At 55.2% G+C, this 57,671-nt stretch carries 53 protein-coding genes and 5 tRNA genes (1 of these 58 running past the window's edge); 15 read left to right on the top strand and 43 right to left on the bottom strand.

The features are described 5' to 3' along the window. The 3 genes from QRN24_RS19675 to pldB all read right to left on the bottom strand — a co-directional run. Nucleotides 1-569, bottom strand: the 5' portion of a protein-coding gene (locus tag QRN24_RS19675; protein WP_020882877.1) for a carboxylate/amino acid/amine transporter. 331 nt of this gene lie to the left of the window's left edge; 569 of the gene's 900 nt are visible here — the first part of the coding sequence; the start codon lies at nucleotides 567-569; the stop codon falls past the left edge of the window. 82 nt (nucleotides 570-651) lie between these two features. After that, entirely contained in the window at nucleotides 652-1,452 is an 801-nt protein-coding gene (gene yigL, locus QRN24_RS19670; RefSeq protein ID WP_020882878.1) for a sugar/pyridoxal phosphate phosphatase YigL, read from the bottom strand. Nucleotides 1,453-1,484: 32 nt separating this feature from the next. Further along, nucleotides 1,485-2,477 carry a lysophospholipase L2 gene (gene pldB, locus QRN24_RS19665; RefSeq protein ID WP_020882879.1) on the bottom strand — a complete coding sequence of 331 codons (993 nt, stop codon included), beginning with the start codon at nucleotides 2,475-2,477 and terminating at the stop codon, nucleotides 1,485-1,487. A 109-nt stretch (nucleotides 2,478-2,586) separates the two neighbouring features. Here pldB and rhtB point away from each other — a divergent pair, with 109 nt between their 5' ends. Next, complete coding sequence (gene rhtB / locus QRN24_RS19660) at nucleotides 2,587-3,207, top strand: homoserine/homoserine lactone efflux protein (protein ID WP_032679213.1); 621 nt, start codon at nucleotides 2,587-2,589, stop codon at nucleotides 3,205-3,207. On the opposite strand, the gene rhtC is transcribed toward rhtB, so the two are convergent. The 3 genes from rhtC to pldA form a co-directional block, all read right to left on the bottom strand. After that, nucleotides 3,204-3,824 (bottom strand): threonine export protein RhtC, encoded by a 621-nt coding sequence (gene rhtC / locus QRN24_RS19655; RefSeq protein ID WP_014172126.1) that lies wholly within the window; start codon nucleotides 3,822-3,824, stop codon nucleotides 3,204-3,206. The two genes, rhtB and rhtC, sit on opposite strands and share 4 nt — an antisense overlap. Before the next feature lie 61 nt (nucleotides 3,825-3,885). Continuing rightward, nucleotides 3,886-5,715: an ATP-dependent DNA helicase RecQ gene (gene recQ / locus QRN24_RS19650; protein WP_025202782.1), complete on the bottom strand. Its 1,830-nt coding sequence runs from the start codon at nucleotides 5,713-5,715 to the stop codon at nucleotides 3,886-3,888. Between the two features lie 90 nt (nucleotides 5,716-5,805). After that, entirely contained in the window at nucleotides 5,806-6,675 is an 870-nt protein-coding gene (pldA, locus tag QRN24_RS19645; protein WP_020882880.1) for a phospholipase A, read from the bottom strand. A gap of 161 nt (nucleotides 6,676-6,836) precedes the next feature. Here pldA and yigI point away from each other — a divergent pair, with 161 nt between their 5' ends. Both yigI and rarD read left to right on the top strand, forming a co-directional pair. After that, on the top strand, nucleotides 6,837-7,304 hold the full coding sequence (gene yigI, locus QRN24_RS19640; RefSeq protein WP_014172129.1) for an acyl-CoA thioesterase YigI: 468 nt from the start codon (nucleotides 6,837-6,839) through the stop codon (nucleotides 7,302-7,304). A gap of 51 nt (nucleotides 7,305-7,355) precedes the next feature. Next, nucleotides 7,356-8,252, top strand: coding sequence for an EamA family transporter RarD (rarD, locus tag QRN24_RS19635; RefSeq protein ID WP_014172130.1), 897 nt, complete (start codon nucleotides 7,356-7,358; stop codon nucleotides 8,250-8,252). 42 nt (nucleotides 8,253-8,294) lie between these two features. Here rarD and corA read toward each other — a convergent pair whose 3' ends face one another. From corA to lptM, 8 genes are all read right to left on the bottom strand, one after another. Beyond that, nucleotides 8,295-9,245: a magnesium/cobalt transporter CorA gene (gene corA / locus QRN24_RS19630; RefSeq protein WP_020882881.1), complete on the bottom strand. Its 951-nt coding sequence runs from the start codon at nucleotides 9,243-9,245 to the stop codon at nucleotides 8,295-8,297. A gap of 151 nt (nucleotides 9,246-9,396) precedes the next feature. After that, nucleotides 9,397-9,453 carry a YsgD/CorL family protein gene (ysgD, locus tag QRN24_RS19625; protein ID WP_212743980.1) on the bottom strand — a complete coding sequence of 19 codons (57 nt, stop codon included), beginning with the start codon at nucleotides 9,451-9,453 and terminating at the stop codon, nucleotides 9,397-9,399. Nucleotides 9,454-9,602: 149 nt separating this feature from the next. Next, nucleotides 9,603-11,765, bottom strand: coding sequence for a DNA helicase II (gene uvrD / locus QRN24_RS19620; RefSeq protein ID WP_020882882.1), 2,163 nt, complete (start codon nucleotides 11,763-11,765; stop codon nucleotides 9,603-9,605). Between the two features lie 80 nt (nucleotides 11,766-11,845). Next, on the bottom strand, nucleotides 11,846-12,562 hold the full coding sequence (gene yigB / locus QRN24_RS19615; protein WP_047742263.1) for a 5-amino-6-(5-phospho-D-ribitylamino)uracil phosphatase YigB: 717 nt from the start codon (nucleotides 12,560-12,562) through the stop codon (nucleotides 11,846-11,848). Then, nucleotides 12,562-13,464 carry a tyrosine recombinase XerC gene (gene xerC / locus QRN24_RS19610; protein WP_014172134.1) on the bottom strand — a complete coding sequence of 301 codons (903 nt, stop codon included), beginning with the start codon at nucleotides 13,462-13,464 and terminating at the stop codon, nucleotides 12,562-12,564. Before xerC ends, yigB begins: the two co-directional genes overlap by 1 nt. Continuing rightward, nucleotides 13,461-14,168, bottom strand: coding sequence for a DUF484 domain-containing protein (locus QRN24_RS19605; protein ID WP_014172135.1), 708 nt, complete (start codon nucleotides 14,166-14,168; stop codon nucleotides 13,461-13,463). The genes xerC and QRN24_RS19605 overlap by 4 nt, the downstream gene beginning before the upstream one ends. Beyond that, nucleotides 14,165-14,989, bottom strand: coding sequence for a diaminopimelate epimerase (dapF, locus tag QRN24_RS19600; protein ID WP_020882883.1), 825 nt, complete (start codon nucleotides 14,987-14,989; stop codon nucleotides 14,165-14,167). The genes QRN24_RS19605 and dapF overlap by 4 nt, the downstream gene beginning before the upstream one ends. A gap of 35 nt (nucleotides 14,990-15,024) precedes the next feature. Continuing rightward, nucleotides 15,025-15,228 carry an LPS translocon maturation chaperone LptM gene (lptM, locus tag QRN24_RS19595; protein ID WP_025202779.1) on the bottom strand — a complete coding sequence of 68 codons (204 nt, stop codon included), beginning with the start codon at nucleotides 15,226-15,228 and terminating at the stop codon, nucleotides 15,025-15,027. A gap of 135 nt (nucleotides 15,229-15,363) precedes the next feature. Between lptM and cyaY the strand changes: the two genes are divergently transcribed. Continuing rightward, nucleotides 15,364-15,684, top strand: coding sequence for an iron donor protein CyaY (gene cyaY, locus QRN24_RS19590; protein WP_014172137.1), 321 nt, complete (start codon nucleotides 15,364-15,366; stop codon nucleotides 15,682-15,684). A gap of 43 nt (nucleotides 15,685-15,727) precedes the next feature. Here cyaY and cyaA read toward each other — a convergent pair whose 3' ends face one another. After that, on the bottom strand, nucleotides 15,728-18,271 hold the full coding sequence (gene cyaA, locus QRN24_RS19585; protein ID WP_014172138.1) for a class I adenylate cyclase: 2,544 nt from the start codon (nucleotides 18,269-18,271) through the stop codon (nucleotides 15,728-15,730). Between the two features lie 346 nt (nucleotides 18,272-18,617). On the opposite strand from cyaA, the gene hemC reads away from it, so the two are divergent. The 5 genes from hemC to QRN24_RS19560 all read left to right on the top strand — a co-directional run bounded on the left by hemC (nucleotide 18,618) and on the right by QRN24_RS19560 (nucleotide 24,094). Beyond that, nucleotides 18,618-19,559 carry a hydroxymethylbilane synthase gene (hemC, locus tag QRN24_RS19580; RefSeq protein ID WP_032669623.1) on the top strand — a complete coding sequence of 314 codons (942 nt, stop codon included), beginning with the start codon at nucleotides 18,618-18,620 and terminating at the stop codon, nucleotides 19,557-19,559. After that, nucleotides 19,556-20,296, top strand: coding sequence for a uroporphyrinogen-III synthase (gene hemD / locus QRN24_RS19575; RefSeq protein WP_014172140.1), 741 nt, complete (start codon nucleotides 19,556-19,558; stop codon nucleotides 20,294-20,296). Before hemC ends, hemD begins: the two co-directional genes overlap by 4 nt. A 21-nt stretch (nucleotides 20,297-20,317) precedes the next feature. Beyond that, complete coding sequence (gene hemX, locus QRN24_RS19570) at nucleotides 20,318-21,511, top strand: uroporphyrinogen-III C-methyltransferase (RefSeq protein ID WP_014172141.1); 1,194 nt, start codon at nucleotides 20,318-20,320, stop codon at nucleotides 21,509-21,511. 2 nt (nucleotides 21,512-21,513) lie between these two features. Next, nucleotides 21,514-22,713 (top strand): protoheme IX biogenesis protein HemY, encoded by a 1,200-nt coding sequence (gene hemY, locus QRN24_RS19565; protein WP_284942975.1) that lies wholly within the window; start codon nucleotides 21,514-21,516, stop codon nucleotides 22,711-22,713. Nucleotides 22,714-22,882: 169 nt separating this feature from the next. Further along, nucleotides 22,883-24,094: an MFS transporter gene (locus QRN24_RS19560; RefSeq protein ID WP_284942974.1), complete on the top strand. Its 1,212-nt coding sequence runs from the start codon at nucleotides 22,883-22,885 to the stop codon at nucleotides 24,092-24,094. A gap of 507 nt (nucleotides 24,095-24,601) precedes the next feature. Here the strand turns inward: QRN24_RS19560 and QRN24_RS19555 are convergent. The 17 genes from QRN24_RS19555 to trxA all read right to left on the bottom strand — a co-directional run bounded on the left by QRN24_RS19555 (nucleotide 24,602) and on the right by trxA (nucleotide 39,757). Then, nucleotides 24,602-24,678 (bottom strand) — tRNA-Pro (locus QRN24_RS19555). 44 nt (nucleotides 24,679-24,722) lie between these two features. Beyond that, nucleotides 24,723-24,809, bottom strand: a tRNA-Leu gene (locus QRN24_RS19550). Between the two features lie 21 nt (nucleotides 24,810-24,830). Further along, nucleotides 24,831-24,906, bottom strand: a tRNA-His gene (locus QRN24_RS19545). A 67-nt stretch (nucleotides 24,907-24,973) separates the two neighbouring features. Next, nucleotides 24,974-25,050, bottom strand: a tRNA-Arg gene (locus QRN24_RS19540). A 102-nt stretch (nucleotides 25,051-25,152) separates the two neighbouring features. Then, nucleotides 25,153-26,538, bottom strand: coding sequence for a bifunctional threonine/serine APC transporter ThrP (gene thrP / locus QRN24_RS19535; protein WP_284942973.1), 1,386 nt, complete (start codon nucleotides 26,536-26,538; stop codon nucleotides 25,153-25,155). 197 nt (nucleotides 26,539-26,735) lie between these two features. Beyond that, complete coding sequence (wecG, locus tag QRN24_RS19530) at nucleotides 26,736-27,476, bottom strand: lipopolysaccharide N-acetylmannosaminouronosyltransferase (RefSeq protein ID WP_020882887.1); 741 nt, start codon at nucleotides 27,474-27,476, stop codon at nucleotides 26,736-26,738. Nucleotides 27,477-27,488: 12 nt separating this feature from the next. Continuing rightward, a complete protein-coding gene (wzyE, locus tag QRN24_RS19525) occupies nucleotides 27,489-28,841 on the bottom strand; it encodes an ECA oligosaccharide polymerase (RefSeq protein ID WP_020882888.1) in 1,353 nt (450 codons plus the stop codon). Continuing rightward, complete coding sequence (locus tag QRN24_RS19520; protein WP_193163605.1) at nucleotides 28,838-29,917, bottom strand: TDP-N-acetylfucosamine:lipid II N-acetylfucosaminyltransferase; 1,080 nt, start codon at nucleotides 29,915-29,917, stop codon at nucleotides 28,838-28,840. The genes wzyE and QRN24_RS19520 overlap by 4 nt, the downstream gene beginning before the upstream one ends. Beyond that, nucleotides 29,914-31,164, bottom strand: a complete 1,251-nt coding sequence (wzxE, locus tag QRN24_RS19515) for a lipid III flippase WzxE (protein WP_014172149.1) — start codon at nucleotides 31,162-31,164, stop codon at nucleotides 29,914-29,916. The genes QRN24_RS19520 and wzxE overlap by 4 nt, the downstream gene beginning before the upstream one ends. Before the next feature lies 1 nt (nucleotide 31,165). Beyond that, on the bottom strand, nucleotides 31,166-32,296 hold the full coding sequence (gene rffA, locus QRN24_RS19510) for a dTDP-4-amino-4,6-dideoxygalactose transaminase (protein WP_020882890.1): 1,131 nt from the start codon (nucleotides 32,294-32,296) through the stop codon (nucleotides 31,166-31,168). A 4-nt stretch (nucleotides 32,297-32,300) separates the two neighbouring features. After that, entirely contained in the window at nucleotides 32,301-32,978 is a 678-nt protein-coding gene (gene rffC, locus QRN24_RS19505) for a dTDP-4-amino-4,6-dideoxy-D-galactose acyltransferase (protein ID WP_014172151.1), read from the bottom strand. Continuing rightward, nucleotides 32,975-34,237, bottom strand: coding sequence for a UDP-N-acetyl-D-mannosamine dehydrogenase (gene wecC / locus QRN24_RS19500; RefSeq protein ID WP_193163606.1), 1,263 nt, complete (start codon nucleotides 34,235-34,237; stop codon nucleotides 32,975-32,977). Before wecC ends, rffC begins: the two co-directional genes overlap by 4 nt. Further along, the gene (gene wecB, locus QRN24_RS19495) at nucleotides 34,234-35,364 is read right to left on the bottom strand and encodes a non-hydrolyzing UDP-N-acetylglucosamine 2-epimerase (RefSeq protein ID WP_032679224.1); all 1,131 of its coding nucleotides are present in this window, start codon (nucleotides 35,362-35,364) and stop codon (nucleotides 34,234-34,236) included. The genes wecC and wecB overlap by 4 nt, the downstream gene beginning before the upstream one ends. Before the next feature lie 56 nt (nucleotides 35,365-35,420). Then, nucleotides 35,421-36,467, bottom strand: coding sequence for an ECA polysaccharide chain length modulation protein (gene wzzE / locus QRN24_RS19490; protein ID WP_020882894.1), 1,047 nt, complete (start codon nucleotides 36,465-36,467; stop codon nucleotides 35,421-35,423). Nucleotides 36,468-36,480: 13 nt separating this feature from the next. Beyond that, complete coding sequence (wecA, locus tag QRN24_RS19485; RefSeq protein ID WP_014172155.1) at nucleotides 36,481-37,584, bottom strand: UDP-N-acetylglucosamine--undecaprenyl-phosphate N-acetylglucosaminephosphotransferase; 1,104 nt, start codon at nucleotides 37,582-37,584, stop codon at nucleotides 36,481-36,483. A gap of 242 nt (nucleotides 37,585-37,826) precedes the next feature. Then, the gene (gene rho / locus QRN24_RS19480; RefSeq protein WP_008501566.1) at nucleotides 37,827-39,086 is read right to left on the bottom strand and encodes a transcription termination factor Rho; all 1,260 of its coding nucleotides are present in this window, start codon (nucleotides 39,084-39,086) and stop codon (nucleotides 37,827-37,829) included. Between the two features lie 341 nt (nucleotides 39,087-39,427). Beyond that, complete coding sequence (gene trxA / locus QRN24_RS19475; RefSeq protein WP_004386384.1) at nucleotides 39,428-39,757, bottom strand: thioredoxin TrxA; 330 nt, start codon at nucleotides 39,755-39,757, stop codon at nucleotides 39,428-39,430. Between the two features lie 144 nt (nucleotides 39,758-39,901). On the opposite strand from trxA, the gene rhlB reads away from it, so the two are divergent. Then, nucleotides 39,902-41,167: an ATP-dependent RNA helicase RhlB gene (rhlB, locus tag QRN24_RS19470; protein WP_014172158.1), complete on the top strand. Its 1,266-nt coding sequence runs from the start codon at nucleotides 39,902-39,904 to the stop codon at nucleotides 41,165-41,167. A gap of 6 nt (nucleotides 41,168-41,173) precedes the next feature. Further along, nucleotides 41,174-42,658: a guanosine-5'-triphosphate,3'-diphosphate diphosphatase gene (gene gppA, locus QRN24_RS19465; protein WP_252069010.1), complete on the top strand. Its 1,485-nt coding sequence runs from the start codon at nucleotides 41,174-41,176 to the stop codon at nucleotides 42,656-42,658. A 48-nt stretch (nucleotides 42,659-42,706) separates the two neighbouring features. On the opposite strand, the gene rep is transcribed toward gppA, so the two are convergent. After that, complete coding sequence (gene rep, locus QRN24_RS19460; RefSeq protein ID WP_014172160.1) at nucleotides 42,707-44,731, bottom strand: DNA helicase Rep; 2,025 nt, start codon at nucleotides 44,729-44,731, stop codon at nucleotides 42,707-42,709. 85 nt (nucleotides 44,732-44,816) lie between these two features. On the opposite strand from rep, the gene ppiC reads away from it, so the two are divergent. Next, entirely contained in the window at nucleotides 44,817-45,098 is a 282-nt protein-coding gene (gene ppiC, locus QRN24_RS19455; protein WP_008501570.1) for a peptidylprolyl isomerase PpiC, read from the top strand. Nucleotides 45,099-45,166: 68 nt separating this feature from the next. On the opposite strand, the gene ilvC is transcribed toward ppiC, so the two are convergent. Then, entirely contained in the window at nucleotides 45,167-46,642 is a 1,476-nt protein-coding gene (gene ilvC / locus QRN24_RS19450) for a ketol-acid reductoisomerase (RefSeq protein WP_014172161.1), read from the bottom strand. A 152-nt stretch (nucleotides 46,643-46,794) separates the two neighbouring features. Between ilvC and ilvY the strand changes: the two genes are divergently transcribed. Further along, the gene (ilvY, locus tag QRN24_RS19445; protein ID WP_020882896.1) at nucleotides 46,795-47,685 is read left to right on the top strand and encodes an HTH-type transcriptional activator IlvY; all 891 of its coding nucleotides are present in this window, start codon (nucleotides 46,795-46,797) and stop codon (nucleotides 47,683-47,685) included. Here the strand turns inward: ilvY and ilvA are convergent. The 7 genes from ilvA to ilvL all read right to left on the bottom strand — a co-directional run bounded on the left by ilvA (nucleotide 47,682) and on the right by ilvL (nucleotide 54,232). Then, nucleotides 47,682-49,226: a threonine ammonia-lyase, biosynthetic gene (gene ilvA, locus QRN24_RS19440; RefSeq protein WP_025202773.1), complete on the bottom strand. Its 1,545-nt coding sequence runs from the start codon at nucleotides 49,224-49,226 to the stop codon at nucleotides 47,682-47,684. The genes ilvY and ilvA overlap by 4 nt on opposite strands. A 2-nt stretch (nucleotides 49,227-49,228) precedes the next feature. Then, nucleotides 49,229-51,079, bottom strand: a complete 1,851-nt coding sequence (gene ilvD, locus QRN24_RS19435) for a dihydroxy-acid dehydratase (protein ID WP_284942972.1) — start codon at nucleotides 51,077-51,079, stop codon at nucleotides 49,229-49,231. A 60-nt stretch (nucleotides 51,080-51,139) separates the two neighbouring features. Continuing rightward, entirely contained in the window at nucleotides 51,140-52,069 is a 930-nt protein-coding gene (gene ilvE, locus QRN24_RS19430; protein WP_025202772.1) for a branched-chain-amino-acid transaminase, read from the bottom strand. A gap of 18 nt (nucleotides 52,070-52,087) precedes the next feature. Continuing rightward, the gene (gene ilvM, locus QRN24_RS19425) at nucleotides 52,088-52,351 is read right to left on the bottom strand and encodes an acetolactate synthase 2 small subunit (protein WP_014172166.1); all 264 of its coding nucleotides are present in this window, start codon (nucleotides 52,349-52,351) and stop codon (nucleotides 52,088-52,090) included. Next, nucleotides 52,348-53,994: an acetolactate synthase 2 catalytic subunit gene (gene ilvG, locus QRN24_RS19420; protein WP_151887066.1), complete on the bottom strand. Its 1,647-nt coding sequence runs from the start codon at nucleotides 53,992-53,994 to the stop codon at nucleotides 52,348-52,350. Before ilvG ends, ilvM begins: the two co-directional genes overlap by 4 nt. A gap of 2 nt (nucleotides 53,995-53,996) precedes the next feature. Then, on the bottom strand, nucleotides 53,997-54,047 hold the full coding sequence (gene ilvX, locus QRN24_RS19415; RefSeq protein WP_102046757.1) for a peptide IlvX: 51 nt from the start codon (nucleotides 54,045-54,047) through the stop codon (nucleotides 53,997-53,999). Nucleotides 54,048-54,133: 86 nt separating this feature from the next. Then, complete coding sequence (gene ilvL, locus QRN24_RS19410) at nucleotides 54,134-54,232, bottom strand: ilv operon leader peptide (protein ID WP_001311244.1); 99 nt, start codon at nucleotides 54,230-54,232, stop codon at nucleotides 54,134-54,136. Nucleotides 54,233-54,571: 339 nt separating this feature from the next. On the opposite strand from ilvL, the gene QRN24_RS19405 reads away from it, so the two are divergent. Next, nucleotides 54,572-56,092 carry a YifB family Mg chelatase-like AAA ATPase gene (locus QRN24_RS19405; RefSeq protein WP_049023041.1) on the top strand — a complete coding sequence of 507 codons (1,521 nt, stop codon included), beginning with the start codon at nucleotides 54,572-54,574 and terminating at the stop codon, nucleotides 56,090-56,092. 27 nt (nucleotides 56,093-56,119) lie between these two features. Here the strand turns inward: QRN24_RS19405 and QRN24_RS19400 are convergent, their stop codons facing one another. Then, a complete protein-coding gene (locus QRN24_RS19400; protein WP_014172168.1) occupies nucleotides 56,120-56,458 on the bottom strand; it encodes a MaoP family protein in 339 nt (112 codons plus the stop codon). Between the two features lie 118 nt (nucleotides 56,459-56,576). Between QRN24_RS19400 and hdfR the strand changes: the two genes are divergently transcribed. After that, on the top strand, nucleotides 56,577-57,398 hold the full coding sequence (hdfR, locus tag QRN24_RS19395; protein WP_014172169.1) for an HTH-type transcriptional regulator HdfR: 822 nt from the start codon (nucleotides 56,577-56,579) through the stop codon (nucleotides 57,396-57,398). A 97-nt stretch (nucleotides 57,399-57,495) separates the two neighbouring features. On the opposite strand, the gene QRN24_RS19390 is transcribed toward hdfR, so the two are convergent. Further along, a tRNA-Trp gene (locus QRN24_RS19390) sits at nucleotides 57,496-57,571 on the bottom strand. Between the last annotated feature and the right edge of the window lie 100 nt (nucleotides 57,572-57,671).

The following is a 57,671-nucleotide window of genomic DNA, read 5'->3' as shown; positions in this document are numbered from 1 at the left end:
ATAAACCATGCCGCCACCGCGACGATAGCTGCCCCCATATAGAACCAGGCGAACGCGTTATGCTGTGGCATCGGGCGGGTTTCCATCAGGCGCTTGTACCCGACCATACCGATGGCAAAGCTGAGGTTCGCCAGCTGCACGAACATCAGCCCGGTCCAGAAGTGGTCGCTCACTTTGTCGTAGCGAATAATCGCCGCCCCGATCACCGCCAGCGCCGCGCTCAACAGATATCCCCAGCGCAAACGACGTTTGCTGAGCAGATCGTAAATCAGCGTGATATAGAGCGGCGTAAGCACGGTGAAAAGCAGAAATTCAGAGACAGACAGGTAGACGTAAGCCCGGAAGCTGAACAGGTACATGATGCCGAGCTGCATCGCCCCCACCAGCATGTACAGCAAAATGGTCTTCAGCGATTGCCCGCGTGTACGCAGGAAGGGCAGGAATACCAGCGCCGCCAGCCCCACGCGCATCAGCACCGAGAAGTAGCTGTCGACGTGCCCGGCGAGGTACTCGCCAATCAGGCTAAAAGAGAAGGCCCACAGGATAGTGGTAATAATGAGTAGCGCCACAATGCTTGTCTCTCAGAAAGAAGGACAGGCATTGTAGCGAACTCTTTAGTTGACAACTGAGCAATAAACAATCAAATGAAGATTATTCAAGGAACAGTTTGCGCAGGTATTTTGGTACCGCGTTGTCAGCGTTAGACCCAATCACTTCCAGTTCCGGGTGCAGGTCTTTCAGACGCTGGTGTGCATTCTGCATAATGCAGCCTTTGCCCGCCATAGAGAGCATCTCGGCGTCGTTCATGCCATCACCGAAGGCGATACAGTCTTTCAGTTCGAAGCCCAGACGTTTTGCCACGGCTTCCAGCGCGTGCCCTTTGGAAACTCCCCCGGCCATAACTTCCAGACAGGTCAGGGTCGAGAAACTCACGTTGACGCGGTCACCCCAACGCGCATTAATCGCCTGTTCCAGCGGCAGCAACGCTTCGTGGCTTTCGCAGGTAAAGAACACCTTGCTGATCCCTTCCGGCTCCAGCAGGCCTGGCTCGTACAGGGAATAGTTAAATACCGCTTCCTTGAAGAAACGCATTTCATCCGGGCGATGGCGATTCATGAACCAGTCGTCATCGCGATAAACGTTAGTGATAATGTCCGGGTTGTTATGCACTACGCCGAACAGATCGGCGGCAATGTCGCGATCCAGGTTATGCGTAAAGATCAGGTTGCCATCGGTATCGTGCACGCGCGCGCCGTTGGAGGTGATCATGTACGATTTGATCTCAAGATTATCGCGGATCTGCCCCACGTCCACGTGGTGGCGGCCGGTGGCAAACACGAAGTTCACTCCGCGGGCGGTCAGAAGCTTTAAGGTCTCTTTCGCGTAAGGCGACAGGGTATGGTCGGGCGAAAGCAGCGTGCCATCTAAATCAGATGCAACAACCTGGTACATAGGGATTTCAACCTCTGGTGGTAAAACAACAATCAATTATGCCTGTCGAAAAATTCAACAATGGCGTTTAGCGCGACTGAGCGCATAGCGTCCTTTTCAAAAAGGATCTCATGGTACGCGCCGTTGATGACCAGCGGTTTACCCCCTTCGCAAGGGTGACCGGCGGCAGCGCGGAGTTCACAAAAGCGGTCATGCATGCGGTTATCCACCACACGCTCTTCTTCAGCCTGAATCAGAAGTGTCGGCGTATCATCTTTACCAACACCAGCAAGCACCTGTTCACCGGCAAGGATCCCTTCCCGCACCCAGTGATATGTCGGACCACCGACGCGCAGGCGCGGTTCATCGGCATAAAAACGCAGGTTACGGCGATAACGCTGCCGGCTATGGGTCAATACGTTGAGGGCAAACGGCAGCGCGCGCCAGCGCCCTGTCCCGATGGCATACCCTTCACGAATGCGCTGATGGCCCTCAGCCCAGTCGAGAATATGGCGCACCATCCAGTCCGGAAAACGCATGACGATGCCATACATCGGCGCGGTAAGCGCAATGGCATCACACTGGTGGTCATAGCGCTGTAAAAACAGCGTCGAAATCGCCCCACCCATAGAGTGCGCCAGAATATAGCGCTTACGCCACGGGCCCGGCTGAACTTCCTGCTGCCAGAAGGCGGCAAGATCGTCGACATAATCGCTGAAGTTATCCACATGACCGCGATGCGTGTCCGACAATAAGCGGCCAGAAAGCCCCTGCCCGCGATGGTCGATAATCAACACATCGAAGCCCAGATGGAACAGGTCATAGGCCAGTTCAGCGTATTTGATGTAGCTCTCGATACGTCCCGGACAGACCACGATCACCCGATCGTTTTTCTCATCATGGAAACGCACAAAGCGTACCGGAACATCGCCAACACCCGTAAACTCATCTTCCTCACGCTGACGCCAGAAATCGGTCAGCGGCCCCATAGAGAAAGCAGCAAATGCGTTTTCTCGTGTTTCCCAGTCCTTTTTCTGCTGAAACATCGGGTTTCCACCCCCGTAAGCCAAGGAATATCGTTTTTTCGTCACCGGTCACAAAATGACGTAACAATAGCGTATTGTGGCATAAAAACAGACAATTCGGGAGTTTCAAATGACCTTCGAGTGGTGGTTCGCTTATCTGCTGACATCCATCATCCTTAGCCTTTCCCCAGGTTCAGGCGCCATTAACACCATGACCACCTCCATCAACCACGGCTATCGCGGTGCCGCGGCGTCCATTGCCGGTTTGCAGACCGGTCTGGGCATTCATATCGTGCTGGTGGGCATTGGTCTGGGTACGCTGTTCTCCCGCTCGGTACTGGCCTTTGACGTGCTGAAATGGGCCGGTGCCGCGTACCTGATTTGGCTCGGTATTCAGCAGTGGCGTGCGGCAGGCTCAATTGATCTTAATACGCTCGCCCAGACGCAAACACGCGGACGCCTGTTTAAACGCGCGGTGTTTGTGAACCTGACCAACCCGAAAAGTATTGTTTTCCTTGCCGCGCTGTTCCCGCAGTTTATCGTCCCGCATCAGCCACAGGTTATGCAGTACGTGGTGCTGGGTGCGACCACCATTGTTGTCGATATCATCGTGATGATTGGTTACGCGACGCTGGCGCAGCGGATTGCGGTGTGGATTAAAGGGCCTAAGCAGATGAAGGCCCTGAACAAAGTCTTTGGTTCGCTGTTTATGCTGGTAGGCGCGCTGCTTGCGTCAGCGCGTCATGCTTAGCGAGAAATAATGAGATGAATGCCAAAGCCGGCGAACAACGCGCCGGCGAAGCCGTCAATCCACTTCGCAATACGCTGGTAACCGCGGCGCATCGCCGGTAAGGCAAACAGGCTGGCAACCACGGTAAACCACGCAAAAGTTTCCACCACGATCAGCAGGAAGATGCCCCAACGCGCACCCGCACCCACGTTGTCACCCACAAACAGGGAGAACACGGAGCCGAAATAGATAATCGCTTTTGGGTTCGCCAGGTTGGTGAGCAGCCCTTTAATAAAACTCCGGCCGCCCGTTGCCAGCTCAACTTTCGGCTCTTCCGGCTTTTTCTCTTCTTTCTTCAACGCCCCGCGCAGCATCTGGTAGCCCATCCAGCAAAGGTAAAGCCCCCCGCCAACCATGATGATGTTGTGCAACCAGGCCATCTTCGCCAGAATCAGGTTCAGACCAAGCAGCGCCACGGCCGCCCAGACCATAACGCCCATGGTGATACCCAGCACCCCCATCATCGCTTCTTTGCGGGAGCGGCTGACGGCGGTTTGTGACACGAAGAAAAAGTCAGGGCCCGGGCTCATGAGCGCAACGATGTGCACTAACGCCACGGTAAGAAATAGCATTAACATAATTAACTCGCAGGGAAATAATTAAGTGAGTCACCATCCTGACATTTTTTAGGCTGGCTGACTACTCCTCATCGTCACCGTCGACATGAGCGCGGATAAGCGCCATAAACTCTTTGCCAAAGCGCTCCAGCTTGCGCGTGCCAACACCGTTGACGCTGAGCATTTCGCTGGCGCTGAGCGGCGTCTGCTCTGCCATCTCGATAAGCGTCGCGTCGTTGAAGACCACGTAGGGCGGAATGTTCTCTTCATCAGCAATGGCTTTACGCAGCTTGCGCAGTTTGGCAAACAGCTTGCGATCATAATTGCCGCCGTACGATTTTTGCATCACCCGCGGCTTCAGGGCGACAACGCGCGGAACCGCGAGCTTCAGTTCGATATCCCCGCGGAGCACCGGACGTGCCGCTTCGGTAAGCTGAAGCGCGGAGTGTTGGGCAATGTTTTGCGTGGCAAAGCCCAGGTGAATCAGCTGACGGATGATGCTCACCCAGTGCTCGTGGCTCTGGTCTTTGCCGATACCGTAGACGGGCAGCTTATCGTGTCCCATGTCGCGGATACGCTGGTTATTCGCCCCACGCAACACTTCCACCACGTAGCCCATGCCGAAGCGCTGGTTCACACGATAGATGGTCGAGAGCGCTTTGCGCGCATCCATCAGGCCATCGTATTGCTTTGGTGGGTCAAGACAGATATCGCAGTTGCCGCACGGCTCCTGACGCCCCTCGCCAAAGTAGTTGAGCAGCACCAGACGGCGGCAGGTTTGCGCTTCGGCAAACGCGCCCATCGCGTTGAGCTTGTGGCGTTCGATATCCTGCAGTTGGCCCTGCGGTTTCTCTTCCAGACAACGGCGCAGCCACGCCATGTCGGCCGGATCGTAAAACAGCATGGCTTCTGCAGGCAGTCCATCACGCCCGGCGCGGCCAGTTTCCTGGTAGTACGATTCGATATTGCGCGGAATGTCGAAGTGTACGACGAAGCGCACGTTCGGCTTGTTGATCCCCATTCCGAACGCCACCGTCGCCACCACAATCTGCAGGTCATCGCGCTGGAATTTCTCCTGCACATCGGCGCGAACCGCGTTTTCCAGCCCGGCATGGTAGGCGGCGGCGCTAAAACCACGGTTCTGCAGGCGCGCGGCCGTGTCTTCCACCTTCGCGCGGCTGTTGCAGTAGATGATGCCGGACTTCCCGCGCTGCTCCTGCACGTAGCGCAGAAGCTGATCCAGCGGCTTGAATTTTTCCATCAGCATGTAGCGGATGTTCGGGCGGTCGAAGCTGCTGACCTGAATCAGCGGATCGTTCAGCCCCAGCAGCCGGACGATATCCTGACGCGTGGTGTCATCTGCCGTCGCGGTGAGCGCCATAAACGGCAGTTCGGGAAAACGCTGACGGAGCTGGCCGAGCGCCGCATATTCCGGGCGGAAATCATGTCCCCACTGGGAGATACAGTGGGCTTCATCCACCGCCAGCAGGACCGGATTCCAGTGCGACAGATGATCGAGGAAGTTATCCAGCATCAGACGTTCCGGCGCGATATACAGCAGGCGAACCTGCCCGGTACGGCAACCGGCCATAACCTCTTGCTGCTGCTCGCGGGTCTGGCTGGAGTTAAGACAGGCCGCCGCCACGCCGTTGGCAAGGAGCTGATCGACCTGATCTTTCATCAGGGAAATAAGAGGCGATACCACGACCGTCAAGCCGTTGAGCACCAGCGCAGGCACCTGATAGCAGAGGGATTTACCGCCGCCGGTAGGCATGACCACCAGACAATCGCGGCCTTCCAGCACGGTTTCAATGATGGTTTCCTGGCCAGGGCGGAACTGCTGGTAGCCAAAGGTTTCATGCAAAACCTGTTTAGCCAGCGATTCCTGATTCAATACTTCCGCCTGCGCCACGTTAACCCCATTTGCCAGAAATAAAACAGGCGCTATTTTCAGCGCCTGAGAGAGAAACTTCAACGTTTAACGAAAAAACATTCGAGCTGCCTAGAAAATATCGTTCAGCATCACGCCCACACCTACACGGGTCTGGTTGAAGTTGTAATCGATAAGCGACTCGCCGTAACCGCTGTAAACCTGAGTATAGAGGCGAACGTGCTTGCTCACCGGATAACTGAGGCCCAGTTCCGCACCACCGTAACCGGTGTTCCAGTTGTATTGGCCTTTGGCGCTCAGCACCGCGTCACCCAACTGATAGCCGATTTTGAGCTGATAGTAACCCATATATTTGGTGATATCCGGGTTGTCGTCGGTGTCGCCCACCACGAACCACGGCTTCACTTCCGCCATCCAGTTGCCGTTCTGCGCCATCAGTCGTGTATAGGCACGGTTCCAGCTGCGCGAGGTAGGGTCGGAGCGTCCGTTTGAATCGTGGTTAAAGCCCACCTCAATGTCACGCAGCGTCCAGCCCGCGAATTCATAATCGGTCGCAAAACCGAGGAACAGCTGCGGCTCATAGTTGGTTTCACGGAACGGTGAAGATTCGCCACTGTTGGAAAGCTGCCACCAGGATTTCTGCGTGTAAGAGGCGCCGAGCACCGAATTCGGTCCCAGAATGCCGCGCCAGAACGGGAACGCGAGACTTAACTGGAACTTCACTTCGTCTTTACGCGCATTATCGGACCAGTTATAGGAGCTTATCGCCTCTTTGTTGAGATCGCTGGTCTGCGTGTATATCACGTAGTTGGTGTCATACGGATACAGCGTGAACGGATTATCATGTTCCTGAAGAAGGTTCGCGATAATGCTGCCCTGCACGGCAGGTTGATCGTGAACTTCTTTAATCGTCGCTTCCTGGGCATATGCTGTGAGGGGCAGCGCAACTGCCGCCAGTAACCAGGCCAGATACGTCCGCATCGGTGGTGTTCTCCTGCAAAGAGTTAATTAGTTGAATTGTTATGTGGCGGATATTCTACATACTTCTGCGACAACTGCTGCATCCTCGTTTCTGAAAGTGGAATTCCTTATTGCTGAAGCATAAAATCAACATTTTATTAACAATAAGGATGTGATGCCTCATGTCAGCCATGCTTACCGCCGAAGAAGCGTTAAAACTCGTGGGCGAGATTTTTGTTTACCATATGCCGTTTAACCGTGCACTGGGTCTGGAACTCGAGCGCTACGAAAAAGCGTTTGCCCAGCTCAGCTTCAACAACCAGCCGATGATGGTTGGCAACTGGGCGCAGAGTATTTTGCACGGCGGGGTGATTGCCTCAGCGCTGGATGTGGCGGCGGGCCTGGTCTGTGTGGGCAGTACGCTGACGCGCCATGACACCATCAATGAAGACGAGTTGCGCCAGCGTTTGTCGCGTATGGGCACCATCGATTTACGCGTCGATTACCTGCGTCCCGGGCGCGGAAACCGTTTTACCGCCACCAGCAGCCTGCTGCGCGCGGGGAATAAGGTTGCCGTCGCCCGCGTTGAATTGCATAACGAAGAGCAGGTCTATATCGCCAGCGCAACTGCCACTTATATGGTGGGTTGAAACCCTAAAATCGGGTAAAATTAATTCACTTTTTTGTAACGGATTATCCCGATGGATGCTAAACAAACGCGGCAGGGCGTACTACTCGCCCTTGCCGCTTATTTTATTTGGGGTATCGCACCGGCGTACTTCAAGTTTATCGCTTACGTACCCGCTGACGAGATCCTCACACACCGTGTGATTTGGTCGTTTTTCTTTATGATCGCGCTGATGAGCGTCAGCCGTCAGTGGTCTGGCGTCAAAACGCTGCTGAAAACGCCGAAAAAGGTGTTCCTGCTGGCCCTCTCAGCCGTGCTGATAGGCGGCAACTGGCTGCTCTTTATCTGGGCAGTCAATAACCATCACATGCTCGAAGCGAGCCTGGGCTATTTTATTAATCCCCTGGTCAACATTGTTCTGGGCATGATTTTCCTGGGCGAGCGCTTCCGTCGCATGCAGTGGCTGGCGGTCATCCTCGCTTTTTGCGGCGTGCTGGTCCAACTGTGGACCTTCGGTTCGCTGCCCGTGATCGCTCTGGGCCTGGCGTTCAGCTTTGCGTTTTACGGGCTGGTCCGGAAGAAAATAGCCGTTGAAGCGCAGACCGGGATGCTGTTTGAAACCCTGTGGCTATTGCCGGTCGCGGCGATTTACCTGTTTGGTATTGCCGACAGCGCAACCAGCCATATGGGCAGTAACCCGTTGTCGTTGAATTTGATGCTGATGGCGGCCGGTGTGGTAACCACCATTCCTCTGCTGTGCTTCACCGGCGCCGCAACGCGCCTGCGTCTCTCCACGCTGGGCTTCTTTCAGTACATCGGTCCGACGCTGATGTTCCTGCTGGCAGTGGTGTTTTACGGCGAAGTACCGGGCGCAGATAAGATGGTGACGTTTGCCTTTATCTGGGTGGCGCTGGCGATTTTTGTTGCAGACGCCCTTTATACCCAGCGCAGAACGCGCAAAGGATTGTAAGCGGTAATGAGGCGGGCAGGCACAATGCCACCCGCCTGATGTTTACAGCCAGTTACGGCGCTTGAAGTAGAGGTACGGCGCCAGCCCGGCGAGGATCATAAAGATAATCGCGCCAGGGTAGCCAAAGCTCCACTTAAGCTCCGGCATAAACTCAAAGTTCATCCCGTAGCTCGAGGCCACCAGCGTCGGTGGCAGGAAGACCACCGAGACCACCGAGAAGATCTTGATGATGCGGTTCTGCTCGATATTGATAAAGCCCATCGCCGCCTGCATCAGGAAGTTGACCTTCTGGAACAACGATTCATTGTGCGGCAGCAGGGATTCGATATCGCGCAGGATCTCACGCGCCTGCTCCAGCTGACCGCCCGGCAGACGCGCCTTACGCACCAGGAAGTTCAGCGCGCGCTGGGTATCCATCAGACACAAACGCACCTTCCAGCCGATATCTTCCAGCTCTGCCAGCGTCGAGAGCGCTTCGTCGTATTCATCGCCCTGATGACCTTCCATGATGACGCGGCTCAGCTTTTCCAGGTCGCTGTAGATGTTTTCAATTTCATCCGCCAGCTGTTCGATTTTGGTTTCAAACAGGTCCAGCAGCAGTTCGTAGGCATTGCCGTCGACCATCGCCTGGCTACGGGCGCGCATGCGGTAGAGACGAAACGCGGGCAGCTCACGCTCGCGCAGGGTAAACAGGCGACCGTCACGAATGGTAAACGCCACGGTGGAGTTACCCGCGTGATCGTCGGCGTCTTCAAAGAAGAAGAAGGAGTGAATATGCAGACCGTCTTCATCTTCAAAAAAACGAGCAGATGCTTCGATGTCTTCCAGTTCCGGGCGGGTTGCCAGGCTTTGCCCCAGCTCAGATTGTACGCGAAGGCGCTCATCGTCGTCCGGCTCGACCAGATCCACCCATACGGCATCAATGAGGGGCTGTGACTCTTCGGCTTCAAGCCGAGTCAGTCGGTTATTTTCGAGTTGAAATGCGCTCAACATGACCGGGACTCCCAATGCAAAAAATATCGGACAGTTCGGTGGGCACACAGAAACAAATTGGGTTTCAGACCATTAAACAGCCTGACTCAGCGCGACGGGAATAATGCAGGTCGCTGACAACCACTAAGGCCATCAGCAAGAGGAGATAGCCTTAGGAGTTGTTCCTGGATGACAGGGAATTGAGCCAGTATCTACTGGGTGTGTCCAAGGCGAATGTCCTCTTAGCGTAATCGTGCGCGCATGTTACGCCAGCAGTAATAGTGGCGTCAACACGCAACGGAACGCTGAAGGGCATTAATTGACCTTCAACGTATAAGGCTAGCAGATTATTACAAAATAATGATATTTTTCTGAAAGTTACACAGTTTCCAGCCTGGCGTAGGCTGCCACCAGCCATTTGATACCTTGCCCCTGGAACGCCACCTGCAGGCGGCTGTGCTCGCCGCTACCTTCCAGATTGACGATAGTGCCTTCACCAAACTTAGCATGACGCACGCGCTGACCCAGCTTGTAGCCGGTGTCCGTTTCAGCAATCGGCGAGCCCATACGCTGATGGCTGACCGGGCGGCTGATACTGGCGCGCAGGCGCACCTCTTCCACGCACTCTTCCGGCAGTTCGCCGATAAAGCGCGACGGACGGTGATACACCTCTTTACCGTACAGGCGTCGGGTTTCGGCATAGGTCAGCGTCAGCTTTTGCATCGCGCGCGTCACGCCAACATAGGCCAGACGACGCTCCTCCTCCAGACGCCCACCTTCATCCAGCGACATCTGGCTCGGGAACATCCCCTCTTCCATCCCGACGATAAACACCTGCGGGAACTCCAGACCTTTGGCGGAGTGCAGGGTCATAAGTTGAACCGCATCCTGCCAGGTGTCTGCCTGCCCTTCACCCGCTTCCAGCGCCGCGTGGGAGAGGAACGCCTGCAGCGGCATCAAATCTTCGTCTTCTTCGTTGTAGCTGAACTGGCGCGTTGCCGTCACCAGTTCCTCTAAGTTCTCAATACGGGTCTGGCCCTTTTCGCCTTTCTCCTGCTCATACATGGTGCGCAGGCCGGAGTCTTTAATCACCCGGTCTGTCTGTACGTGCAGAGGCATATCGGCCGTTTCCTGTGCCAGGGCATCAATCAGCTCCAGGAAGCGCTGTAAGGCGCTGGCTGCACGTCCGGCGAGCGCTTTCTCCTGCAACAGCTCGCGGCACGCCTGCCAGAGTGTCAGCTGGCGATCGCGGGAGGCCTGACGCACCACGTCCAGGGTACGGTCACCGATGCCGCGGGTTGGGGTGTTCACCACGCGCTCAAACGCCGCATCGTCATTACGGTTTGCGATCAGACGCAGATACGAGAGCGCGTCTTTGATCTCCTGACGTTCAAAGAAGCGCATGCCGCCGTAAATACGGTACGGCATACTCACCTGCAGCAACGCCTCTTCCAGCACGCGCGACTGGGCGTTGCTGCGATAGAGAATGGCACACTGCTCCAGCGCGCCACCGTTGTCCTGCCAGGTTTTAATACGGTTAACCACAAAGCGCGCTTCATCAAGTTCGTTGAACGCGCAGTAGATAGAGATCGGTTCACCGTCAACGCCATCGGTCCACAGCTTTTTACCCAGACGCCCGTTGTTGTTCTCAATCAGGGCGTTGGCGGCGCTCAGAATGTTGCTGGTCGAACGGTAGTTCTGCTCCAGACGGATGGTCTGAGCACCGGGGAAATCATTGAGGAAGCGCTGAATGTTTTCCACCTGCGCCCCACGCCAGCCATAGATGGACTGATCGTCATCACCGACGATCATCACCTTGCCGGTATCACCGGCCAGCAGGCGGATCCATGCATACTGGATGTTGTTGGTATCCTGGAATTCGTCCACCAGAATATTGGTGAAGCGTTCACGATAGTGCTGCAGGATATGCGGTTTGTTGAGCCACAGCTCATGCGCACGCAGCAGCAGCTCAGCAAAGTCCACCAGACCTGCGCGATCGCACGCCTCCTGATAGGCTTTATAAACGTTCTGCCAGGTTTGCTCGACCGGGTTGCCGAAGCTCTGAATATGGTGCGGACGCAGCCCTTCGTCTTTCTGGCCGTTGATGTACCACATTGCCTGACGCGGCGGCCACTGCTTTTCGTCGAGATTCATCGCCTTGATAAGACGCTTCAGCAGACGCAGCTGATCTTCGCTGTCGAGGATCTGGAAATCCTGCGGCAGGTTAGCGTCCATGTGGTGCGCCCGCAGCAGGCGATGCGCCAGACCGTGGAAAGTACCCACCCACATGCCGCCCTGGCTGGTGCCCATCAGCTGTGCGATTCGGTGGCGCATCTCTGCCGCCGCCTTGTTGGTAAACGTCACCGCCATAATGGAATACGGTGAGCAGTTTTCCACGCTCTGCAGCCACGCAATGCGGTGTACCAGCACGCGTGTCTTACCACTGCCCGCCCCAGCCAGCACCAGCATGTTGGTGCGCGAAGCGGCAACCGCGTCACGCTGTTTGTCATTAAGGCTGTCGAGCAGGTAAGAAACGTCCATTGGCACCGTCACGTAATGTCAGGCAGGCGAATGTGATTCCTTCGCCAAAACCCTGTTAATTTATACAGAACAATTGATGATTATATCAGCGTCGTGAGGGATGCCAACCGTGAAATTTCCACGTGCGGCACAAGACGGCTGTCCGGCGTTGTCATCAGGTCAGCGTTTTCCGGCTTGATCCAGCAGGCCTGCATGCCGCAGCGGATCGCCCCGGCCACGTCCGTGGTCAGGTCATCACCCACATGCAACATTTCGCCGAGCGGCAGGTTCAGTTTTTCCGCCGCCAGGTGATACATATCGTTAAACGGTTTCGAGCGCCCGTGCGGGCCCGCGCGCAGCACAAACTCAAAATAATCGCCAAGACCAAACAGCTCAGGCTGGGCATTGCCATTGGTAATCGCCACCAGCGGCCACTTCTCTGCCAGCGCGGCCAGCGTATCGTGGGTCTCCTGTGGCACATCAATACGGCTGCGCCATTTGGCGAAGTTTTCCATGGACGCTTCAGCCCCTATCGCCGCATCACGCGCGCTCATGCCAACATTCAGCATCGCCTGTTCAACCGCACGTCGACGCCATTCGGTCACGTCATGGTAAATGTCCGGCTCGGTCTCCCGCAGGGTCTGACGCAGCTGCTGGAAGTCCTTGTTCTGCATCGTCTTCAGCGCCGGGTGATAGTTCTGCACAAACGTCAGCGACTCCTGCTCGGTACGCAGGATCACCTGGCGGTTATCATAAAGGGTGTCATCAAGGTCAAAGGTAAGGGCTGATATCTGACCCAGTGGGCGGTAAAAACGCATTATTTCCCCCGTTTGGCGCGTGGATGCGCCGCGTCATACACCGAGGCAAGGTGCTGGAAGTCTAAGTGGGTATAAATCTGGGTGGTGGACAAATTCGCGTGGCCGAGCAGTTCCTGCACGCCGCGCAGATCGCCGCTTGATTCAAGCATGTGGGTCGCAAAAGAGTGGCGCAGCTTGTGCGGGTGAACATGGCTGTTCAGCCCCTGCTTAATGCCCCACTCCGCAAAACGCTTCTGCACGTTACGCGCCGAGATCCGCTTGCCGAGTTTCGACAGGAACAGCGCATCTTCTTCCGCGCCAAACAGCCCGCGCAGGTCAAGCCAGTGCTCAATCCAGGCGACAGCGTTGCGACCAATCGGCAGGCGGCGCTCTTTGCTGCCCTTGCCCATCACCCACACTTCGCCGGTATCCAGATCGAGATGTTTTATATCGAGATTGACCAGTTCAGACAGACGCAGTCCGGCACCGTACATCACCTCCAGCATCGCGCGGTCACGCACCGCCAGCGGATCGTTAAGATCGATATCCAGCAGGCGATTGACATCATCGACGTCGATATTTTTAGGCAGATGACGCGGTGCTTTTGGCGTGGCAATGCCTTTCGCCGGGTTGGCTTTAAGGCTGCCCTGGCTCACCAGCCAGTCGAAGAAACTGCGCAGGGCAGAGAGCCTGAGCGCCAGACTCGCCGGACCTAACCCTTTCCTGCGGCTACGCACGACGACGCCACGAACCGTCGCAGCGTCACATTGTTGCCAGCTTTTCAGGCCGATTTCATCGGCAATCTGCATGATGGCATCAAGCTGACGCTGATAGTTCAGCAGCGTTATGGGGCTAAGCTGACGTTCAACCCCCAGGTAGCGCAGAAATCGCGCGACGTCAGTGGCAAGAAGTCCGTCCGTCATACGCGCTCAATCCAGCGCTCCAGCAGCTCAGGCAGCATCAGGGCGATCTCCTGCAACAGGTGCGTACCTTGCCCCTGCTCATAGTGATGCGCGTCGCGACTGGTAAATAACATCACGCCTAAGTCGCCATCGCGCCCCATCAATGACATGGCCACCGAGCCAATCGCTTTGGCTTCTGGCAATACCACCAGCAATTCTGGTCCGTTCAGCGGCCCCAGATAGTGATGTTGATGACCCAGGCGCTGAATACGTAGCGGTTCAAACGCCTGACGGCTCAGCGCCAGATGGGTGAAACCAGACGGTGCACCAATGCGCCAGCGGTCGGGGAAGAGACGAAGGGTTGCGCCTGCAAGCCCCAGTTCTCGCGCCCAGCGGTGGAAACGGCTGAGAAACTCGTCAAGGCTGTGGGCCGAGGCCAGACGCGCCTGCAGATGCAGCAGTCGATAGAACAGGCTTTCGTTATTGTTCGCCTGTTCCATGAGCAGCGTCATGTTCTCTTCAAGCTGATTGATGTGGTTGCGCGCGCGGGCCATGTGCCATTCGACCAGCGACACGGTCCCGCGCACCGGATGCGGCACGCGCATCTGTTCGACAAGACGTGCATTGCGAATAAAAAACGCGGGATTGTTCAGCAGATAATCAACAACAGCACTGTCGTCCAGTTCCGTCACCGTTTCCTGCAGTTCTTCCCCTGGTTGCTTCATAGATGGATAAACCCGTCATAGACATGTACCGCCGGGCCAGTCATAAACAGCGGATGACCCGGTCCTTTCCAGGCGATATCAAGACGACCGCCTGGTAACTCCACGCGAACCTCTTCTGCCAGTAACCCCTGAGCGATGCCGACGGCCACTGCCGCGCAGGCACCGCTTCCGCAGGCCTGGGTTTCGCCCGCGCCGCGTTCATACACCCGCAGACGGATGTGTTCACGCTTCACCACCTGCATAAAACCAATGTTCGCGCGTTCCGGGAAGCGTTCATGGCTTTCCAGCACCGGGCCGAGGGTTTCAACGGCGGCGGTCTCCACATCATCAACCTGAATCACGCAGTGCGGGTTTCCCATCGAGACGACGCCACACAATACTGTCTGCTCTGCCGCACGCATAATATAGGTCTTTTCCGCTTTGTTTGCGCGAAACGGCACGGCGGAAGGTTCAAAGTTCGGCTCGCCCATATTCACGCGAACCAGATCGTCATCGGTGACGCTGAGCACCATGCGACCATTCGCGGTACTGACGCGGATATCGCGCTTGTTCGTCAGCCCTTTCAGGCGGACAAAGCGGGCAAAACAGCGCGCACCGTTGCCGCACTGGGAGACTTCACTGCCGTCAGCGTTAAAAATACGGTAGTGGAAATCGAGGTCAGGATCGTACGGCGGCTCAACCACCAGCAGCTGATCGAACCCCACGCCCAGATGCCGATCCGCCAGGCGGCGGATCAGTTCCGGGGAGAAAAAGACATTCTGCGTTACCGCGTCGACGACCATAAAATCGTTGCCAAGGCCATGCATCTTAGAGAACTGCATCATTCGCTCCATTGCGCGGGTACAGAACGTAATCGTCAGAGATTAACCTGAGTCGGACCACCATTATTGCCACGATCGTTCGTGTCTGGCGTGGAAGACTCAATACCGCTTTGCACAGGTTTCGTCGGCGGCGGCGCCGTTTTATCCGCTGGCGGGAAGTAAAGCGGTCCCTTCAGTCCACAGCCCGTCAGACTAAACAGCGTGATGAGAACGGCAAGCGTTCGGAAAACGTTTTTCATTATAAAGTTGCCCGTAAGTTCAAATCTGTTTCTATCATCGCAGGAGAAGACACAAAAGCAAGAGTTTGCCGCTTTCCTGCAACGGGAATTATTTAGCGTTATACTGCCGGCATCACGAAAAACAGGAACAAAACCATGAACGACAGTGAATTCCATCGCCTTGCAGACACCTTATGGATGACCATCGAAGAGCGGCTTGACGACTGGGACGGCGACAGCGATATCGATTGTGAGATCAACGGCGGCATTCTGACCCTGAGCTTCGAAAACGGCAGCAAAATTATTATTAACCGCCAGGAGCCGCTTCACCAGGTCTGGCTGGCCGCCAAACAGGGTGGCTACCATTTCGATCTGAAAGAGGGCGAATGGGTGTGTGACCGTAGCGGCGAAACGTTCTGGGATCTGCTGGAACAGGCGGCGACCGCGCAGGCAGGCGAAGACGTGCGTTTTCGTTGAGTCTGTTTTGCCCGGTGGTGCACTGCATACCGGGCAAAAACTGTCAGGAGAAATACTGCTGCAACAGCGGGGTAGTGTCCTGGCTGGCGGGAACCGCTGGCGTAACGGCCTGCGTACGGAACGGAATCACCTGCGAACGTCCGTCTACATTCACAATCTGGTAGAACTGCGGCAGGTTAAAGTTGATGAAGCTGGAGCCGTAGGTAAAGCGGTCATGTGAGGACGAATAGAAGCGGCTGACGTCGCGCACCAGCTCCTCTTTACTGCCTTCACAGTGGTGATAAACCTCAGCGCGGTTCGTCTCATCCAGGATGTAGATGTTGAAACCGGCGTCGTCACCCGACTCTTCAAAGAAGAACTGAATAATTCCTTCGCTCGCAAAGCCATCCACGACCTGTGGCAGTTTCACGTGGTTGGTTTCCACCTGCACTGACAGGCCATGCAGCTTGTTGTGCGAAATGGCGCCGTAGAACTCGATGGCGTTTTCCAGCTTCTGTACTGAAACATTCAGGCGCTCGAAGAACAGGCCCCAGGTCTGTCCGGAGACGCGCAGCGCTTTAAAGCGACCGGTTTCCTGACGGGTACTGGAGAGGCGCAGTTCGATGCACTCCGAAACCAGCTGCTGCACACGGGTACGGATCAGACCGCGCAGATGCTGGCTATAGCAGAACACCTCAACGCTGTCCGGCGGCGCAGCGTCCTGGTGCATCTTGCCGAGAATCGTTTTCAGCGCTTCGATCATCGCCTGCTCGCCGTTGAAGTGCAGAGTACGCACTTCGTTCCACGAGTTGCGGTACAGCAGGTCTACGCTGCCCACCAGGCAGTTTTGCTGCTCGCCAAAGCTAAAGACATCCAGTTTGCGGAAGTCAAAATGAACCACCTGATTGCGGAAGGCCGCCGTCGGGTCATATTCCAGGTTGACGATGATCGCCAGATGGCGAATTTCACACGGACTGTAGAGCGCTTTTGGCGTCGGCGCCGGCAGACGCAGCGGGAAGTGGTGGGAGACATCCGCCACCATCTCCTGCAGTTTGGCTAAATCGACAACCTCGTTGCCTTTGATAAACAGCCGGGTACGCGAGGTCAGCAGGCCGTTGAACCAGGCCCAGGCCACCAGCTTGTTCAGGTAGCGGTTATATTCCAGCGGCTGATGGCTGATGATCGAGTCCATGCTTGGCGCACGGTTGTACAGGTACCACCCGGTGCGGTTTGCGCGGCCCGGCGGCACATAGATAAAGGTCAGATTCGGTTCTGACAGGTCCGGTGAAATCTGCGGGTTAACCAGCGTGACTTTACCCGGCAATGCTTCAAACGCCGCGTACAGTTTACGCGTCAACACCCCGATATCCTGCGGGCTGGCGGAAACGCTGAGATTGTTACGACGCGCAAAGCGGATAAGGTTGCGGTAGCTTTGCATCATGGCATCGAGCAGTTCGTTGTGCGCTTCACGCACCTGATCGATTTTCCAGTTGGCGCGGTTATCAAGCATCGACAGACGTTCTTCGTCCCATCCCCACTCTTTCACCAACTGACTGACCACTTCACGACGCCAGCCCACGCATGCGCGTTCGCGGCTGAGTTTTTCACAGACTTTGAGGTAGAAACATCGACGCACCAGATCGAGACGCGTGGTGTCATCAATGGCTTTCAGGTATTCGGTGACGCGTTCAAGCATCATGCAGTAAGCATCCAGCCCGTAGGAGACAATTTCTCCGTCGTGCAGACGCTGTTTGATATCTTTCGCCAGCAAACGCGGCGTGGGGTATTCCCAGGAATAGGCTTCCAGCAGCAGGGTTTTCAGCACGGCCTTATACGGCGAATCAATGCTTTTATAGAGCTGCCAGAGGCTCGCGCCAAAGTACTCTTCGGCGGAAAGCGAACTGAGGCCACCCAGATCCAGCCATTCATTTGGTGTCAGCACACCCTGGGAGTACAACGACATTACGTAATCGTCGTAATGCTCTTCTTCGTCGCACGGCACCATATTCCACAGAATACGCTTACCGGCCAGGCGAACGGCAGTACGGTAAAACTCGTCCAGCAGTAAGATGTGCTGGGTTGAGCCGCAGTCTTCACCACCCAGACTGCCACTTTCGTTATGACGGAAACGGTTTTCATCAATCAGGAAGAAACTGACTTCCACGCCAAGCGACGCGGCCCAGCTTTCCAGCAGGCTGCACTTTCGTTGCAGCAGCTGACGCTCGTCGTTATCGAGCCAGGACTGATGACAGACCCAGATGTCCAGGTCCGAAGAACAGCTTTGCCCAACCGAGGAGGTGCTGCCCATGGTGTAAACGCCTGTAATCGGCAGTTCACCTTTCGGTGATTCCTGCGGCGGCATGCCACGGTAGAGTTCAAGTTCGGTCAGGTAGTGTTGTTGGGTTTCATCAGGCGTGAAAAGACAGATGCCTCTGGGAACGTTACCGTCAAGGTAGCCAGGCATCAGCGGATGGTGATAGTGCAATAATGTCGGCAGAAGACTGTATACCTGCTGGAAAGCAGGGCCCATAGCAGCAAGCGCGCGATCGACACGCAGTTGGTTTATGGCATCCAGTCTCTGTTTCAGAGTCTCAATATAGAGGTACAAGACGTATCGCCTGATGTTTCCGGGTGTCGCACGCTATTCAAAACAGAAATAACAGCGGACCCGCAGTATTACAAAAAGAGAACCGTTACCTTTTTTCGCCCTTATCATTATGGTGATACCGACGAAAAAATGGTCTAAAACGTGATCAATTTAACACCTTGCCGGTTGACCGTAAAGAAAGATGCGCTACATACAGTGTAGCACCGTTCTGTACGTGTAAATTCCTTAATACGGCTGTGGCTGACGAGAACCCCGCCCTGTCCCTCTCTTCTTCATCACCGTAAAACTGCCATCCCAGAGTCAACAATGTTAGGATGGTTAGCGATTGATAATGACGGTAACAAGCATGTTAGACAATGTTTTGAGAATTGCCACACGCCAAAGCCCTCTTGCGCTCTGGCAGGCACATTATGTTAAGCAGCGCCTTGAAGCCTGCCACAGTGGATTGTGCGTCGAGCTGGTGCCGATGGTCACGCGCGGTGACGTGATCCTTGATACGCCACTGGCTAAAGTGGGCGGCAAGGGCCTGTTTGTCAAAGAACTGGAACTGGCATTGCTTGAGAACCGCGCCGATATCGCCGTACATTCGATGAAAGATGTGCCCGTCGAGTTCCCGGAAGGGCTGGGGCTGGTGACCATTTGCGAGCGTGAAGATCCGCGCGATGCGTTTGTCTCCAATCACTATGATTCGCTCGATGCGTTGCCAGAAGGCAGCGTGGTTGGCACGTCCAGTTTACGTCGTCAGTGTCAGCTGGCAGAACGTCGTCCGGACCTGATCATTCGTTCGCTGCGCGGTAACGTTGGTACGCGTCTGAGCAAGCTGGATAACGGCGATTACGATGCCATTATCCTCGCGGTTGCGGGTCTGAAGCGCCTGGGGCTGACGTCGCGCATTCGCGTCGCGTTGCCGCCTGAGCTGTCGCTGCCGGCCGTGGGTCAGGGTGCCGTCGGCATTGAATGCCGTCTGGATGATGAGCGTACCCGCGCGCTGCTTGCCCCGCTGAACCATGACGAGACAGCCATCCGCGTTAACGCCGAGCGCGCCATGAACACCCGCCTCGAAGGAGGGTGTCAGGTGCCGATTGGCAGCTATGCTGAATTAATTAACGGTGAACTGTGGCTGCGAGCGCTGGTTGGCGCACCGGATGGTTCACAGATGGTCCGCGGCGAACGTCGTGGTAAAGCGCAAGATGCCGAACAGCTTGGCGTGTCGCTGGCAGAAGAGCTGCTGGATAACGGCGCCCGTGAGATCCTGGCTGAGGTTTATAATGGAGAACCCCCTGCATGAGTATTCTTGTCACCCGCCCTTCTCCCGCAGGAGAGCAATTAGTGAGCCGTCTGCGCGCACTGGGGCAGGTGGCCTGGAGTTTTCCGCTCATTGAATTCTCCCCCGGTCGGGAGCTGTCCGCGCTTGCCGACCATATGAATACCCTCCAGCAGGGCGACTTGCTGTTTGCGCTGTCGCAACATGCGGTGGAATTTGCCCAGGCGCAGCTGCAACAGCAGGGGCTTAACTGGCCAACCGCCCCTCACTATTTTGCGATTGGTCGTACAACGGCACTGGCGTTGCATACCGTAAGCGGAACAGACGTTCGTTACCCGTTAGATCGGGAAATCAGCGAAGTCTTGCTACAATTACCTGAATTACAAACTATTGCCGGAAAGCGTGCACTCATTTTACGCGGTAACGGCGGGCGCGAACTGTTGGGCGAAACGCTGCGGGAACGCGGGGCTGAGGTCACGTTCTGCGAATGCTATCAGCGTTGTGCAAAACATTACGATGGTGCGGAAGAGGCGATGCGCTGGCATATGCGCGGTATTACGACCCTGGTGGTGACCAGCGGCGAAATGCTGCAGCAGCTCTGGTCGCTGGTGCCCCTTTGGTATCGTGAAAACTGGTTACTCCACTGCCGGCTTCTGGTCGTCAGTGAGCGTCTGGCGAACCAGGCCCGGGAACTGGGCTGGCAAGATATTCGGATCGCTGATAACGCTGACAACGATGCGCTGCTGCGCGCATTACAATAACTCTCATAATGGGAAGCCATAATGACGGAACACGATAAATCCTCCGCCGTGGTTGAAGAGACCAGGGAGACTGTGGACATCACGCCGCAGTCAGAAACGACTGAGAAAACCGTTGAGAAGAAGAACGGCAGCAATAAAACCAGCCTCGCGCTGAGCGCGATAGCCATCGCCATTGCGCTGGCCGCAGGCGTCGGCCTCTATGGCCTGGTGAAACAGCAAGGTTCCAGCCAGACGGCGACCAACGACACGCTGGTCAATCAGCTTACTGCTCTGCAAAAAGCGCAGGAGACGCAGAAGACTGAACTGGAAACGGTGATTAAACAGCAGTCCGCGGCGCTCGCTGAGGCGAACAGCAAACAGGAAGAGCTGACCAAACAGCTGGACGACGTGCAGCAGAAAGTCGCCACGATTTCCGGTACCGATGCCAAAACCTGGCTGCTCTCGCAGGCCGATTTCCTGGTGAAGCTGGCCGGACGTAAGCTCTGGAGCGATCAGGACGTCACCACCGCCGCCGCGCTGCTGAAAAGCGCTGATGCGAGCCTGGCAGACATGAACGATCCGAGCCTCATTACCGCGCGTCGTGCCATTACCGAAGATATCGCCAGCCTCTCTGCCGTTTCGCAGGTGGACTACGATGGCATCATCCTGAAGGTCAATCAGCTTTCAAACCAGATTGATAACCTGCAGCTGGCGGATAACAACGACGATGACTCCCCGATGGATTCTGACGGCACCGAGCTTTCCAGCTCCCTGAGCGAATGGCGCGTGAACCTGCAAAAAAGCTGGCAGAACTTTATGGATAGCTTCATTACTATCCGCCGCCGCGACGAAACCGCCGTTCCGCTGTTAGCGCCGAATCAGGACATTTATCTGCGCGAAAACATTCGCTCCCGCCTGCTGGTGGCGGCTCAGGCCGTACCGCGTCATCAGGAAGAAACCTACAAACAGGCGCTTGATAACGTCTCGACATGGGTACGTGCTTACTACAATACCGATGATGCCACGACCACGGCTTTCCTCGATGACATTGATAAACTGAGCCAGCAGAACATCACCATGAACGTGCCGGACAAGCTGGAAAGCCAGCCGATTCTGGAAAAACTGATGCAGACGCGCGTGCGCAACCTGCTGGCGCAACCGGGCGTTCCGGCAGAACCTCACGCCCAGGCCCCTGCCGCCGCGCCAGCGCCTGAAAGCGCGCCACAAGGAGAGTAATGATGCTTAAAGTACTCTTACTCTTCATCCTGCTGATCGCCGGGATCGTGCTGGGGCCGATGCTTGCCGGTCATCAGGGTTACGTCCTGATCCAGACCGATAACTACAACATCGAAACCAGCGTAACGGGCCTGGTGATCATCCTGATCCTCGGGGTGGTGGTGCTCCTTGCAGTAGAGTGGATCCTGCGCCGAATTTTCCGTACCGGTGCGCATACGCGTGGCTGGTTCGTTGGCCGTAAACGCCGCCGTGCCCGTAAGCAGACTGAGCAGGCACTGCTTAAGCTGGCCGAGGGTGACTATCAGCAGGTTGAAAGGCTGATGTCGAAAAATGCTGACCATGCCGAACAGCCGGTGGTGAACTATCTGCTGGCCGCCGAGGCAGCGCAACAGCGGGGTGACGAAGCCCGCGCCAACCAGCATCTGGAACGCGCGTCAGAACTATCTCCGAAAGACCCGATTCCCGTTGAGATCACCCGCGTTCGACTGCAGCTGGCCCGCAACGAAAACCACGCCGCACGTCACGGTATCGACCGTCTGCTGGAAGTCTCGCCACGCCACCCGGAAGTGCTGCGTCTTGCCGAGCAGGCCTATATTCGCACCGGTGCCTGGGGTTCACTGCTGGATATCATTCCGTCGATGGCCAAAGCCGACGTCGGTGATGATGAGCATCGTGATGAACTCCAGCGTCTGGCATGGATTGGCCTGATGGATCAGGCGCGTGCCGATCTCGGCAGCGATGGCCTGAAAACATGGTGGAAGAATCAGAGCCGGAAAACGCGTCAGCAGGTTCCGTTGCAGGTTGCGATGGCAGAACATCTGATTGAATGTGACGATCATGACACGGCGCAGGAGATCCTCCTCGACGGACTGAAGCGACAGTATGACGATCGCCTGGTTATGGTGATCCCGCGTCTGAAAACCAATAACCCTGAGCAAATTGAAAAAATGCTGCGTCAGCAGATTAAAGCCGTCGGCGACCGTCCACTGCTGTGGAGTACGCTGGGCCAGTCGCTGATGAAGCACGGTGAATGGCAGGAAGCGAGTCTCGCCTTCCGTGCAGCGCTGAAACAGCGTCCGGACGCGTTTGACTACGCGTGGCTTGCCGATTCGCTGGATAAGCAGCACAAGCCGGAAGAGGCTGCCGCCATGCGCCGCGATGGGCTGTTATTAACGCTGCAAAATAATGGCAGCCAGCAATAAATAACAAGGAGGCCAGACGGCCTCCTTTTTTTATTCCCCTTCGCCTGCTACATTCTTTACCACATCATCTAAAACGAACCCGCCAATGTAACGACGTCTTTTCATTAACTTTTTTCCATACACGCGACGAGTGCCGCGTGGACTGAATCGTTTTTGAAAGGAAATCGTCATGAACACCCTTTTGTACGCGCTTATTGAAGCGCTGCGCTGCCACCGCTGGCTGCGCCTGCTGGCCTGTGCCTTTATCTTTACATCACTGGGAAATGGCGTAACCCAGGTGGTGGTCTTCGGCTTACTGTTAGCATGGTCCGCCCCGCCCGCGCTGCTTACCCTCGCCTTTCTTTTCGCCACGCTACCTGGCTTTATCGGCAGCCTCATCAGTGAAAAGCTGTGCGCGCGCTATTCTCCGATATCCCTGTTGATACTCACCGAGGGGCTTGGCTTACTGGCCCTGCTCTTTCCCCTGCTCGGCGTGCACTATCACAGTATCCCTGCGTTACTGGCCGTGCAGTCCACCGAAGCACTGCTTAGCGGAATGAGCTGGCCTGCCCTGACGCTGCTCTTTAAACGCGGACTCAGAGAAGCAGAACTGCCTGCCGCAACCTGCCTCGAGAATGTGATTTTTGCCGCTCAGGTTTTGTTAGGCACCGGGCTGGGGATGGTACTTTTCCAGAAGATTGCCATCCTCGCCTTGCTGGCCATTGATGCCATCAGCTTTCTCGGATCGCTGTTCATGCTCTGGCTGGCAGGTCGTGTATTTTTAGCGCCCACACTGGCAGTCCCCACTGAAGAGAAAGCGCCTGCGGCTTTACGCTGGCAGATGTTGACCATCCGGCAGAAACGCAGTTTGCTGATTTTGCCTGCGCTGGCCGCCGTCGGTTCACCGGCCATGGCGCTTCTTCCGGCAATGGCACAGCAGATCCATCCTCAGGATGCGGCCAGCCTTGCTTTGCCACTGCTTTTTGCAAGGAGCATGGGACAACTTTGCGGTCCCCTCCTGCTAAAAAGAGAGAGTCTGACGCGTTTTGCAGCACGCACGCCACGGATTTTACTGTGTCTTGGCATCTTCCTTGCCGCATATGGGATGCTCCCGCTGTTGTCCGGGTGGATGGCATGCGCGCTGGGGATGATTTTTGTCGCACACCTGGCCTCAAATGTTCTCTTTGCGGCTGGCACGTTTGCCGTACTCAGCAGTTTTCAAACCACGCACATGGCTTCGGCCAGCAGTAAAGTCTGGCGCTGGCAAACGCTCAGTGCCTCGCTTTTCACCGGTATTGCCGCGATGGCGGCGGCAGGGTTTGGCTCCATACAGGCGCTTTACAGCGTTTCGTCAGCCGCTCTGATTCTGGTCGCCCTGATCATGTACGTTTACCGGGAATAAGGCATAAAAAAACGCCTGCTATAAAAGCAGGCGTTAAAACAGGTCTGTAAGACAACATATTTGGTGCTTCACTCAACGTTATGCCCATGGTGTCTGATGAGGCCGAAGCGACATCTGTCAGTGGACGATAAGCACCGTAAATGGCTCTGCGTCATTCCTGAGTTTATGAGGCACTAAGGCGAACATAAGAGATGGAATGAGCATCTACACGTATATTATTGCACGTAACGTGCCAACTTGACACGCAGAACTTTTACATCGCGCAACATTTTAAGATAAAAGGAAATTATGTTGTTGAGCGGTATCTTAGACCCTACAACCTGCTGATAAACACGACGAAATGTCGTCTGGAGGAGACACGAAAGCCGCCAAATTATTATATCTTTTACTTTCAGTGTGTTATGTGTCGCTGAATCGCGACAAGGAAGCCGGCTGTTGTCGTGGAAACACTACAGAGGAGAGAAAGGCGCAGAAAACAAAAAACCCCGCCGAAGCGGGGTTCAAAATTGGTCGGCGAGAGAGGATTCGAACCTCCGACCCACTGGTCCCAAACCAGTTGCGCTACCAAGCTGCGCTACTCGCCGATGTACTGCTTTTTGAATTTTTAGTTCAATTCATTAAAAAGTCGTGGTGCGAGGGGGGGGACTTGAACCCCCACGTCCGTAAGAACACTAACACCTGAAGCTAGCGCGTCTACCAATTCCGCCACCTTCGCAATTCACAACTCTTTCAATAATGGGGTGGCTAATGGGATTCGAACCCACGACAACTGGAATCACAATCCAGGGCTCTACCAACTGAGCTATAGCCACCACTGTATTCTTTCACGCGGTACTGACTACTTCTCAGACCACCGCAGCTCTAGCGCCGGGACTAAAATGGCGCGCCCGACAGGATTCGAACCTGAGACCTCTGCCTCCGGAGGGCAGCGCTCTATCCAGCTGAGCTACGGGCGCTTAGCGCCGTTGCGGGGCTGGATATTACGTACCTCCGAACCCGCTGTCTAGTGCTTTTTTGAAAAAAATGCGCGTTTGGTTATGGTTTGCACATTTTGCCGCTTATTCCTCCACTTTCTGCGAGGTAGCGCGGCGGCCCAGACCAAAAAGCTTATACGCCGCGGTCACCGCCGCCAGGAAGATCATCCCGACAAACAGCGACATGCGCGTATCTTCATTAAAGTACATTCCGATTAATACGCAAACCAGGAACGCCATCGTCAAATAGTTGGCGTACGGGAACAGAATGGAACGGAACGGATGGCTGGCGATGGCTTTTTTATGTGCCTGGCGGAAACGCAGCTGGCTAATCAGGATAACAAACCAGGGCACCATGCCTGGCAGCACGCTGGCGCTGTAGACATAAACGAACACGCGCTGCGGATTCGGGATGATGTAGTTCAGGCAGGAGCCGATCAGCAGGATCACAATCGACACCGCCACTCCCGCAACCGGTACGCCCGCACGCGAAACTTTCGCCATTCCCGCTGGCAGCTGATTGTTTCTGGACAGCGCGTAGAGCATACGTCCGCAGCTGTACATCCCGCTATTGCAACCTGACAACGCCGCCGTCAGAACCACAAAGTTAATGATGCCTGCTGCCGCCGTGATACCAATCTTCGCGAAGGTCAAGACAAACGGGCTTCCGGTCGTGCCAATTTCATTCCACGGGAAGATGGTTACGATAACGAAGATCGCCCCCACATAGAAAATCAGGATACGCCACAGCACCTTGCCTACGGCGCTGCGCAGCGTAACCTGCGGGTTTTTCGCTTCACCCGCGGTAATACCGATAAGCTCGACCCCCTGATAAGAGGCCACAACGATACACAGTGCCGTCAGGAAGCCCTTCCAGCCGCCCGCAAAGAAGCCGCCGTTTTCGGTCAGGTTACCAAAGCCAATGGCGTGCCCGCCGTTGCCAAAGCCGAAGAAGATAACGCCCAGCCCGACCACAATCATCACGATGATGGTGGTGACTTTGATCATCGCAAACCAGAATTCGATTTCACCATAAAGACGAACCGCGGCAAGGTTTGCCAGTGCCACCAGCCCCACGGCAATCAGCGCCGGTATCCACTGGACCATGTCTGGGAACCAGAACTGCACATAGACCCCTATCGCCGTGATTTCAGAGATGCCAACCGCCATCCACATAAACCAGTATGACCAGGCCGTCAGGTAGCCAAAGAACGGGCTCATATATCGGTGCGCGTAAACGGCGAAGGAACCCGTGACGGGCTCCATGAAGAGCATTTCGCCCATCGAACGCATGATGAAGAAAACGAACAATCCCGCAATGATATAAGCCAGCAAGACCGAAGGTCCTGCCCATTTGAGCGTGCTTGCGGAGCCCATAAACAGGCCCACGCCGATAGTGCCGCCCAGCGCTATCAGTTCAATATGACGAGCCTCCAGCCCACGCTGTAGCTCCGGTTTTTTCTCTGCCATAGATCCTCGATTGTGTTTGCTGTTTCCCGACTTCAGGCCAGGTATTGTTTTTTAGGGGTACTAAAATACGGGGCGAATGGTTTCTTAAAATGCGGCAAATGGCAAACGATGCATAAAAAAAATGAATGCATTGCACAGATTCGCAGCAGTTTTGCAGGGGAGTTGCAGCGCGAACAGCATATCGCGCTACATTTTGATTACATTTTCCCGGTGTAGTGCCAGGTAAGGTAGCGAAGCAGACGGATCTGTCGTGTAATCCGCGTCGGCTGAGATAGCAGGCGGTACAGCCACTCCAGCCCCAGGTTTTGCCAGACTTTGGGCGCGCGCTTAACATGGCCGGTAAAGACGTCATACGTTCCGCCAACGCCCATATAAAGGGCATCCGGACACACCTGACGGCAGTCACGCATCAGGATCTCCTGGCGTGGGGAGCCCATCGCCACGGTAATGATTTTCGCTCCACTGTCGCGAACGCGTTCAAACAGCGCCTGCCGGGCCTCTGGTTTGAAGTAGCCATCCTGGCTGCCCACGATGTTAACATTCCATTGACTGCGCAATTTCGCTTCGGTCTGCGCCAGTACCTCCGGCTTACCGCCAATCAGGAATACCGGCGTGCCTTCCGCCCCTGCGCGTGCCATCAGTTGCTCCCAGAGATCGGCCCCTGCCACGCGAGATACATTAGCGCCAGGATACTTTTTGCGGATTGAACGCACCACGCTGATACCGTCGGCATATTTAAATTCAGCCGCTTCTATCAGGCTTCTCACTTCGGCGTTGTCTTCCACCGCCAGCATCTTTTCCGCATTGATGGCGACCAGCGTACCGGATTTCATCTGACCACCAGCGAACAGAAAATCCAGCGCGTGTTGCATATCGCGCCAGCCAATAAGCTGCAGACCGCGCAGCGTATAGCGCGGTGCAGAAGTTTTATCCGTCATGACTTTCCCTACTCACACTTGCGACAGCGTTGTGCTGCCCTGCGGCTCGCGCTTATGCACAAGCCCTGCACTGTCAAACAGCCAGTACAACAGTTTGGCCAGTAACAGGCAGATGCCAAAAACGACCATGAAGAAAACCACGCGCGACACGAATGAATCCAGCCCTTCACGCGCCAGAACGATCATATTGAAAATGGCACCAAAGCAGAAACTATGCAAAATAGCCGCCTTATAGCGGTTTGTTTCTTCGTTGCCGCGCACGTAGAGCCAGTCAAACCACTTGATGATCAGCCCCACCACCACCGCCCCCGGCAGGATAAACCAGCTTCCCCCCATCACCACCAGCGAGCCAATCAACGTAGGTGAGATCGCAAGGCCTGAGTGGTTGTTCAGCACTTCCCAGGTAAAATAGTTTGCCGTGTTGAGTACGACGCCGGGACGGTCTGGCCACAGCCAGGTTGGGATAAAGACATAAAAGTCGCGCACAATAGGCGCAAGGCCCTGGAAATCGATTTTGTCGTAGTTTTGCAGCAACAACGCCAGGTTTTCCCACGGCGAGAAGGTGTCGCGCGTGAGATAGAGGAATGTGTAAAACGCCTCGTCACCGGCTACGTTGAGCCCGTAGCGCTTCAGGGCAAGCCAGAACATACCAACAATGCCAAACACCCCAGCAGCCACCAGCATCCATAAAGAGATCCACCCGCGGATGATGCCGATAAACAGGAAGATTGCGAAAGCGATGATGATGTTTGCACGCGTCCCTCCCACAATCATGTAGGTCAGGAAACCGAAGGCGACGGTACTCACCAGGAAAAACAGCCAGGCTTTGCTGTCCTGACGCAGGAAAAAGATCACCAGCATCGCCGGAATGAAGAAGTAGAAGAAGCGCTTAAGCGCCACGCCCGACACTTCGGCAGAAAAAATCTGGCTGTAGGACTGGAGCTTGAACAGCAGAAAACCATTATGCATGAAGAAGATACCCACGCTTACCAGCGCGATCGTCATCAGCATCACCCACGTCAGGTGCGTCTCCACCCGGTTCATGGTGAAGAGCGCCCGGCGCGGCGCGGTGGATTGCGCTGAACGCAGGCGCGTTTTATAGGTGGCGTAGTAGACGGCGTAGAAACAGGTCGCTGCCAGGATCGCCTGAAGCAGGATCTCGGGCGGGGCAACGCTCACGTCAAACCGGAAGACCAGAATGCTGGTCAGCGGGAATCCGAAAAAGAAGGTCAGAAGAAACAGTAACGAGAAGAAGACGTTAAAGTTGAAACGCACCCGACGAAACTCGAACCAGGTGAGCGTGGCGATGAATAAAGTGCTCAGAAGCCAAACGATCAGTAAGCCGCTGAATTGCAACTGGCTCATGCTTTGTCTCCTGCAGCGATACGCAGCGCGCGGTGCCACGGCGTGAGGTAGTTCGGGCTAAAGAAGTCGATGGCACTTTTGTCCACCAGCGCCAGTTGTCTCTGCGCTTCCCGGACCACCTCTTCGTTAAGCACGTCGGAAGTAAACAGCACCGGCAGATGCTGCTCCGCCATGTCCTGCCAGAACGGGTTTTCGCGATTGAGTACGCAGGGCACACCCGCCTGAATCAGCAGACACAGCGTGCCAATTCCTTGCTGACGGGCAAAGATGAAATAGCCCAGATCGCACCGACGCAGCAGCGCAAGATACTCATCAAATCCCAGCTTATCGTGGAGAATGTGCACATTCGCGGCGCTAAATAACGCGAGTGCCTGCTGGCGGACCTCATTGATATAGGCATCGTTATTGGCCGGATACCCCATCGGCACAATCACATTGACGGTGTCGCCAAACTGCTGATGTACCGCCCTGAGCGCGGCAAGATGTTCATTGCTGCGATCGCCTGAATTACCCACCAGAATCGTCAGTTTACCCACGCGCGGCGTATCATTCGCCATGTTGTTCAGCGCCGGGTTCATTCGGGTCGGGAAATAGAGTAGCTCACCGCGTACGTCAGGGTGGCGTTTAGCAAAATAATTGAGATCGCCACGGGTCGCGAAAACGCATCCCACACGCCCCTGCGCCATGCGCCGCAACGGGTAGAAAAGACGGAATTTCCAGCCGCTGGAGACTTCGTAGAGATCGGCTCCCCAGATATGCCAGCTGCACTGCGAAGGTTTGATCCCCCCGCTCAGGAGCGCCAGCCACAGGCCGGTATTAAACTGCCCATGGAAAAAGAAACGTTGCTCACGATCCGCTTTGGCTTTGGCAACAACCGCCTTCGCCAGCGCAGCCTTGTCCGGCCAGAAAGAGAGAGTCAGCGCCGGACACGCCACGCTCAGGCCATTATCCTGACCGGCAACCATAAACTCACGAGCGTCGGGATCCCCCGATGCCAGTTCATCATTGAAGAACCGTAACACGGTCTGGTTATGGTGTGGGATATCCGATCCCAGTATGTGAATCAGTGCAGTCATGCGCGTTTACGCCAAAGTAAAAATACGCCGCAACAGGCAGCGAAATAAACGATATAGGTTGCCATATAGGCCTGAGCCGCCCCCAGCGCACCGTGTGCCGGGATCAACCAGTGTGAGAATGCGGTCAGTAATGCAAACTGGCTGATTTCCGCCAGGATATACAACCGTAGCGAGGCTTTCGCAATCACCAGATAACCAAAAACGTAAGCCCCCACTTTCAGTACATCGCCCACCAGTTGCCAGGCAAACAGATCGCGCATGGCGGTAAACTTCGCGGAGAAGAGCAGCCAGATAGCGACATCGCGCAATAGCCATACGGTTAAACTGGCTGCCGCAACGGCGGGAAGGACAAACCGCAGTGAGCGGGAAATTTCGCGCGTGATATCCTGCCTGGAGGTCAGGCGCGATAAGGTTGGCAGCAAATAGACGCTAAAGGAAGCCGTTATAAATTGGAGGTAGGCATCGGAAATACTGCTCACCCCTTGCCAAATCCCAACTTCGTCCCAGCTGTAATGCGCCGCCAGCAGGTTTCGCATCATCACATAGGCGACGGGGAGCGTGACGGAGGTGATGAGCGCCATCAGGGTAAATTTTCCCAGCTGGCTTGCCAGCACCTTGTCCCATTGAGGTTTCAGGTAACTCAACGGAATGGTGCCCCGACGCATTAGCATGAACGCCGCCGGAACGACCACTAATGCCGGTACCAGCGCCAGCCCCAGCAACGCGCCTTCATAGCCGCCCAGCCGATAACAAAAATAGTAGGCAATCACGCCGATGACGCTGCCGAGGATTAACGCCAGTGCGTTCCCGGCCGCATCACGAAAGCCTTTCATCAGCGCCAGCAGCAGGTTAGCCCAGGCAATGCCCAGCTGAACCAGCGCGACCAGACGAACCAGCCCCTGATAATGGGTGTGTCCAAATAACCCCTGGCTTATGGGTGCCGCTGCCAGCAGGAAAATAACCGCCATCAGGGTCGAAAAGCCGGTGACCATCGCCGAGGATGTACCGACAACACGGCGAAGCTGGGCCGCATCATCATGGTACTGCGCAACGTATTTCGTGACGCCGTTGAAAATCCCTGCGCCGGCCAGTACCCCAAGGACGGTCACAAGCTGACGGAAATTGCCCGCCAGCCCGACGCCTGAAGGGCCGAATGAGACGGCCAGCAGCTTGACGACCAGTAGCCCGGCGCCAATTTTGACAAGTGTGGACGCGGCGGTCCACACCGATGCTTTTGCCAGAGACATATCAGCCGAAATAACTCAGAAGGGTGTTAATCACCGTACGCTGGTTAACAGGCGCGAGGTTGTAGAACAGTGGCAAACGAAGCAAACGCTCACTTTCTTTCGTGGTGTAGCGATCTTCACCCGCGAAGACCCCAAATGCCTCTCCAGCAGGGCTGGAGTGCAGCGGGATATAGTGGAACACCGCCAGAATTTCGGCTTCTTTTAGCCAGGCAATCAACTTGCTGCGATCGTCGTTATCGCGCAGTTTGATATAGAACATATGGGCATTATGGACGCAATCAGCCGGAAGGGTCGGCAGCTCTATTCGCCCGGCTTGTGCCAGCGGTTGCAGCGCGTCGTAATAAGTTTGCCACAGGGACAGGCGCTGAAGATTAATGCGGTCCGCTGCCTCCAGCTGCGCCCACAGGTATGCCGCCTGCAGATCGGCCATCAGATAGCTTGAGCCAATATCGCGCCAGGTATATTTGTCTACCTGCCCCCGGAAGAACTGGCTGCGGTTGGTGCCTTTTTCACGGATCACTTCCGCGCGCTCGACCAGCGCACGGTCGTTAATCAGCGTCGCACCACCTTCGCCACCGGCGGTATAGTTTTTGGTTTCGTGGAAGCTAAAGCAGCCGATATGGCCGATCGTTCCCAGCGCTCGACCTTTATAGGTCGACATCACGCCCTGAGCGGCATCTTCAACCACGAACAGGTCATGTTTTTTGGCGATCGCCATGATGGTGTCCATCTCACACGCCACTCCCGCGTAGTGAACCGGCACAATCGCGCGCGTTTTGTCCGTGATTGCCGCTTCAATCAGCGTCTCATCGATGTTCATGGTATCCGGGCGAATATCCACAAAGACGATTTTCGCACCACGCAGGACAAAGGCATTCGCTGTAGAGACGAAGGTGTAGCTCGGCATGATCACTTCATCGCCCGGCTGGATATCCAGCAGCAACGCCGCCATTTCCAGCGATGCGGTACAGGACGGGGTCAGCAGGACTTTAGCGCTGTGAAACCGCTGCTCCATCCACTGCTGGCAGCGACGGGTAAAACCACCGTCACCACAAAGTTTGCCGCTGCCCATAGCAGACTGCATATAGTCGAGTTCGGTGCCCACGACGGGTGGTGCGTTAAATGGAATCATCTTGTCACCTGTATAACCAGTAAGCGGTGGCGTCGATGTTGGCACCACTCGCGATATAACGTTTAAGCGCAGCGGTGTTGCCCATCTGGGTTGCCACCCGCAGAGTCAAAAGCTGTTGCTGCTGCGCCCAGTGAAGCGCCGCCTGCATGAGTTTTTCGCCCATGCCGCGCCCGGCTAATAAACCAATACGCCCCTCGTTCGCGTTGAGCTTACGAAGCGAGACAAATCCCTCAATCTGGCCGTCTGCAGTGCGAAACACCAGGCACACATGGTCAAAGGTGCCTTTTACCGCGTTCTCTACCCACTGGGCGTAGAAACGTCCACTGTCGTCCGGTGCATACCACGGTGCGCGAAAACGGCTCCGGGCAAACGCCTGCGCCGCCATCTGACGCAGCGCGGGGATATCCTGCTCCGTTGCCACTTCCGCACCGGGCGAATCATGACGGGCGAGCGTAAGGGACAGATCAACCTCGCCTTCAACCAGCTGAAAACCTTGTTGCTGGAGCGCATCGAGCAGGTCGGCACGGTCTGCGGGGATCCTGGCCTGCACCCGCGGCCAGGCGGTGAAGTCGGCGTCAGTCAGAACCGGCGCATCGTCGCGCAGGCGCACGATGGCTGATGGCAGACCAAAAAAGGCACTCTCCCACTCAAGGGACTCGAGAACCCCCTTCAGGTGGCTCAACGCCAGACACCTTTCGTATCAACCACGTACTGTTGGCGTACGGCATCACCGGACGTCGCTTTAAATTCTTTATGATCCACCAGCAGCACCAGCACATCCGCCGTCGCCAGCGCCTCATCCAGCGCGGTCAACGTACAGTGGCCCGCCAGTTTTGCCGGCAGTTCATGAATATTGGGTTCAACCACCAGCGTTTCGCCGGTGTGCCAGCCAGCGATCATCTCTGCAATCTCCATCGCCGGGCTTTCGCGTAAGTCGTCAATATTCGGTTTGAATGCCAGACCAAAGCAGGCAATTTTCAACTCACTGGCGCGTTTGCTGCTCTCAGCCAGACAGTCCGCTACGGTGGCTTTCACCTGACTGAGCACCCAGTGTGGCTTGCTGTCATTCACTTCACGCGCGGTGCGGATCAGGCGGGCCTGCGCCGGGTTTTGCGCCACAATAAACCACGGGTCGACAGCGATACAGTGACCGCCCACGCCCGGGCCAGGCTGGAGGATATTCACGCGCGGATGGCGATTCGCCAGGCTAATCAACTCCCAGACGTTAATCCCCTGATCGGCGCAAATCAGCGACAGTTCATTCGCGAAGGCGATATTCACGTCCCGGAAACTGTTTTCCGTGAGCTTGCACATTTCGGCGGTGCGGGAGTTGGTCACCACACATTCGCCTTCAAGGAAAATCTTGTAAAGCGCGCTGGCGCGTGCAGAACAGGCTGGCGTCATGCCGCCGATCACGCGATCGTTTTTAATCAGCTCTACCATCACCTGACCTGGCAGTACGCGCTCAGGACAGTAAGCAATATTGATATCAGCTTGCTCGCCCGCCTGCTGCGGGAAGCGTAAGTCAGGTCGGGCTTGCGCCAGCCACTGCGCCATCTGTTCGGTAGCACCGACGGGCGAAGTGGACTCCAGGATCACCAGAGCCCCTTTTTTCAGGACCGGTGCAATCGATTTTGCCGCCGCTTCGACGTAAGCCATGTCGGGCTCATGGTCGCCTTTAAAGGGGGTTGGCACCGCAATAAGATATGCATCCGCCTCGACCGGCGTCGTGCTAGCACGCAGGAATCCTCCATCAACCGCCTCTTTCACCACGCGGTCGAGATCGGGCTCCACGATATGAATTTCGCCACGGTTAATGGTTTCCACCGCACGCGCGTTGATATCCACGCCCACAACCTGTTTTTGACGGGAGGCAAACGCTGCCGCTGTGGGCAAGCCAATGTAGCCAAGACCAATGACAGAGATGGTAGTAAAACTCATAGCGATACCCGATTGTGTTTAAGTGCATGCAAAATACGGCCACAAGCCTGCCCATCACCATACGGGTTATGGGCCCGGCTCATCGCCTGATACTCTTCGTCGTCGTGCAGCAGGCGCGTCACCTCTTCGACGATCAGCTGTGTATTGGTGCCGACCAGACGTACCGTGCCCGCTTTCACCGCTTCCGGGCGTTCAGTCGTTTCACGCATGACCAGCACAGGCTTGCCGAGAGACGGCGCCTCTTCCTGAATACCACCGGAATCGGTCAGGATCAGCCAGGCGTGGTTCATCAGCCAGACAAACGGCAAATAGTCCTGCGGTTCAATCAGCAGGACGTTTTCTATATGCCCAAGGATACGGTTGACCGGCTCGCTGACGTTAGGATTAAGGTGCACCGGGTAGACAATCTGCACATCCTGATTCTGCGCGGCGATTTCCGCCAGGGCATGACAGATTTGCTCAAAGCCGCGTCCAAAGCTCTCGCGACGGTGGCCGGTGACCAGAATGGTTTTTTTGCCATTGTTCAGGAAGGGGTAGCGTGCGGCGAGTTCTTTCTGAAGATCGTTGTTTGACAGCACGCGGTCACGAACCCAAATCAGGGCATCAATCACCGTATTCCCGGTGACAAAGATTTTGTTGTCGGCAATATTTTCACGCAGCAGGTTCTGTCGTGAATTTTCGGTGGGCGCAAAATGGTACATCGCCAGATGGCCGGTGAGTGTGCGGTTGGCCTCTTCGGGCCACGGCGAATAAAGGTTGCCGGTACGCAGACCCGCCTCAACATGGCCGACAGGAATTCGCTGGTAAAACGCAGCCAGGCTGGTTGCCACCGTGGTGGTGGTATCGCCATGCACCAGAACCACGTCAGGTTTGAAGGACTCCAGAATCGGCTTGAGCTCTTGCAGAATACGGCAGGTTATCTCTGTTAACCCCTGCCCCGGTTTCATAATATTGAGATCGTAATCCGGGACGATAGAAAAGAGAGTTAAGACCTGATCGAGCATCTCACGGTGTTGGGCAGTGACGCACACTTTCGCTTCAATATCAGGATCACTGGCCAGCGCATGAACCAGAGGTGCCATCTTAATGGCCTCCGGCCTAGTGCCAAATACGGTAAGTACTTTCACATCGATTCTCTTCGATTAAACGATGAAGGCCGCAGCCTTCATCGTAGACGGCGTTCTTAGTTAGTGCGACGACGCGTTAACGCCACGCCTGCGCCAGTCAGTGCACCCACAATCCCCCACATGATCATCAGGAATGCGCGGCGCGGACTATCGCGTTTTACAGGTTCTTCAGGCGTTCGCAAATAACGATAGGTCTGAAAACGCGGGTCCATTGTTGGACCGACATTCAGGGTGTTCAGCATCGCGCGGTTTTGATCGTAGTCGAGGTCAAAATCAGGGCCAACGGCCTGGAGGTTTTCCAGTCGAGCCTGCAGCATTGGGCGCCCGAGAAGGAACATTTCTGAATCAGGCAGTTCATCTGCCGGCACGTCCGTCTCAGTGCGGGAAATATTGTGCTGTTCGGCAATTTTTAGCGCCTGCTCAATATTGTGTACACGGCGGGCGAAGATGGCTTTAGCCACCTCTTCCTGACGTTTAACCTGCGCTTTCATCTGGATGGTACGGGCAGCCCAGGCACCTTTCAGCTCTTCATTAAGGTGGCTTGCCGCACGCTGGCTGGCAAAGGCAACGTACTGGCGCAACAGGTTATTGGCATCCGGCGCGGTTTCGGCAATCAGCTTGACGCTGTCGTTGACGTTACGCAGCGCATCTCCCGGCATAAACTGAATGTTGTTAATCATGTCATCCAGCAGCGCGGCATCGGCTTTACTGTTGCCCACCATCCGTTGCTTGTAATAATCCGTCTGGCTCCAGAAATCACGGCGCGTATCCCAGGAAGCCAGCTGCATCACAAACTCTTTATAGGCCTCATCCATGACGGAAGCCTGATCTGGGGTGGCCAGATTGGCTTTGATATCCAGGTTACGCAGGAACTGCTGCTGGGAATAGAACCCCCCGAGCATATTAACCGTTGGTTTATCAGTGATTGCCGTAGCGCTCCACTCTTGTTTTGCAAAGAAGGTGTAGGCCAGCGCTAACAATGCAAACCCCAGCGCGATCCCCGCAATCCAAAGTTTGCCTGCCCACAACACGCGAAACAAACCCCGAATATCCAGCTCATTCTCAGTTACCACTGATTTCGCTCCCGCCAACGGTTGAGTCATCATAGTCCCGGTTTTACTTAGTTAATGTTGTATTGTTGCCACTGTTGCGACGCATCCTGCGTTTAAGACGTTTAATAAACCGCGCCACTTTCCATGCACGCTTAATGCAGTAGCCGTACAGGAAAAACGCTAGCAAGAATAATACCAACATGACCCATTCAGGGATGAAATGAGCATATTCCGCAGCCACCCCAATTGCGGCCAGAATAGCGGCAGCCAGGGTAATCAGCACAAACGCCTGACGTGAAGTAAAACCGGCACGCATGATGAGATGGTGAATATGCTGGCGATCGGGAGAGAAAGGACTCATTCCTTTACGCAGACGACGATACATAATCGCCACCATATCCATTAGCGGAATGGCAATAATCCACAGCGCTGTTACCGGGCTAATCGGGTGGGTTTTACCCTGAGTGGTCTCCAGCAAAATCCAGATAACGGTGAAGCCGATCAGCGTACTGCCCGCATCCCCCATAAACACTTTATAGCGACGACCGAGCGCACCGAGATTTAAGAGGATATAAGGCAGAATGGCGGCAATCATGGCAAAACACCACATCGACAGGCTGTACTGACCATCGAACCATAAAATGATGCCGATTGCGGCAAACGAAACCGACGACAATCCACCGAGCAGGCCGTCAATACCATCCACCATGTTGAACGCATTTATCGCCGCCCAGACGGCAAACAGTGTCAGGAAGAAACCAAAGGGACCCAGTACTAACTCCCAGGGTCCGAATACATAACCCAGGCTTCTCAGATATAGCCCACCAACGACCATCATGATCACGCCAATGGCGGCCTGGACGGTGGCGCGAATTTTTACCGCGATATCGAACCGATCATCCAGCGCCCCGACTAACACCAGGACACCGGCGCAGGCAAGGTAGAGGGCGGCGTGTGGAATATAATAATCCGCAATACCAAACGTGAAACAGATACCAGCGTAAACAGAAATCCCTCCAACCAGAGGAATAAGTCCCTGATGACGTTTACGAAAATTAGGCTTATCCACCAACCCTATTCTTTTGGCCACCTTACGCGCGATGAACAAAAAACAGGTTGTGAATAAAAAAATACTGATTAGCTCAGTAACGGCGGTGAGTAGATTCACAATGGATTGCTCTCAACAAAAGTTAGTCCCGGAAGTATAACCATGAAGCCCCTGCCTCAGAAGTAATAAAGAAGGCTTCTTACAACTCCCTTTGTATATTTTTCAATCAATTATTTCGTTAACTGCACAAACAGTCTTATTGTCGCACTGACTGGTCTGAAATGGGAGTCTGCATTAATAGCGTATAAGCCATAAAAGAAAAACGCCACGTAAAAACGTGGCGCTTGCTGGCTTTATTTGCGTTACGAGCGTTTCATCATATCGAAGAAATCGTCGTTAGTTTTGGTCATCGCCAGTTTGTTAATGAGGAACTCCATTGCGTCGATTTCACCCATTGGATGGATGATTTTGCGCAGGATCCACATTTTCTGCAGCTCTTCCTGGGTGGTGAGCAGCTCTTCTTTACGGGTACCGGAACGGTTATAGTCGATAGCCGGGAAGACGCGTTTCTCAGCAATTTTACGAGAGAGGTGCAGTTCCATGTTACCTGTACCTTTAAACTCTTCGTAAATAACTTCGTCCATTTTGGAACCCGTATCGATCAGCGCCGTAGCGATGATGGTCAGGCTGCCGCCCTCTTCCACGTTACGTGCCGCACCGAAGAAGCGTTTTGGACGATGCAGGGCGTTAGCGTCCACACCCCCCGTCAGCACTTTACCGGAAGCCGGAACGACGGTGTTGTAGGCACGCGCCAGACGGGTGATGGAGTCGAGCAGGATGATCACGTCTTTCTTGTGTTCAACCAGGCGTTTCGCCTTCTCGATAACCATTTCCGCAACCTGAACGTGGCGAGATGCGGGTTCGTCAAAGGTAGAAGCAACCACTTCACCTTTAACCAGACGCTGCATCTCGGTCACTTCTTCCGGACGTTCGTCAATCAGCAGTACCATCAGTACGCAGTCTGGGTGGTTATAAGCGATGCTCTGCGCGATATTCTGCAGCAGCATGGTTTTACCCGCTTTTGGCGGTGCGACGATCAGACCACGCTGGCCACGACCGATTGGCGATGCCAGATCCAGGACGCGAGCGGTTAAATCTTCAGTTGAGCCGTTACCACGCTCCATGCGCAGGCGAGAGTTCGCGTGCAGCGGCGTTAAGTTCTCAAACAGGATCTTATTACGGGAGTTTTCCGGTTTGTCGAAGTTAACTTCATTCACTTTCAACAGCGCAAAGTAGCGTTCACCCTCTTTTGGAGGACGAATCTTACCTGAAATGGTGTCACCAGTGCGGAGGTTGAAACGGCGGATTTGGCTAGGGGATACGTAGATGTCGTCAGGGCCGGCGAGGTAGGAGCTGTCTGCAGAGCGGAGGAAACCAAATCCGTCTTGCAATATCTCCAGCACACCGTCGCCAAAGATATCTTCGCCACTCTTAGCGTGCTGCTTCAGGATGGCGAAAATGATGTCCTGCTTGCGCATACGAGCCTGGTTTTCCAGCCCCATATTTTCGCCGAGAGTGATCAGCTCAGAAACCGGCGTATTCTTTAATTCGGTAAGATTCATAATGGTGTGGGTTCTTAAACTCGGGGTGATACTCGAACTTAATGTTGTGAATGGTATGGCAGGGTCATCCATGCCTGTTTAGCGGCCATCAACTCATGTCTGTTCGCTGTCTGGTCACAGGGAAAAAACGCAGAACTGAAACGACAAGACGGATTGAGTGACAAGCCCGGAATTTAGCAACTTCACGCACTGTTTGTGTCAACAACGGGAAGTATCGGGTAAAACAAGATTCAAACAACAAGATATGTTTAAAACGAAGTCATAGCTAACTTAGCACGACTTCAGCCGGGCGTCCAGAGTTCCACATAATTTAGGCGCTCTGGACGCGCAGCAAAGAAACCTTACGCCAGGTTAGCGTCGAGGAACTCTTTCAGTTGACCTTTGGACAGTGCGCCCACTTTGGTCGCTGCCACTTCGCCGTTTTTGAACAGCAGCAGGGTCGGAATGCCACGGATACCGTATTTTGGTGCGGTGCCCGGGTTCTGGTCGATGTTCAGCTTGGCAACGGTCAGTTTGCCCTGATATTCGTCAGCGATCTCATCCAGAATCGGGGCGATCATTTTGCAAGGACCACACCATTCAGCCCAGAAATCGACGAGTGTCAGCCCGTCAGCCTTAAGTACGTCCGTGTCAAAACTGTCGTCAGTCAGGTGAATAATTTTATCGCTCATATATAACTCCACAGGAATAAGCCTGGTGCGTTGGTTTCGCCCTCATCAACGACGTGTTGATGTCGCATTAACCAACTAAAGGTTGACTTTATTTCACCGGATACGCTTTCGTAAAGCAATAGTAAGCTGATATTCTACCACACTATGAGCAAAACACATTTAACAGAACAGAAGTTTTCCGACTTCGCCCTGCACCCAAAAGTGATCGAAGCCCTTGAAAATAAAGGGTTTCATAACTGCACGCCCATTCAGGCTCTCGCCCTGCCGCTGACGCTGGCGGGACGTGACGTAGCAGGGCAGGCGCAAACCGGTACTGGCAAAACGATGGCGTTTTTAACGTCAACGTTTCATTATTTACTTTCTCATCCAGCGATTGCAGACCGCAAAGTTAACCAGCCGCGCGCGCTAATTATGGCCCCGACGCGAGAACTGGCGGTACAGATCCACGCAGACGCTGAACCCCTGATGCAGGCTACGGGCCTGAAAATCGGCCTGGCTTATGGCGGCGATGGTTACGATAAGCAGCTGAAAGTGCTGGAAAGCGGTGTGGATATCCTGATCGGTACCACCGGCCGTCTTATCGACTACGCAAAACAGAACCACATTAACCTTGGTGCCATCCAGGTTGTGGTGCTGGATGAAGCTGACCGTATGTACGATCTGGGCTTCATTAAAGATATCCGCTGGCTGTTCCGCCGCATGCCACCCGCGAATCAGCGCCTCAACATGCTGTTCTCTGCGACCCTGTCGTATCGCGTACGCGAACTGGCATTCGAGCAGATGAACAACGCCGAATATGTGGAAGTGGAACCCGAGCAGAAAACCGGCCACCGCATCAAAGAAGAACTCTTCTATCCTTCCAATGAAGAGAAAATGCGTCTGCTGCAAACGCTGATCGAAGAAGAGTGGCCAGACCGCGCCATTATCTTCGCGAACACCAAGCACCGCTGTGAAGATATCTGGGGCCATCTGGCTGCAGACGGTCACCGTGTTGGCCTGCTGACGGGCGATGTTGCGCAGAAAAAACGCCTGCGTATTCTTGAAGAATTCACCCGTGGCGATCTCGATATTCTGGTCGCCACCGACGTCGCAGCGCGCGGCCTGCACATTCCTGCCGTTACGCACGTCTTTAACTATGACCTGCCGGATGACTGCGAAGACTATGTACACCGTATCGGTCGTACCGGTCGTGCGGGTGCAAGCGGCCACTCTATCAGCCTCGCGTGTGAAGAGTATGCGCTGAACCTGCCGGCGATTGAGACGTACATCGGCCATTCTATTCCGGTGAGTAAGTACAACCCGGATGCGCTATTAAGCGAACTGCCGCCGGCTAAGCGCCTTACCCGCGCCCGATCCGGCAATGGCCCGCGTCGATCTGGCGCGCCGCGTAATCGTCGTCGCTCAGGTTAAAAAATTATGCTCAGCTCCACCTCGCTTTATGCGGCAATTGATCTCGGTTCGAATAGTTTTCATATGCTGGTTGTGCGCGAGGTGGCGGGAAGCATACAAACGCTGACGCGCATTAAGCGCAAGGTCCGCCTCGCGGCGGGCCTGAGCAGCGATAATCACCTCTCTCCTGAAGCCATGGAACGTGGCTGGCAGTGCCTGCGACTCTTTGCAGAGCGTCTGCAGGATATCCCGCATTCCCAAATCACCGTCGTCGCCACAGCGACACTCCGCCTGGCGGTTAACGCCGTGGATTTTATTGCCAAAGCGCAGGAAATTCTCGGTTGTCCGGTGCAGGTTATCAGCGGTGAAGAAGAAGCGCGCCTGATTTATCAGGGCGTTGCGCACACCACGGGAGGCGACGATCGTCGTCTGGTTGTGGATATCGGGGGCGCCAGTACCGAACTCGTGACCGGCACCGGTGCGCAGGCAACGTCGCTATTCAGCCTGTCGATGGGTTGCGTAACCTGGCTTGAGCGCTACTTTACTGACCGCAATCTGGGTCAGGAAAACTTCGACGAGGCGGAAACTGCCGCACGCGAGGTGTTACGCCCGGTGATGGACGAACTGCGCTACCACGGCTGGAAAGTCTGCGTAGGGGCCTCAGGTACCGTGCAGGCATTGCAGGAAATTATGATGGCGCAGGGCATGGATGAGCGGATCACGCTCGCCAAGCTTCAGCAGCTTAAACAGCGTGCCATTCAGTGCGGGCGTCTGGAAGAGCTGGAAATTGAAGGCCTGACGCTTGAACGCGCGCTGGTATTCCCGAGCGGGCTCGCGATCCTGATCGCCATTTTCACCGAGCTGAACATCAAATGTATGACGCTGGCGGGTGGCGCGCTGCGTGAAGGTCTGGTCTACGGGATGTTGCACCTGTCGGTCGATCAGGACATTCGCAGCCGTACCCTGCGAAACGTGCAGCGTCGTTTCCTGGTTGATATCGATCAGGCAGGCCGCGTGGCACAGCTGGCGTCACGCTTCGCCGATCATGTGGCTAATGCCTGGGATCTGGACCCTTTGAGTCGTGATCTGCTGCTAAGTGCCTGTGCACTGCATGAAATCGGGCTGAGCATTGATTTTAAACAGGCCCCGGCTCATGCCGCTTATCTGGTACGTAACCTCGATTTACCTGGCTATACCCCTGCGCAGAAAAAGTTGCTGGCAACGCTGCTGCTGAACCAGACCAATGCCGTTGACCTCTCCTCTTTGCATCAGCAAAATGCCGTACCGCCGCGCGTAGCCGAGCATATGTGCCGCCTGCTGCGTCTGGCTATTCTGTTTGCCAGCCGCCGCCGCGATGATTTTCTGCCGGCACTCAATCTGGTGGCGGATGACGAAAAACTGTCGCTGACGTTGCCGGAAAACTGGCTGGATAATCATCCGCTTGGGGCGGAGATGGTCGAGCAGGAGTGTCAGTGGCAGAGCTACGTACACTGGGTGCTTGAGGTGAAATAACAGGGCGGACATGCCCGGTAGCGCTACGCTTGCCGGGCGTGTAACAACCTACCCTTTCTCTTTGGCTTTCGCCAGCATGGCGCGGATGTTAGCGACGTTCGCCTGCCCCTTATGCATCCGCTCTTCAGCCGTAATCACTTTACGCTCCTGCTCCCAGATGAGGTCGTCCTGCGGAAGTTCCAGCAGGAAACGGCTCGGCTCCGGGCGCACCAGTTCGCCATATTGTCTACGCTCTTTGCACAGCGTGAAGGTCAGCTCTTTCTGAGCGCGCGTGATGCCTACATAGGCCAGACGGCGCTCCTCATCGACATTATCTTCATCAATGCTGCTCTGGTGCGGCAGTAACCCCTCTTCCATGCCAACCAGATAGACATACGGGAATTCAAGACCTTTTGATGCATGCAGCGTCATCAGCTGAACCTGATCGGCCTCTTCTTCGCTCTCGCCGCGCTCCATCATATCGCGCAGGGTAAAGCGGGTAACCACCTGCGTCAGGGTCATCGGTTCATCAATCTCCGAGCCTTCCAGCATTTCAGTCATCCAGCTGAACAGCTGGTTAACGTTTTTCATGCGCATCTCGGCCGCTTTCGGACTGGCGGAGGTTTCATACAGCCAGGACTCGTAGTCGATACCGTGGATAAGGTCGCGCACGGCGGCGATAGGTTCGCGCTCTGCCAGCCGCTGCACTTCACCAAGCCAGTGGGTAAAGCGGGTTAATGAATCGTAGCCGCGTCCGGTGAGCGTCTGACTCAGCCCCATATCGAAGCTGGCGGTAAACAGACTCTTATTACGCGTCATCGCCCACTCGCCAAGCTTTTGTAGCGTCGCCGGGCCAATTTCCCGTTTCGGGGTATTCACGATACGCAGAAACGCGCTGTCATCATCCGGGTTAGTGAGCACACGCAGGTAGGCCAGAAGATCTTTAATTTCGGGCCGCGAGAAGAAGGAGGTCCCACCCGAAATTTTGTACGGGATGCGGTTTTGCATCAGCATCTTTTCAAAGACGCGTGACTGGTGGTTGCCGCGATAGAGGATCGCGTAATCTTTGTATTCGGTTTTATTGACGAAGTGGTGGGCGATAAGTTCGCCTGTGACCCGCTCCGCTTCGTGCTCTTCATTGTTGGCGCTGAGCACTTTTAGCTCTGTACCGTAACCCAGTTCGGAGAACAGGCGTTTTTCGAACACGTGCGGGTTGTTGGCGATCAGGATGTTCGCGGCTTTAAGGATACGCCCGGAGGAACGGTAGTTCTGCTCCAGTTTGATCACCTGCAGCGCCGGGAAATCTTTGCTCAGCAGGACCAGGTTTTGCGGACGCGCACCGCGCCAGGAGTAAATGGACTGATCGTCATCACCGACCACCGTGAAACGCGCGCGCTGTCCCACCAGCAGCTTCACCAGTTCATACTGGCTGGTATTGGTGTCCTGATACTCATCCACCAGCAGGTAGCGGATTTTATTCTGCCAGCGCTCACGCACCTCTTCATTACGCTGCAGCAGTAGCGTGGGAAGCAGGATCAGGTCGTCGAAATCCAGCACGTTACAGGCTTTCATATGCGCATCGTACAGACCGTAGCAGTGGGCGAAGATCCGATCCCGCTCGCCTTTGGCGATCGCCGCGGCCTGGGCCGGGGTCATCAGATCGTTTTTCCAGTTGGAGATCGTTGAGATCAGCTGTTGCAGCAGAACCTTATCATCTTCGATCAGCCCCTCGGTGAGCTCCTTGAGCAGGGCCACCTGGTCGGTATCGTCAAACAGTGAGAAGTTGGATTTCATCCCCAGCGCGGCGTATTCACGTTTGATGATATCCAACCCCAGCGTATGGAAGGTAGAAATCATCAGACCGCGTGCCTCTTTACGCCCCAGCGTCTGGCCGACACGCTCTTTCATCTCGCGCGCTGCTTTGTTAGTAAACGTCACCGCCGCGATGTGGCGAGCCTGATACCCGCAGCCGCGGATCAGGTGGGCAATCTTATTGGTGATGACGCGCGTTTTGCCGGATCCCGCGCCCGCCAGCACCAGACAGGGTCCAGTGACAAATTCGACGGCTTGTTGTTGTCCGGGGTTTAAACGCATAAATGATCACTCAATGAAAGTCAGGAGGGGAGAATAACAGCGTGGTAGTATAGCGAGCCTAATCCATACCACTCAAGGCACGATCATGGCAAAAACCGCGGCAGCACTGCATATCCTTGTAAAAGAAGAAAAACTGGCTCTGGATCTTCTCGAGCAGATCAAAAACGGCGCCGACTTCGGCAAGCTGGCGAAGAAACACTCTATTTGTCCGTCAGGTAAACGCGGCGGTGATTTAGGTGAATTCCGTCAGGGTCAAATGGTTCCGGCGTTCGATAAAGTGGTCTTTTCCTGCCCGGTGCTGGAACCCACAGGCCCACTGCACACGCAGTTTGGCTACCATGTTATTAAGGTTCTGTACCGCAAATAACAGCAAGGCCTTCTCTGAGAGAAGGCCTTGTACGTTTAGTCAGGTCAGGGCATCAGCCCGCCCGGGTATTAACCTGCTACCGCGATACGTTTCATATCGGTCATGTAGCCACGCAGTTTCTGGCCCACTTTCTCGATTTCATGACCGCGAATGGCTTCGTTTACATCACGCAGCTGCGCGTTATCCACAGCACCTTCCGCAATCGCTTTGCCCAGATCGCCCGGCTGCAGGGTTGTCATGAACTCTTTCAGCAGCGGTACGCAAGCGTAAGAGAACAGGTAGTTACCGTACTCGGCGGTATCAGAGATAACCACGTTCATTTCGTACAGACGCTTACGGGCGATGGTGTTCGCAATCAGCGGCAGCTCGTGCAGTGATTCATAGTAGGCAGACTCTTCGATGATGCCGGAATCCACCATGGTTTCGAACGCCAGCTCAACGCCAGCTTTCACCATCGCAATCATCAGAACGCCTTTATCGAAGTACTCCTGCTCGCCGATTTTACCTTCAAACTGTGGGGCGGTTTCAAAAGCGGTTTTACCGGTCTCTTCACGCCAGGTCAGCAGTTTCTTATCGTCGTTAGCCCAGTCCGCCATCATGCCGGAAGAGAACTCGCCGGAGATAATGTCGTCCATATGTTTCTGGAACAGCGGTGCCATGATCGTTTTCAGCTGTTCAGACAGCGCGTAAGCACGCAGTTTCGCCGGGTTGGACAGACGGTCCATCATCAGCGTAATACCGCCCTGCTTCAGCGCTTCGGTGATCGTTTCCCAGCCGAACTGAATCAGTTTTTCTGCGTATGCCGGGTCTGTACCCTCTTCCACCAGCTTGTCGAAGCACAGCAGAGAGCCCGCCTGCAGCATACCGCACAGGATGGTTTGCTCACCCATCAGGTCAGATTTAACTTCCGCGACGAAAGACGATTCCAGAACGCCCGCACGGTGGCCACCCGTTGCTGCTGCCCATGCTTTGGCGATCGCCATACCTTCGCCTTTCGGATCGTTTTCCGGGTGAACGGCGATAAGCGTTGGCACGCCGAAGCCACGTTTGTACTCTTCACGTACTTCTGTACCCGGGCACTTCGGCGCCACCATCACAACGGTGATGTCTTTACGGATCTGCTCGCCCACTTCAACGATGTTAAAGCCGTGGGAGTAACCCAACGCCGCACCGTCTTTCATCAGCGGCTGCACGGAACGCACAACGTCAGAGTGCTGTTTGTCTGGCGTCAGGTTAACCACCAGGTCTGCCTGGGGGATCAGTTCTTCGTAGGTACCGACTTTAAAACCGTTTTCGGTCGCTTTGCGCCAGGACGCACGCTTCTCAGCAATCGCTTCTTTACGCAGGGCGTAGGAGATATCCAGACCGGAGTCACGCATGTTCAGGCCCTGGTTCAGACCCTGGGCGCCGCAGCCGACGATGACCACTTTTTTACCCTGAAGGTAGCTCGCGCCATCGGCAAATTCGTCGCGCGCCATAAAGCGGCATTTGCCCAGCTGCGCCAGCTGCTGGCGCAAATTCAGTGTATTAAAGTAGTTAGCCATAATGGACTCCGTGATGTTGTGTTGTTGTGCTTATTGTTCGGTTCGCTTTTGCGAGAATGAACTTACTATATGACAGGAAATTTATTGCGGAAATTGATATATTCACAACGTCACGTTGCAATATTTGCAATGTAAAAAGGGGAGTGAAATCAGTGGATTTACGCGATCTGAAAATGTTCCTGCATCTGGCGGAAAGCCGTCACTTTGGGCGCAGCGCCCGGGCGATGCACGTCAGTCCCTCCACGCTTTCGCGCCAGATCCAGCGCCTTGAGGAAGACCTCGGTCAGCCCCTGTTTGTACGCGACAACCGCACCGTCACCCTGACGGAGGCCGGTGAGGAGTTACGGGTCTTTGCCCAACAAACGCTGCTGCAGTATCAACAGCTGCGACACACCATTGACCAGAAAGGGCCATCGCTGTCCGGCGAGCTGCATATTTTCTGCTCCGTGACCGCGGCCTATAGCCATCTGCCGCCGATTCTTGACCGCTTTCGCGCAGAACAACCGTCGGTGGAAATTAAACTCACCACCGGTGATGCCGCCGACGCAATGGAAAAAGTGGTGACAGGCGAGGCGGATCTCGCCATTGCTGGGAAACCCGAAACCCTGCCGGGCGCTGTCGCGTTCTCAATGCTGGAGAACCTGGCGGTCGTGTTGATTGCCCCCGCGTTACCCTGCCCGGTGCGTAATCAGGTGTCGGTGGAAAAACCGGACTGGTCCACGGTGCCTTTTATCATGGCCGATCAGGGGCCGGTGCGCCGTCGTATTGAGCTCTGGTTTCGTCGCCAGAAGATCAGCAACCCGTCGATTTACGCGACGGTTGGCGGGCATGAGGCGATGGTGTCAATGGTGGCGCTGGGCTGCGGCGTAGCACTGCTGCCGGAAGTGGTCCTGGAGAACAGCCCGGAACCGGTGCGTAATCGCGTGATGATTCTGGAGCGCAGTGACGAAAAAACGCCGTTTGAGCTTGGCGTGTGCGCACAAAAAAAGCGGCTGCAGGAGCCGCTTATTGATGCCTTCTGGCAGATACTGCCTAACCACTAGCCCGCCAGGAAGAACCTGAACGCCGGGTTATGGGTTTCATCGTGACACTCATAGCCCAGCTCGTTCAGCCGCGTTTCGAAATCAGGCTCGTGCTCGCCCAGTTCGAAGGCGGCCAGCACGCGTCCATAATCGGTACCGTGGCTGCGGTAGTGGAACAGAGAGATGTTCCAGTGCGTGCCCAGCGTATGCAGGAATTTGAGCAACGCGCCCGGTGACTCCGGGAACTCGAAGCTGTAGAGACGTTCCTGCAGCGGCTTCGATGGACGCCCGCCCACCATGTAACGCACGTGCAGTTTCGCCATCTCATCGTCGGAGAGATCCACGACGCTGTAGCCACCTTCGTGGAGCAGGTGGAGGATCTCTTTACGCTCTTCCAGACCACGGCTTAACCGTACACCGACAAAAATGCAGGCATCTCGGGCGTCGGCAAAACGATAGTTAAACTCCGTGACTGAACGGCCGCCCAGCAGCTGACAAAACTTCAGGAAGCTGCCCTTCTCTTCCGGGATGGTAACCGCCAGCAGCGCTTCGCGTTGCTCACCCAGCTCGCAGCGTTCGGAAACATAGCGCAGACCGTGGAAGTTCACGTTGGCACCAGAAAGGACATGCGCCAGACGCTCGCCGCGGATGTTGTGCTGCGCGATGTATTTCTTCATCCCCGCCAGCGCCAGCGCACCGGAAGGTTCCGCTACCGCACGCACATCTTCGAACAGATCTTTCATTGCGGCGCAGATGGCGTCGCTGTCGACGGTGATAATATCGTCGAGATACTCCTGGCAAAGACGGAAGGTTTCATCGCCAATGCGTTTAACCGCCACGCCTTCAGCAAACAGCCCGACGCGTGGTAAGTCCACCGGATGACCGGCATCCAGCGCCGCTTTCAGACAGGCCGAGTCTTCCGCCTCAACGGCAATCACTTTAATTTGCGGCATCAGCTGTTTGATCAGCACCGCTACGCCCGCCGCGAGGCCGCCACCGCCAACCGGCACGAAGACGCGGTCGAGATGCGCATCCTGCTGCAGCAGCTCAAGCGCCAGCGTCCCCTGCCCGGCAATGACCATCGGATGATCGAACGGCGGCACCCAGGTAAACCCCTGTTGCTGCGCCAGCTCTATCGCTTTGGCTTTGGCTTCGTCAAAGTTTGCGCCGTGGAGTAACACTTCACCGCCGAAACCGCGTACGGCATCCACTTTGATATCGGCAGTAGCAACCGGCATAACAATCAGCGCTTTCAGCCCCAGGCGCGCTGAGGAGAACGCGACGCCCTGCGCGTGGTTGCCCGCAGAGGCGGTAATTACCCCCCGCGCTTTTTGCTCGTCGGTCAACCCGGCCATCATCGCGTAGGCGCCACGCAGCTTGAAGCTGTGTACCGGCTGGCGGTCTTCGCGTTTCACCAGAATCACGTTGTCGAGGCGCGAGGAGAGTTTTTCCATCTTCTGCAGCGGCGTGACCTGTACGGCTTCATAGACCGGTGCACGTAGCACCGCCCTGAGGTATTCCGCCCCCTCAGGGGCGGCGGATAACGGTTGCGACTCGGCCATCATTAGCCCCCAAGTTTCGATTTGTCGCGCACCGCGCCTTTATCTGCACTGGTGGCAAGGCTCGCATAGGCACGCAGGGCAAAGGAGACGTCGCGCTGGCGATCTTTTGGCGTCCAGGCTTTGTCACCGCGAGCCTCCTGGGCTTCACGACGCGCCGCAATGTCCTGGTCGCTCAGTTTCAACTGAATACCGCGATTCGGGATATCAATTTCGATCAGGTCGCCATCTTCAATAATCGCGATGTTGCCGCCGCTTGCCGCTTCCGGTGACACGTGGCCAATGGAGAGACCAGACGTACCGCCAGAGAAACGTCCGTCGGTGATCAGCGCACAGGCTTTACCGAGGCCCATGGATTTCAGGAAGGTGGTGGGATAGAGCATCTCCTGCATGCCCGGCCCGCCTTTCGGCCCTTCGTAGCGAATGACAACCACGTCGCCTTCCACCACTTTGCCACCGAGAATAGCCTCTACCGCGTCGTCCTGGCTTTCGTACACTTTTGCCGGGCCGGTGAATTTGAGAATACTGTCATCCACGCCTGCGGTTTTTACAATACAGCCGTTTTCTGCAAAGTTACCGTAGAGAACGGCCAGACCGCCGTCCTTGCTGTAGGCATGTTCCAGTGAGCGAATACAGCCTTCTGCACGATCGTCATCCAGCGTGTCCCAGCGGCAATCCTGTGAGAAGGCCTGGGTGGTACGAATACCTGCCGGGCCGGCGCGGAACATCTTTTTCACCGCATCGTCTTTCGTGAGCATGACGTCGTATTTGTCCAGCGACTCCGGCAGCGTCAGGCCGAGCACGTTTTTGACGTTGCGGTTCAGCAGCCCGGCGCGATCCAGTTCACCGAGAATACCCAGTACGCCACCCGCACGGTGGACATCTTCCATGTGGTATTTCTGGGTACTCGGCGCAACTTTACAGAGCTGCGGTACTTTGCGGGACAGCTTGTCGATATCGCTCATGGTGAAGTCGATTTCAGCTTCCTGCGCAGCGGCCAGCAGGTGGAGAACGGTGTTGGTGGAACCGCCCATGGCGATATCCAGCGTCATGGCATTTTCAAACGCGGCTTTGCTGGCGATATTACGCGGCAGCGCGCTTTCATCATCTTGCTCGTAGTAGCGTTTGGTCAGCTCAACGATGCGTTTACCGGCATTGAGGAACAGCTGTTTACGGTCGGCGTGGGTCGCCAGCAGCGAGCCGTTGCCCGGCTGAGACAGACCCAGCGCTTCGGTCAGACAGTTCATGGAGTTCGCGGTGAACATACCTGAGCAGGAGCCACAGGTTGGGCACGCAGAACGTTCAACCTGATCGCTTTGTTCATTAGAAACTTTTGGATCCGCGCCCTGAATCATCGCATCGACCAGGTCGAGCTTGATGATTTTATCGGAAAGCTTGGTTTTACCCGCTTCCATTGGACCGCCGGAGACGAAGATCACCGGAATGTTCAGACGCAGGGAAGCCATCAGCATCCCCGGGGTAATTTTGTCGCAGTTGGAGATACAAACCATGGCATCCGCGCAGTGGGCGTTCACCATATACTCCACCGAGTCGGCGATCAGCTCACGCGACGGCAGTGAATAGAGCATACCCCCGTGACCCATCGCGATACCGTCATCCACCGCAATGGTGTTGAACTCTTTCGCCACACCGCCGGAGGCTTCGATTTGCTCGGCAACGAGTTTGCCGAGATCGCGCAGGTGCACGTGGCCCGGCACAAACTGGGTGAAGGAGTTCACCACGGCGATAATAGGCTTACCGAAATCGGCGTCGGTCATCCCGGTGGCGCGCCACAGTGCGCGGGCACCCGCCATGTTACGGCCATGAGTGGTGGTGGCGGAACGATACTTAGGCATGCTTTATTTACTCCCGTCTGACTATTGAATGGGACGGTGCGTGCCGTCCCATATTTATGCTTATTGATTAACCTGATCCAGCCAGCCGTATTTATCTTCCGTTTCACCGGTGAAGAGGCCAAAGAAGGCTTGCTGAATACGTTTGGTGACCGGACCACAGCGGCCAGCACCAACCTGAATACCGTCTACGCTACGAACCGGCGTAATTTCCGCCGCGGTACCGGACATGAACACTTCATCGGCCAGGTACAGGGATTCGCGGGACAGGACCTGCTCACGGACTTCGATACCCAAATCTTTTGCCAGCTTGATGATGGCGTCACGGGTAATACCCGGCAGAGCGGAAGAGGTAAATGGCGGCGTAAACAGAATGCCGTCTTTCACTTCGAACAGGTTTTCACCTGCACCTTCAGAGATATAGCCATTCACGTCCAGCGCGATACCTTCCTGATAACCGTGACGGCGCGCTTCGCTACCGACCAGCAGTGAGGAGAGGTAGTTACCGCCCGCTTTTGCCGCCGTCGGGATCGTGTTTGGTGCCACGCGGTTCCAGGAAGAAACCATTGCGTCGATCCCCTGCTCCAGGGCTTCAGCCCCCAGATAAGCACCCCACGGGAACGCAGCAATGATCACATCGGTGGTATAACCGGCTGGCGGGTTCACGCCCATGCCTACATCACCTACAAACACCAGCGGACGAATATAGGCACTGGTGAGGTTGTTCTTACGAATCACGTCGCGGCAGGCTTCCATCAGCTCATCCACGCTCTGAGAAACCGGGAAACGATAAATTTTGGCTGAGTCATGCAGACGCTGCATGTGTTCGCGATGACGGAACACCACTGGCCCTTTGTGTGAGTCGTAGCAACGGATGCCTTCGAAGACAGAGGTACCGTAATGCAGCGCGTGGGACATAACGTGGACTTTCGCGTCCTCCCAGCGAACCATCTCACCATTGAACCAAATGTAATCAGCTTTTTTTGTCGTCATTTTCTCTTCCTGTCGCGCTTAAGCACGGATCTGTTGTGATGTGGTTGTGCTCTGGCAGATGGCAACATGTGCAACGTCTACCAGTTTTGTTAACTGACTAAACAGTAAGTCGACCGACCGCGGGCTGGCAACGGTTAATTCGATACTGATATTTTGAGCATCAGTGGCCGTCTCCATATTCATAGAGCAAATCTGAAAGCCACGGTGACGCACCACACGCAAAACGCGTTCTAATGTCTCTGGATTGAAGCGAGCCTGCACGGCGACCTGATGTTGCATCATGATAATTTCTCCAGCATTTGTGAGTTACTGGCACCTGGCGGTACCAACGGCCAGACATTCTCAAGCTCGTCGATTGAGACATGAAGCAGGTACGGCCCTTCGCTTGACAGCATGGTGTCGAGTGCCGCTTCAACCTGGTCTTTACGGGTGATGTGCTGGCCAGGGATACCAAAGGCGCTGGCCAGAATGAGGAAATCGGGGTTATCCGTCAGGGTAGTCTCACTGTAGCGTTCCTGGAAAAACAGCTGTTGCCACTGACGAACCATTCCTAAACGCTGGTTATCGAGCAAGACGATTTTCAACGGTAACTGCTTGCGCTTAACGGTGCCCAGCTCCTGAACGTTCATCATGAAAGAGCCGTCACCGGAGATACAGATAACCGTATCGTTCGGGCGGGCAACCTGCGCCCCTACCGCGGCAGGGAGACCGAAGCCCATCGTCCCTAAGCCGCTGGAGGTAATGAAGTTTTCCGGGCGCGTGTAAGTCATGTGCTGTGCTGACCACATCTGGTGTTGGCCTACATCCGTCGTGATCACACAGTCTGCCGGTTTACGGTCGGACAATTGCTTTAACAGCAGTGGCGCATAGATGGCGTCACCAGGATGGTCGTAACGCCAGGTATGTTCAACGCGCATTTCGGCGGTGTGCTGACGCCATGCGTCGATTTTCAGAGGCTGCTGTAAAGCCGGTAATAACGCGTTGAGATTGCCCTGCAGGGCCACATGCGCCTGACGCAGTTTGTTCATCTCCGCCGGGTCGATATCCATGTGGATCACGTTGGCATTCGGCGCGAAGGTATTCAGCTTGCCGGTGACACGATCATCAAAACGGGCACCTACGGCGATCAGCAAGTCACACGCCTGCACGGCCAGGTTCGCCGCTTTGGTACCGTGCATCCCCAGCATGCCCAGATAATACGGATAGTCCGCATCTACCGCGCCAAGACCTTTCAACGTACAGGTGGCGGGCATTTGCGTAACCGCGATGAATTCGCGCAGGGCGGGAACGGCCTGTGCCATACCAACCCCACCCCCTACGTACAACATCGGTTGTTTAGCGTGGGCAATCATCTGCCGCGCCTCTTCCACCGCGGCGTGCGGGAATGCATCGTCGCTTTCAACGGTGGAGAAGTGCGGTTCCAGATCGCCCAGAGCAACCTGGATATCTTTCGGGATATCAACCAGAACCGGTCCAGGGCGACCAGAGTTTGCCACCTCAAACGCCTCTGCCATCACACGCGGCAGCTCTTCCAGAGACTGAACGAGGAAGCTGTGTTTGGTGCAGGCCAGTGACAAGCCGAGCACGTCCACTTCCTGGAAGGCATCAGTACCAATGAGGGGCGAGGCCACCTGACCGGTGATGGCGACAACGGGAACGGAATCAAGCAGTGCATCCGCCAGGCCGGTGATCAGGTTTGTGGCACCCGGCCCTGAGGTTGCCATGCAGACACCGGTTTTACCGGTGGCACGTGCATAGCCAATGGCGGCCATCGCTGCGCCCTGCTCGTGTCGGCACAAGAGGTGTTCCACGCCGCCGTCATACAATGCATCGTAAATCGGCATTATTGCGCCCCCCGGATAACCGAAGACAGTGTCGACTCCCTGTGCGCGCAACGCATGTACTACCCACTGTGCACCATTCATAGTTAGTTCCCCGTCATAAATCGGGAGAAACAGAATTTTGTGCTATTAGTCATTCTCTGCTCCTCGTGTAAGTTTTTTAGTCATAAAAAAACCCCCGGACCTTTCGGTGCGGGGGTCTTAGTTCGTTAAGGCTTGATTTCTAAGCCTTTCCTCGTCCAAGTGCAGCCCCGCACGGTGGGATAATAATCACCACCACGCTAATCACGACCAGGCTAATCACTCGTAGAAGGGCTGTCATTTTCAGTTCTTTTTGCATCTTGTTCGAAGGAATACCTAAAGAGGTATCACAGTTTTTAAATCAAACACAAGATTTATTTATGGCTGGTTTCGTTAGTCTGCGAATCATATTTTCTGAACGTATTGTTTTATATGGAGAAATTAGATAGTGAATATTTTTCATTTTTTCAGCACGGACAGAGCGGCATGTCGCCTGTTCATTTTTTTGCGAGCAGGGTTCCACAGAAAAGAAAAGGTTACATCTTGACGTTAAAACCTCGGAAGAGGATGCGTAAATCCGCTAAATGTGGCTAAACATGCATATCGGTCACGGGCATAGTCATCTCCTGAGGAGGTGCTTATGTCACTGTCAGTTGTTTATACCCGAGCGGCCATTGGAGTAAAAGCACCGCTTATTTCGGTAGAAGTTCATCTCAGCAACGGGCTGCCCGGGCTGACGCTGGTTGGATTGCCGGAGACCACGGTAAAGGAAGCCAGAGATCGGGTGCGCAGTGCGATTATTAATAGCGGTTATACCTTTCCGGCAAAGAAAATCACCATCAACCTTGCGCCTGCAGACTTGCCTAAAGAGGGAGGGCGATATGATTTACCTATCGCTATAGCGCTCCTCGCCGCCTCTGAGCAGCTTAACAGCAGCAGACTAGGCGCATATGAGTTCATCGGTGAACTGGCGCTCACAGGCGCGCTGAGGGGCGTTCCTGGTGCCATCTCGGGTGCGCTGGAGGCCATTCGCGCAGGTCGACAAATCATTGTTGCCAATGAAAATGGTGCAGAAGTGAGCCTGATAGCCGAGAGAGGATGTCTGCTAGCCGGGCATTTACAGGAAGTGTGCGCGTATCTTGAGGGGCAACATGTGCTGTCAGAGCCGGAAGAATCAGGCGATCCCCTGGCAGAAAGCCCGGACGATCTGAGCGATATTTACGGCCAGGAGCAGGGGAAGCGGGCGCTGGAGATTACCGCTGCTGGCGGACATAACCTGTTGCTGATTGGCCCACCGGGTACAGGAAAAACGATGCTGGCGAGCAGGTTGAATGGTTTACTGCCTCCACTTAATAACCATGAAGCGCTGGAAAGCGCGGCGATATTTAGTCTGGTGAGTTCAGTGTCATTGCAAAAACAGTGGCGACGTCGCCCGTTTCGCTCTCCGCACCACAGTGCCTCACTGGCGGCCATGGTCGGCGGTGGCACCATACCAGGGCCGGGAGAGATCTCTCTGGCGCACAACGGCATCCTGTTTTTGGATGAACTGCCTGAATTTGAACGCCGCGTTCTGGATGCGCTGAGGGAGCCCATCGAATCGGGTGAGATCCATATCTCCCGTGCACGCGCCAAAATAAGCTATCCCGCGCGGTTCCAGCTGGTAGCGGCAATGAACCCCAGCCCATCGGGCCATTATCAGGGAAACCACAATCGCTCCACGCCTGAACAGACGCTGCGCTACCTGGGGAAGTTATCTGGTCCTTTCCTGGATCGTTTCGATTTGTCGCTGGAAATCCCCTTGCCTCCTCCCGGCCTGCTCAGCCAGAGCAGCGCCAGAGGAGAGAGTACGGTGGAGGTTCGCGAGCGGGTTATCGCCGCGCAGGCCCGGCAGTATATGCGTCAACATAAGCTGAATGCCCGTCTGGATAACGCTGAGATTCGGCAGTTTTGTCCTCTTAAGACTGAAGATTCATGCTGGCTGGAGGATACGTTGACGCGCTTTGGACTTTCCATTCGCGCATGGCAGCGTCTTATAAAAGTCGCCCGCACCATCGCCGATGTGGAAAAGTGCCCTGACATTGAGAGGCGGCATCTGCAGGAAGCGTTAAGCTATCGTGCGATCGATCGCTTACTCCTGCACCTGCAAAAGTTACTGGCATAAAAAAAGGGGCCACAGCCCCTTTTCTTGTTAGTCGTCAGACTCAGTGTAGTCTTCAGCACCTTCCATCTGCGGCTTACCGCCAGACAGCGTATGGAAACGCTTTGGACGCTTAATGCGTGCCATATACTTGATCCATACACGTTCTGCTTCAGACTGTGGCTCACGCTCGCCACGGCAGACTGCGACAAACTGTTTTTCGTCTTCAGTTGCAGGCTCACGTTTACCCAGATCCAGCTCGTTAAAGGCATAACCATGACGCTCAAGCATCTGCGCCTCTTTGATGGTGAAATCGCCGTGACGAGAGAACCCGCGTGGATAATTTTTATTGTCGAAAAAACGATTAGTCGTCGTAAAGCTTTCCGCCATCCTACACGCTCCTAATTCTTTGGCCGAGCTATTTATGGCGCGGAGTATTAGTTACGCTTGACAGAGTGTAAAACAAAACATTTAAATCATAACGACAAATTATTTTGCGGAGAAAGATGTGGATACGGAATTGCTAAAAACTTTCCTGGAAGTGAGCAGAACGCGCCACTTTGGGCGAGCAGCGGAAGCCCTTTACCTGACGCAGTCAGCGGTCAGTTTTCGTATTCGACAGCTGGAAAATCAACTGGGTGTGAACCTTTTTACCCGCCATCGCAACAACATACGCCTCACGCCAGCCGGTGAAAAACTGCTGCCGTATGCAGAGACCCTGATGAACACCTGGCAGGCGGCACGTAAAGAGGTTGCGCACACCTCGAGGCATAACGAGTTCTCCATTGGGGCCAGCGCATCGTTGTGGGAATGTATGCTCAGTCAGTGGCTGACCCGGCTCTACCCTTCCCACAACCATTTGCAATTTGAAGCGCGGATTGCGCAACGTCAGTCGCTCGTTAAGCAACTGCACGAGCGCCAGCTGGATCTTCTGATCACGACCGAAGCCCCCAAAATGGACGAATTTAGCAGCCAGATTGTTGGCCAGTTTGGCCTTGCGCTTTATGCCTCCGAGCCTTCAATGATGAAAGCCGACCTGACCTATCTGCGTCTGGAGTGGGGGCCAGATTTCCAGCAACACGAGGCGGGATTGATTGCTCCGGATGATGTGCCACAGTTAACAACCAGCTCTGCGGAGATCGCCTGTCAGCAGCTCTCCTTGCTGAAGGGGTGCACCTGGTTACCTGTTCGCTGGGCAGACACGAAACCCGGGTTGCATACCGTTGTGGACTCCACCACGCTTTCCAGACCGCTGTATGCCATCTGGCTCCAGAACAGCGATAAGCAATCGCAGATAAAAGATCTTCTAAAAATTAATATTATGGATTGATGCATGCGCCAGCAGAAATGCTGGCTGCAACGTCTGAAGAGGGGACTGGCGTCTTTCAGGCAAAAAAAAATCCTTTGCCGAAGCAAAGGATTATATATGGCAGGGGCGGAGAGACTCGAACTCGCGACACCCGGTTTTGGAGACCGGTGCTCTACCAACTGAGCTACGCCCCTAAAGTCTTTTGCCATTAAGCCTGCCGGGTAGGCAGGCTTAATGTCTTAATAAGTGGCGGAACGGACGGGACTCGAACCCGCGACCCCCTGCGTGACAGGC

This window comes from Enterobacter sp. MEB024 (assembly GCF_030209635.1).
GTDB classification, from domain to species: Bacteria; Pseudomonadota; Gammaproteobacteria; order Enterobacterales; family Enterobacteriaceae; genus Enterobacter; species Enterobacter ludwigii.
The sequence above is the reverse complement of the archived record's forward strand: the minus strand, read 5'-3'. Positions and strand labels throughout refer to the sequence as shown.

Coding starts and splice junctions, on each gene's coding strand:
- yigL (WP_020882878.1), bottom strand. CDS start 1,452: ATGTACCAGGTTGTTGCATCTGATTTAGATGGCACGCTGCTTTCGCCC.
- pldB (WP_020882879.1), bottom strand. CDS start 2,477: ATGTTTCAGCAGAAAAAGGACTGGGAAACACGAGAAAACGCATTTGCT.
- rhtB (WP_032679213.1), top strand. CDS start 2,587: ATGACCTTCGAGTGGTGGTTCGCTTATCTGCTGACATCCATCATCCTT.
- rhtC (WP_014172126.1), bottom strand. CDS start 3,824: ATGTTAATGCTATTTCTTACCGTGGCGTTAGTGCACATCGTTGCGCTC.
- pldA (WP_020882880.1), bottom strand. CDS start 6,675: ATGCGGACGTATCTGGCCTGGTTACTGGCGGCAGTTGCGCTGCCCCTC.
- yigI (WP_014172129.1), top strand. CDS start 6,837: ATGTCAGCCATGCTTACCGCCGAAGAAGCGTTAAAACTCGTGGGCGAG.
- rarD (WP_014172130.1), top strand. CDS start 7,356: ATGGATGCTAAACAAACGCGGCAGGGCGTACTACTCGCCCTTGCCGCT.
- corA (WP_020882881.1), bottom strand. CDS start 9,245: ATGTTGAGCGCATTTCAACTCGAAAATAACCGACTGACTCGGCTTGAA.
- uvrD (WP_020882882.1), bottom strand. CDS start 11,765: ATGGACGTTTCTTACCTGCTCGACAGCCTTAATGACAAACAGCGTGAC.
- yigB (WP_047742263.1), bottom strand. CDS start 12,562: ATGCGTTTTTACCGCCCACTGGGTCAGATATCAGCCCTTACCTTTGAC.
- xerC (WP_014172134.1), bottom strand. CDS start 13,464: ATGACGGACGGACTTCTTGCCACTGACGTCGCGCGATTTCTGCGCTAC.
- QRN24_RS19605 (WP_014172135.1), bottom strand. CDS start 14,168: ATGAAGCAACCAGGGGAAGAACTGCAGGAAACGGTGACGGAACTGGAC.
- dapF (WP_020882883.1), bottom strand. CDS start 14,989: ATGCAGTTCTCTAAGATGCATGGCCTTGGCAACGATTTTATGGTCGTC.
- lptM (WP_025202779.1), bottom strand. CDS start 15,228: ATGAAAAACGTTTTCCGAACGCTTGCCGTTCTCATCACGCTGTTTAGT.
- cyaY (WP_014172137.1), top strand. CDS start 15,364: ATGAACGACAGTGAATTCCATCGCCTTGCAGACACCTTATGGATGACC.
- hemC (WP_032669623.1), top strand. CDS start 18,618: ATGTTAGACAATGTTTTGAGAATTGCCACACGCCAAAGCCCTCTTGCG.
- hemD (WP_014172140.1), top strand. CDS start 19,556: ATGAGTATTCTTGTCACCCGCCCTTCTCCCGCAGGAGAGCAATTAGTG.
- hemX (WP_014172141.1), top strand. CDS start 20,318: ATGACGGAACACGATAAATCCTCCGCCGTGGTTGAAGAGACCAGGGAG.
- hemY (WP_284942975.1), top strand. CDS start 21,514: ATGCTTAAAGTACTCTTACTCTTCATCCTGCTGATCGCCGGGATCGTG.
- QRN24_RS19560 (WP_284942974.1), top strand. CDS start 22,883: ATGAACACCCTTTTGTACGCGCTTATTGAAGCGCTGCGCTGCCACCGC.
- thrP (WP_284942973.1), bottom strand. CDS start 26,538: ATGGCAGAGAAAAAACCGGAGCTACAGCGTGGGCTGGAGGCTCGTCAT.
- wecG (WP_020882887.1), bottom strand. CDS start 27,476: ATGACGGATAAAACTTCTGCACCGCGCTATACGCTGCGCGGTCTGCAG.
- wzyE (WP_020882888.1), bottom strand. CDS start 28,841: ATGAGCCAGTTGCAATTCAGCGGCTTACTGATCGTTTGGCTTCTGAGC.
- QRN24_RS19520 (WP_193163605.1), bottom strand. CDS start 29,917: ATGACTGCACTGATTCACATACTGGGATCGGATATCCCACACCATAAC.
- wzxE (WP_014172149.1), bottom strand. CDS start 31,164: ATGTCTCTGGCAAAAGCATCGGTGTGGACCGCCGCGTCCACACTTGTC.
- rffA (WP_020882890.1), bottom strand. CDS start 32,296: ATGATTCCATTTAACGCACCACCCGTCGTGGGCACCGAACTCGACTAT.
- wecC (WP_193163606.1), bottom strand. CDS start 34,237: ATGAGTTTTACTACCATCTCTGTCATTGGTCTTGGCTACATTGGCTTG.
- wzzE (WP_020882894.1), bottom strand. CDS start 36,467: ATGACTCAACCGTTGGCGGGAGCGAAATCAGTGGTAACTGAGAATGAG.
- rho (WP_008501566.1), bottom strand. CDS start 39,086: ATGAATCTTACCGAATTAAAGAATACGCCGGTTTCTGAGCTGATCACT.
- trxA (WP_004386384.1), bottom strand. CDS start 39,757: ATGAGCGATAAAATTATTCACCTGACTGACGACAGTTTTGACACGGAC.
- rhlB (WP_014172158.1), top strand. CDS start 39,902: ATGAGCAAAACACATTTAACAGAACAGAAGTTTTCCGACTTCGCCCTG.
- gppA (WP_252069010.1), top strand. CDS start 41,174: ATGCTCAGCTCCACCTCGCTTTATGCGGCAATTGATCTCGGTTCGAAT.
- rep (WP_014172160.1), bottom strand. CDS start 44,731: ATGCGTTTAAACCCCGGACAACAACAAGCCGTCGAATTTGTCACTGGA.
- ppiC (WP_008501570.1), top strand. CDS start 44,817: ATGGCAAAAACCGCGGCAGCACTGCATATCCTTGTAAAAGAAGAAAAA.
- ilvC (WP_014172161.1), bottom strand. CDS start 46,642: ATGGCTAACTACTTTAATACACTGAATTTGCGCCAGCAGCTGGCGCAG.
- ilvA (WP_025202773.1), bottom strand. CDS start 49,226: ATGGCCGAGTCGCAACCGTTATCCGCCGCCCCTGAGGGGGCGGAATAC.
- ilvD (WP_284942972.1), bottom strand. CDS start 51,079: ATGCCTAAGTATCGTTCCGCCACCACCACTCATGGCCGTAACATGGCG.
- ilvE (WP_025202772.1), bottom strand. CDS start 52,069: ATGACGACAAAAAAAGCTGATTACATTTGGTTCAATGGTGAGATGGTT.
- ilvM (WP_014172166.1), bottom strand. CDS start 52,351: ATGATGCAACATCAGGTCGCCGTGCAGGCTCGCTTCAATCCAGAGACA.
- ilvG (WP_151887066.1), bottom strand. CDS start 53,994: ATGAATGGTGCACAGTGGGTAGTACATGCGTTGCGCGCACAGGGAGTC.
- ilvL (WP_001311244.1), bottom strand. CDS start 54,232: ATGACAGCCCTTCTACGAGTGATTAGCCTGGTCGTGATTAGCGTGGTG.
- QRN24_RS19405 (WP_049023041.1), top strand. CDS start 54,572: ATGTCACTGTCAGTTGTTTATACCCGAGCGGCCATTGGAGTAAAAGCA.
- QRN24_RS19400 (WP_014172168.1), bottom strand. CDS start 56,458: ATGGCGGAAAGCTTTACGACGACTAATCGTTTTTTCGACAATAAAAAT.